Source organism: Acidisoma sp. C75 (genome assembly GCF_054665095.1).
This window is the reverse complement of sequence record NZ_BAAFHD010000012.1, coordinates 57,672-113,914: the sequence shown is the minus strand read 5'-3', so window position 1 is coordinate 113,914 and position 56,243 is coordinate 57,672. Positions and strand designations below refer to the sequence as shown.

General features: G+C 67.6%; 49 protein-coding genes and 1 tRNA gene (1 of these 50 only partly in view). 25 read left to right on the top strand and 25 right to left on the bottom strand.

Going from position 1 to position 56,243, the window contains the following annotated elements:
- From ACYQ7X_RS15910 to ACYQ7X_RS15895, 4 genes are all read right to left on the bottom strand, one after another.
- A protein-coding gene (locus ACYQ7X_RS15910) for a YbaK/EbsC family protein (protein ID WP_459698051.1) crosses the window boundary here: on the bottom strand, window positions 1-254 show its 5' portion. It extends 211 nt beyond the left edge of the window; 254 of the gene's 465 nt are visible here — the first part of the coding sequence; the start codon lies at window positions 252-254; its stop codon lies beyond the left edge, outside the window.
- 166 nt (window positions 255-420) lie between these two features.
- On the bottom strand, window positions 421-1,536 hold the full coding sequence (locus ACYQ7X_RS15905; protein ID WP_459698050.1) for an NAD(P)/FAD-dependent oxidoreductase: 1,116 nt from the start codon (window positions 1,534-1,536) through the stop codon (window positions 421-423).
- A gap of 38 nt (window positions 1,537-1,574) precedes the next feature.
- Complete coding sequence (locus ACYQ7X_RS15900) at window positions 1,575-3,083, bottom strand: amino acid ABC transporter permease/ATP-binding protein (RefSeq protein WP_459698049.1); 1,509 nt, start codon at window positions 3,081-3,083, stop codon at window positions 1,575-1,577.
- A gap of 15 nt (window positions 3,084-3,098) precedes the next feature.
- On the bottom strand, window positions 3,099-3,938 hold the full coding sequence (locus ACYQ7X_RS15895) for an ABC transporter substrate-binding protein (protein ID WP_459698048.1): 840 nt from the start codon (window positions 3,936-3,938) through the stop codon (window positions 3,099-3,101).
- Window positions 3,939-4,076: 138 nt separating this feature from the next.
- Here ACYQ7X_RS15895 and ACYQ7X_RS15890 point away from each other — a divergent pair, with 138 nt between their 5' ends.
- Both ACYQ7X_RS15890 and ACYQ7X_RS15885 read left to right on the top strand, forming a co-directional pair.
- Entirely contained in the window at window positions 4,077-5,192 is a 1,116-nt protein-coding gene (locus ACYQ7X_RS15890; protein ID WP_459698047.1) for a LacI family DNA-binding transcriptional regulator, read from the top strand.
- Window positions 5,193-5,196: 4 nt separating this feature from the next.
- Window positions 5,197-6,201 carry an SDR family oxidoreductase gene (locus tag ACYQ7X_RS15885; RefSeq protein WP_459698046.1) on the top strand — a complete coding sequence of 335 codons (1,005 nt, stop codon included), beginning with the start codon at window positions 5,197-5,199 and terminating at the stop codon, window positions 6,199-6,201.
- Window positions 6,202-6,220: 19 nt separating this feature from the next.
- Here ACYQ7X_RS15885 and ACYQ7X_RS15880 read toward each other — a convergent pair whose 3' ends face one another.
- The 3 genes from ACYQ7X_RS15880 to ACYQ7X_RS15870 form a co-directional block, all read right to left on the bottom strand.
- On the bottom strand, window positions 6,221-7,045 hold the full coding sequence (locus ACYQ7X_RS15880; RefSeq protein ID WP_459698045.1) for a DNA/RNA non-specific endonuclease: 825 nt from the start codon (window positions 7,043-7,045) through the stop codon (window positions 6,221-6,223).
- A gap of 93 nt (window positions 7,046-7,138) precedes the next feature.
- Window positions 7,139-7,924: a PIG-L deacetylase family protein gene (locus ACYQ7X_RS15875; RefSeq protein WP_459698044.1), complete on the bottom strand. Its 786-nt coding sequence runs from the start codon at window positions 7,922-7,924 to the stop codon at window positions 7,139-7,141.
- 61 nt (window positions 7,925-7,985) lie between these two features.
- The gene (locus ACYQ7X_RS15870) at window positions 7,986-8,810 is read right to left on the bottom strand and encodes a 2OG-Fe(II) oxygenase (protein ID WP_459698043.1); all 825 of its coding nucleotides are present in this window, start codon (window positions 8,808-8,810) and stop codon (window positions 7,986-7,988) included.
- Between the two features lie 312 nt (window positions 8,811-9,122).
- Here ACYQ7X_RS15870 and ACYQ7X_RS15865 point away from each other — a divergent pair, with 312 nt between their 5' ends.
- On the top strand, window positions 9,123-10,811 hold the full coding sequence (locus tag ACYQ7X_RS15865; RefSeq protein ID WP_459698042.1) for a mechanosensitive ion channel family protein: 1,689 nt from the start codon (window positions 9,123-9,125) through the stop codon (window positions 10,809-10,811).
- A 21-nt stretch (window positions 10,812-10,832) separates the two neighbouring features.
- Here ACYQ7X_RS15865 and ACYQ7X_RS15860 read toward each other — a convergent pair whose 3' ends face one another.
- From ACYQ7X_RS15860 to ACYQ7X_RS15845, 4 genes are all read right to left on the bottom strand, one after another.
- On the bottom strand, window positions 10,833-11,726 hold the full coding sequence (locus ACYQ7X_RS15860) for an aldo/keto reductase family oxidoreductase (protein WP_459698041.1): 894 nt from the start codon (window positions 11,724-11,726) through the stop codon (window positions 10,833-10,835).
- An 89-nt stretch (window positions 11,727-11,815) separates the two neighbouring features.
- Complete coding sequence (locus ACYQ7X_RS15855; RefSeq protein WP_459698040.1) at window positions 11,816-12,196, bottom strand: RT0821/Lpp0805 family surface protein; 381 nt, start codon at window positions 12,194-12,196, stop codon at window positions 11,816-11,818.
- 77 nt (window positions 12,197-12,273) lie between these two features.
- Complete coding sequence (locus tag ACYQ7X_RS15850; RefSeq protein ID WP_459698039.1) at window positions 12,274-13,704, bottom strand: dipeptidase; 1,431 nt, start codon at window positions 13,702-13,704, stop codon at window positions 12,274-12,276.
- Window positions 13,701-14,369: a TetR/AcrR family transcriptional regulator gene (locus tag ACYQ7X_RS15845; RefSeq protein ID WP_459698038.1), complete on the bottom strand. Its 669-nt coding sequence runs from the start codon at window positions 14,367-14,369 to the stop codon at window positions 13,701-13,703. The genes ACYQ7X_RS15850 and ACYQ7X_RS15845 overlap by 4 nt, the downstream gene beginning before the upstream one ends.
- 109 nt (window positions 14,370-14,478) lie before the next feature.
- On the opposite strand from ACYQ7X_RS15845, the gene ACYQ7X_RS15840 reads away from it, so the two are divergent.
- On the top strand, window positions 14,479-16,050 hold the full coding sequence (locus tag ACYQ7X_RS15840; protein WP_459698037.1) for an efflux transporter outer membrane subunit: 1,572 nt from the start codon (window positions 14,479-14,481) through the stop codon (window positions 16,048-16,050).
- A gap of 85 nt (window positions 16,051-16,135) precedes the next feature.
- On the opposite strand, the gene ACYQ7X_RS15835 is transcribed toward ACYQ7X_RS15840, so the two are convergent.
- The 5 genes from ACYQ7X_RS15835 to ACYQ7X_RS15815 form a co-directional block, all read right to left on the bottom strand.
- Complete coding sequence (locus ACYQ7X_RS15835) at window positions 16,136-17,734, bottom strand: ABC transporter substrate-binding protein (protein ID WP_459698036.1); 1,599 nt, start codon at window positions 17,732-17,734, stop codon at window positions 16,136-16,138.
- A 93-nt stretch (window positions 17,735-17,827) separates the two neighbouring features.
- A complete protein-coding gene (locus ACYQ7X_RS15830; RefSeq protein WP_459698035.1) occupies window positions 17,828-19,603 on the bottom strand; it encodes an ABC transporter ATP-binding protein in 1,776 nt (591 codons plus the stop codon).
- Window positions 19,600-20,529 carry an ABC transporter permease gene (locus ACYQ7X_RS15825; RefSeq protein WP_459698034.1) on the bottom strand — a complete coding sequence of 310 codons (930 nt, stop codon included), beginning with the start codon at window positions 20,527-20,529 and terminating at the stop codon, window positions 19,600-19,602. The genes ACYQ7X_RS15830 and ACYQ7X_RS15825 overlap by 4 nt, the downstream gene beginning before the upstream one ends.
- Window positions 20,526-21,488: an ABC transporter permease gene (locus ACYQ7X_RS15820; protein WP_459698033.1), complete on the bottom strand. Its 963-nt coding sequence runs from the start codon at window positions 21,486-21,488 to the stop codon at window positions 20,526-20,528. The genes ACYQ7X_RS15825 and ACYQ7X_RS15820 overlap by 4 nt, the downstream gene beginning before the upstream one ends.
- A 304-nt stretch (window positions 21,489-21,792) precedes the next feature.
- Window positions 21,793-22,794: a GlxA family transcriptional regulator gene (locus tag ACYQ7X_RS15815; RefSeq protein ID WP_459698032.1), complete on the bottom strand. Its 1,002-nt coding sequence runs from the start codon at window positions 22,792-22,794 to the stop codon at window positions 21,793-21,795.
- Between the two features lie 121 nt (window positions 22,795-22,915).
- Between ACYQ7X_RS15815 and ACYQ7X_RS15810 the strand changes: the two genes are divergently transcribed.
- From ACYQ7X_RS15810 to ACYQ7X_RS15795, 4 genes are all read left to right on the top strand, one after another.
- Window positions 22,916-23,827 (top strand): beta-keto acid cleavage family enzyme, encoded by a 912-nt coding sequence (locus ACYQ7X_RS15810; protein ID WP_459698031.1) that lies wholly within the window; start codon window positions 22,916-22,918, stop codon window positions 23,825-23,827.
- Window positions 23,824-25,284, top strand: a complete 1,461-nt coding sequence (locus tag ACYQ7X_RS15805; RefSeq protein ID WP_459698030.1) for a carnitine 3-dehydrogenase — start codon at window positions 23,824-23,826, stop codon at window positions 25,282-25,284. Before ACYQ7X_RS15810 ends, ACYQ7X_RS15805 begins: the two co-directional genes overlap by 4 nt.
- A gap of 69 nt (window positions 25,285-25,353) precedes the next feature.
- The gene (locus ACYQ7X_RS15800; RefSeq protein ID WP_459698029.1) at window positions 25,354-26,421 is read left to right on the top strand and encodes an aromatic ring-hydroxylating oxygenase subunit alpha; all 1,068 of its coding nucleotides are present in this window, start codon (window positions 25,354-25,356) and stop codon (window positions 26,419-26,421) included.
- A gap of 2 nt (window positions 26,422-26,423) precedes the next feature.
- The gene (locus ACYQ7X_RS15795; protein WP_459698028.1) at window positions 26,424-28,043 is read left to right on the top strand and encodes a phytoene desaturase family protein; all 1,620 of its coding nucleotides are present in this window, start codon (window positions 26,424-26,426) and stop codon (window positions 28,041-28,043) included.
- Here ACYQ7X_RS15795 and ACYQ7X_RS15790 read toward each other — a convergent pair.
- The 5 genes from ACYQ7X_RS15790 to ACYQ7X_RS15770 are packed head-to-tail and all read right to left on the bottom strand — an operon-like array spanning window position 28,040 to window position 33,034.
- Window positions 28,040-28,888, bottom strand: coding sequence for a carbohydrate ABC transporter permease (locus tag ACYQ7X_RS15790; RefSeq protein WP_459698027.1), 849 nt, complete (start codon window positions 28,886-28,888; stop codon window positions 28,040-28,042). The genes ACYQ7X_RS15795 and ACYQ7X_RS15790 overlap by 4 nt on opposite strands.
- Window positions 28,885-29,802 (bottom strand): carbohydrate ABC transporter permease, encoded by a 918-nt coding sequence (locus ACYQ7X_RS15785; protein WP_459698026.1) that lies wholly within the window; start codon window positions 29,800-29,802, stop codon window positions 28,885-28,887. The genes ACYQ7X_RS15790 and ACYQ7X_RS15785 overlap by 4 nt, the downstream gene beginning before the upstream one ends.
- Window positions 29,803-29,809: 7 nt before the next feature.
- Entirely contained in the window at window positions 29,810-31,114 is a 1,305-nt protein-coding gene (locus ACYQ7X_RS15780) for an ABC transporter substrate-binding protein (RefSeq protein ID WP_459698025.1), read from the bottom strand.
- Between the two features lie 11 nt (window positions 31,115-31,125).
- Complete coding sequence (locus ACYQ7X_RS15775; protein WP_459698024.1) at window positions 31,126-32,319, bottom strand: aminotransferase class I/II-fold pyridoxal phosphate-dependent enzyme; 1,194 nt, start codon at window positions 32,317-32,319, stop codon at window positions 31,126-31,128.
- A complete protein-coding gene (locus tag ACYQ7X_RS15770) occupies window positions 32,312-33,034 on the bottom strand; it encodes a FadR/GntR family transcriptional regulator (RefSeq protein WP_459698023.1) in 723 nt (240 codons plus the stop codon). The genes ACYQ7X_RS15775 and ACYQ7X_RS15770 overlap by 8 nt, the downstream gene beginning before the upstream one ends.
- A gap of 479 nt (window positions 33,035-33,513) precedes the next feature.
- Here ACYQ7X_RS15770 and ACYQ7X_RS15765 point away from each other — a divergent pair, with 479 nt between their 5' ends.
- The 9 genes from ACYQ7X_RS15765 (at window position 33,514) to ACYQ7X_RS15725 (ending at window position 44,268) form a co-directional block, all read left to right on the top strand.
- Complete coding sequence (locus ACYQ7X_RS15765; protein WP_459698022.1) at window positions 33,514-34,671, top strand: Hint domain-containing protein; 1,158 nt, start codon at window positions 33,514-33,516, stop codon at window positions 34,669-34,671.
- A 159-nt stretch (window positions 34,672-34,830) separates the two neighbouring features.
- Window positions 34,831-36,348: an acetyl-CoA hydrolase/transferase family protein gene (locus tag ACYQ7X_RS15760; RefSeq protein ID WP_459698021.1), complete on the top strand. Its 1,518-nt coding sequence runs from the start codon at window positions 34,831-34,833 to the stop codon at window positions 36,346-36,348.
- A 111-nt stretch (window positions 36,349-36,459) separates the two neighbouring features.
- Window positions 36,460-37,533, top strand: coding sequence for an NAD(P)-dependent alcohol dehydrogenase (locus ACYQ7X_RS15755; RefSeq protein WP_459698020.1), 1,074 nt, complete (start codon window positions 36,460-36,462; stop codon window positions 37,531-37,533).
- Between the two features lie 93 nt (window positions 37,534-37,626).
- Window positions 37,627-39,126, top strand: coding sequence for a replicative DNA helicase (locus ACYQ7X_RS15750; RefSeq protein ID WP_459698019.1), 1,500 nt, complete (start codon window positions 37,627-37,629; stop codon window positions 39,124-39,126).
- A 6-nt stretch (window positions 39,127-39,132) separates the two neighbouring features.
- Complete coding sequence (locus ACYQ7X_RS15745) at window positions 39,133-40,419, top strand: flavin monoamine oxidase family protein (protein WP_459698018.1); 1,287 nt, start codon at window positions 39,133-39,135, stop codon at window positions 40,417-40,419.
- Between the two features lie 22 nt (window positions 40,420-40,441).
- Window positions 40,442-41,560 carry an alanine racemase gene (alr, locus tag ACYQ7X_RS15740; protein WP_459698017.1) on the top strand — a complete coding sequence of 373 codons (1,119 nt, stop codon included), beginning with the start codon at window positions 40,442-40,444 and terminating at the stop codon, window positions 41,558-41,560.
- Window positions 41,557-42,342 carry an MlaE family ABC transporter permease gene (locus ACYQ7X_RS15735; RefSeq protein WP_459698016.1) on the top strand — a complete coding sequence of 262 codons (786 nt, stop codon included), beginning with the start codon at window positions 41,557-41,559 and terminating at the stop codon, window positions 42,340-42,342. The genes alr and ACYQ7X_RS15735 overlap by 4 nt, the downstream gene beginning before the upstream one ends.
- Window positions 42,339-43,118, top strand: a complete 780-nt coding sequence (locus tag ACYQ7X_RS15730) for an ABC transporter ATP-binding protein (RefSeq protein WP_459698015.1) — start codon at window positions 42,339-42,341, stop codon at window positions 43,116-43,118. The genes ACYQ7X_RS15735 and ACYQ7X_RS15730 overlap by 4 nt, the downstream gene beginning before the upstream one ends.
- A gap of 175 nt (window positions 43,119-43,293) precedes the next feature.
- Window positions 43,294-44,268 carry a malate dehydrogenase gene (locus tag ACYQ7X_RS15725; protein ID WP_459698014.1) on the top strand — a complete coding sequence of 325 codons (975 nt, stop codon included), beginning with the start codon at window positions 43,294-43,296 and terminating at the stop codon, window positions 44,266-44,268.
- 109 nt (window positions 44,269-44,377) lie between these two features.
- On the opposite strand, the gene ACYQ7X_RS15720 is transcribed toward ACYQ7X_RS15725, so the two are convergent.
- Window positions 44,378-44,998, bottom strand: a complete 621-nt coding sequence (locus tag ACYQ7X_RS15720) for a YjbE family putative metal transport protein (RefSeq protein WP_459698013.1) — start codon at window positions 44,996-44,998, stop codon at window positions 44,378-44,380.
- A gap of 92 nt (window positions 44,999-45,090) precedes the next feature.
- Between ACYQ7X_RS15720 and purB the strand changes: the two genes are divergently transcribed.
- Entirely contained in the window at window positions 45,091-46,443 is a 1,353-nt protein-coding gene (purB, locus tag ACYQ7X_RS15715) for an adenylosuccinate lyase (protein ID WP_459698012.1), read from the top strand.
- 100 nt (window positions 46,444-46,543) lie between these two features.
- The gene (locus ACYQ7X_RS15710) at window positions 46,544-48,064 is read left to right on the top strand and encodes an exopolysaccharide biosynthesis polyprenyl glycosylphosphotransferase (RefSeq protein WP_459698011.1); all 1,521 of its coding nucleotides are present in this window, start codon (window positions 46,544-46,546) and stop codon (window positions 48,062-48,064) included.
- A 95-nt stretch (window positions 48,065-48,159) separates the two neighbouring features.
- Here ACYQ7X_RS15710 and ACYQ7X_RS15705 read toward each other — a convergent pair whose 3' ends face one another.
- Window positions 48,160-48,921, bottom strand: a complete 762-nt coding sequence (locus tag ACYQ7X_RS15705; RefSeq protein ID WP_459698010.1) for an SDR family oxidoreductase — start codon at window positions 48,919-48,921, stop codon at window positions 48,160-48,162.
- A 94-nt stretch (window positions 48,922-49,015) separates the two neighbouring features.
- On the opposite strand from ACYQ7X_RS15705, the gene ACYQ7X_RS15700 reads away from it, so the two are divergent.
- A complete protein-coding gene (locus ACYQ7X_RS15700) occupies window positions 49,016-49,933 on the top strand; it encodes an AraC family transcriptional regulator (RefSeq protein WP_459698009.1) in 918 nt (305 codons plus the stop codon).
- A 1-nt stretch (window position 49,934) separates the two neighbouring features.
- Here ACYQ7X_RS15700 and ACYQ7X_RS15695 read toward each other — a convergent pair whose 3' ends face one another.
- A complete protein-coding gene (locus ACYQ7X_RS15695) occupies window positions 49,935-50,723 on the bottom strand; it encodes a COG4705 family protein (protein WP_459698008.1) in 789 nt (262 codons plus the stop codon).
- Between the two features lie 293 nt (window positions 50,724-51,016).
- Between ACYQ7X_RS15695 and ACYQ7X_RS15690 the strand changes: the two genes are divergently transcribed.
- The 4 genes from ACYQ7X_RS15690 (at window position 51,017) to ACYQ7X_RS15675 (ending at window position 54,826) form a co-directional block, all read left to right on the top strand.
- Window positions 51,017-51,811, top strand: a complete 795-nt coding sequence (locus ACYQ7X_RS15690; protein WP_459698007.1) for a COG4705 family protein — start codon at window positions 51,017-51,019, stop codon at window positions 51,809-51,811.
- 33 nt (window positions 51,812-51,844) lie between these two features.
- A complete protein-coding gene (locus ACYQ7X_RS15685; RefSeq protein ID WP_459698006.1) occupies window positions 51,845-52,525 on the top strand; it encodes a winged helix-turn-helix domain-containing protein in 681 nt (226 codons plus the stop codon).
- A complete protein-coding gene (locus ACYQ7X_RS15680; RefSeq protein ID WP_459698005.1) occupies window positions 52,512-53,885 on the top strand; it encodes a sensor histidine kinase in 1,374 nt (457 codons plus the stop codon). Before ACYQ7X_RS15685 ends, ACYQ7X_RS15680 begins: the two co-directional genes overlap by 14 nt.
- Before the next feature lie 104 nt (window positions 53,886-53,989).
- On the top strand, window positions 53,990-54,826 hold the full coding sequence (locus ACYQ7X_RS15675; protein ID WP_459698004.1) for an alpha/beta fold hydrolase: 837 nt from the start codon (window positions 53,990-53,992) through the stop codon (window positions 54,824-54,826).
- A 33-nt stretch (window positions 54,827-54,859) separates the two neighbouring features.
- On the opposite strand, the gene ACYQ7X_RS15670 is transcribed toward ACYQ7X_RS15675, so the two are convergent.
- Window positions 54,860-54,934, bottom strand: a tRNA-Val gene (locus ACYQ7X_RS15670).
- 209 nt (window positions 54,935-55,143) lie between these two features.
- Between ACYQ7X_RS15670 and ACYQ7X_RS15665 the strand changes: the two genes are divergently transcribed.
- Complete coding sequence (locus ACYQ7X_RS15665) at window positions 55,144-56,190, top strand: hypothetical protein (RefSeq protein WP_459698003.1); 1,047 nt, start codon at window positions 55,144-55,146, stop codon at window positions 56,188-56,190.
- The last annotated feature ends 53 nt before the right edge of the window (window positions 56,191-56,243 follow it).

Below are 56,243 nucleotides of genomic sequence, written 5' to 3'. Positions count from 1 at the left end.
GCGTCGGCCGTCTTGACCGGCTCGCCGAGCGCCGCAGAGACCTTGCTCCGGTCGATCCGGTGAGCGCCGGAGGCGACCACCAGGATGACGCGCCCGCCCGCGCGGAAGACGATTGACTTGGCGATCTGCGCGACGGAGCAACCAACCGCCGCCGCGGCATCGGCCGCCGTATGGGTGCCTGCCGGAAATTCGGCGATGCTGTCCTCATGTCCGGCGGCGAGCAAAGCCTGCCGCACCTTTTCAACCCTCTCCATTATGACGCCTCTCCTACCAGCAGGTGCGCGCCCTGGACCATTCGCGAAGTTCCTCAACAGAGAGAGACAGCTCCCGCGCCCCAAGCGCCGCTCACAGATCACCTGGATCGGCGAGGCGCGGCGGCAGCCGCTTCTTGCAGATACGCCTTATCCACCAGGAAAGGCGCTAAAGAAAGCGATCCGGCCGGAAGGCGGCAAGCAGCGGAAGCGCCGCACCGGTAGCGATCTCCCGCGCGATCAGCTCCCCGAGGATGAGCCCGAGCGTCGCGCCGCTATGGCTGAAGAGCACGAAGGCGCCCGGCAGGCCGGGCAGCGGCCCGGCCACCGGCTCGCCATCGCCCGGGATCGGCTTCGGCCCGGTGCCGACGCTTTCGAGCTGGAGCACGGGGGCGCCCGCCAGCACCGCCCTCGCTTCGGCCAGAAGCGCGCCGATCGTGCTTTCCGGCACCGCCCAGCTGCCATCGGCGCGGCGGATGATCGCCTCTTCCGACCACGCGCTATCCATCACCAGCGCGCCATCGGGCGTTGGCCGCAAGGCGATGCGCGGGGTGTTCAGCACTGCCCTGAGAGGCAGGGGAAGCGGGCGCGTCTTCACCAGCATGGAAATCGGCGTCGCGTCCGGCATGGCGAGCCCTAATTCCCCCAGCATCGCCGGCACGGCCGGGCCGGTTGCCAGCACCACGCCATCGGCATCGATCGTGCGGCCGGCAAGGCGGAGGCCCGCCGCTCGCCCGCCGCGGATGAGAACCTCCCCGCGCCCGGCGTCGGTGACGAGGCTGCCGCCGCGACCCGCGAATTCCGCCAGCAAGTGGTCGATGAGGGATGGCAGATCGACCCAGCCTTCGCCCGGGTTAAAGATCGCCCCCTCCGGCGGAATGGCGCCTGGGTTGACGCCGGGGACGAGCGCCGAGACCTCCGCCGCGCCGAGCCGCCGGCTATCATAGCCAAGCGCCACCTCATGGGCGTGGATCTCGGCGATCGCATTGCCTTCCCCGGCCGCGTCCCAGGTCAGCCCGCCATCGAAGCGCAGCCAAGCGGCCTGGGGCAGCTGGGCCGAGAGGGTGCGGTAGCGGTCGATCCCGACCATGCGCAGCCGGTGATAGGCCTCCGACCGGCGGCGGGCGGAGTTCAGCCAGGAGAGCGACCGGCCGGACGCGCCATCCCCCGGCTTGCCGGCGGTGACGAGCGTGACGCGCGCCCCGTGGCGGAGGAGATGCAGGGCGGCGGAGACGCCGAAGATGCCGGCGCCGAGCACGGCGATATGAAGCGGGGAAGGGGGCATGGCATTCTGCTTTCGGAAGGACGGGCGGCCGCCGGCCGCTACAGCACCTCGGAGAGGAAGCGCTGCAGGCGGGCGCTCCGCGGGCGGGTGAAAATTTCCTCAGGGGGGCCGAGTTCGACGATCCGGCCTTCATCCATGAACACCACCTGATCGGCCACACTCCGGGCGAAGTTCATCTCGTGGGTCACGACGACCATCGTCATCCCGCGGCGGCCAAGATCGCTCATGAGGTTGAGGATGCCTTTGACCAGCTCGGGATCGAGCGCGCTCGTCACCTCGTCGAAGAGCATGATCTCGGGATCGAGCGCGAGCGCGCGGGCGATCGCCACGCGCTGCTGCTGCCCGCCGGAGAGGCTTTGCGGGCGATGGTCGGCGCGGGCGGCGAGCCCCACGGTGCCGAGCTGGCGGGCGGCGATGGCGCGCGCCTCTTCCCGCGGCTTGCGCTGCACGCGGCGGAGCGCAAGCTCGACATTGCCGCGCGCGGTATGGTCGGGGAACAGGTTGAACTGCTGGAAGACCATGCCGATCCGCCGGCGCAGGCGATCGGGCTTCCAGCCGAGCACGCTTTCGCCATCGAGCAGGATATCGCCGGCCGAGGGTTCCACGAGCCGGTTGAGGCACCGCAGCAGCGTCGATTTGCCGGAGCCGGACGGCCCGATGATGCAGGTGACGGAGCCTGCCGGCACGACGAGCGACACGTCTCGCAGCACTTCGAGCGGACCGTAGGACATGCCGAGACCGCGGAGTTCCAGCCGGCCGCCGTGCAGCGCCGGAGGGGGAGCATCGGCCGAGGGCGGCAGGCTTTCCGCCGCTTCGTCGAGCCCGCTCACCACCGCCGTCGGCCGCCGGCCGCTGCGCATCCGCGCATCGATGAAGTTGACGACATGGGTGAGCGGCACGGTGATCAGCAGATAGAAGATGCCGGCGAGCAGAAGCGGGGAGAGGTTGCCGCTATCGACCGCGGCATCTTGTCCGACGCGAAAAAGCTCCCGCTCGTTCGGCAGCAGGCCCAGGAAATAGACCAGGCTCGAATCCTTGATATTGCCGATGAACTGGTTGACGAGCGCGGGAAGCACGCGGCGGATGCCTTGCGGGATCACCACCAGCCGCATGCCCATGGCATAGCTCATGCCGAGCGCGCGGCAGGCTTCCAGCTGCCCGCGTTCCACCGCCTGGATGCCGGAGCGGAAGATTTCCCCGATATAGGCCCCGGCGATGAGGCTGAGTGCCAGGATGCCGAGCGGAAAAGGCGAGGGGCCGAAGATCTCCCGCCCGATCCGCGCGAAGCCTTGCCCGATCAACAGAATGGTCACGATCGCGGGCAGGCCACGAAAGATATCCGTATAGATGCGCGCGGGCGCCTTCAGCCAGCCGATCCGCGCGATGCCGCAGACGGCGAGGACAAGGCCGATGAAGACGCCGAGGATCGTCGAGCTGACCGCGAGGATCAGCGTGTTGCGGAGGCCGACGAGCAGGAGGCTCGGCAGCACCGCCAGCATCGAAGGCCAGTCGAGGAAGGTTTCGCGCAGCGTCTCCAGCCAGCTCATGCGATCGTCTTCGCCTCAGTGATGCGGCAGGTATTGCGGGGTGAGCGGCGAGCCCGGGAACCATTTCTTGTAGAGCCGCTCCCAGGTACCGTCCTGCATGGCGGCGTGCAGCGCGGTGTTGATGCCATCGAGCAGCGCGGGGTTGCCCTTGCGGACGACGAAGCCGGCCGGCGCGTCGAAGGAGGGGATGTCGATCGCATCACGCAGGCCATGATAATGCGCGGCCTCCTGCTTCGCCTGCTCGTAATCGAGGAAGAGCCCGTCGATCGTGCCGCTGTTGAGGGCGACGAGGCCGGAATTGGTATCGGGGAATTCCACAAGGCTGGTCTTGGTGAAATGCTTCTGGGCATAGAGCGCTTCGAGCGAGCCTTGCAGGATGCCAAGCCGGGTGCCGGGCAGATCCTTCACCGAGGTGATCTTCGGATCGTTGGTCAACACTGAGAGGAAACCAACGAGATATCCGTTCGAAAACGCCACGAACTTCTTGCGCGCGGCGGTCGTGCCGATCGCCGCCGCCGCGACATCGAAGCGGCCATCGGCGACCGAGGGGATGAGCGCCGAGAAATCCTGGCCGGTGAAGGTGACGTGCTGCGAATCATAGCCCATGCGGCGCGCGATATCGCGAAACAACTCGATATCGAAACCGGTGAAATGGCCGCTGGCATCAACGAAGGCATAGGGCTTTGAATCATCGACCGTGCCGACGCTGATGGTCGCAGGGCTGATCAGATGATAGGGGTTTCCGGGTGGTGGCGCGGCTTCCGCTCCTGCGGCACCGAATGCAATCGCGATTGCGGATACGGAGAGGAGCGCGAGCACGCCCCTGCGAAAAAGCGTTTTGGGCTGTGGGCTCATCGGCGTGGCTCCATGCATGACAACAGGAAGAGGCCTCGGCACGTCTTGGCTGTCACAGTCCTGGCACAGAACTGAGACCGGTCTCAACCATTTTCTTTCATCCCTTGACGGCGACCGAGGCCGATCGTACCGCGGGGCATGGCCAGTGACAGGATCAGCAGGCGGCCGCCGACCGTCCAGGAAGTGGCGAAGGCCGCCGGCGTCTCCAAGGCAACCGCCGCCCGCGTCCTCGGCGGCTATGGCGCGGCGAGTGCCGAGGTGCGGGCGCGCGTGCAGCAGGTGGCGGAGGCTCTCGGCTACCAGCCGAACGACATCGCCCGCTCGATGAGCACCGGCCGTTCGGGCACGATCGGCGTCGTCGTCGGCGATATCCAGAACCCCTATTTCGGCCAGGCGGTTCGCGGCGTCAGCGATGCGGCGAAGGATCTCGGCCTGCAGGTCATCCTCGCCAACTCCGCCGAGGATAGCGGGGAAGAGCGCGCCGCGGTGGACGTTCTGATGCGAAAACAGATCGACGGGCTGATCGTCGCACCCGCAGCCGCCGGCGATCTCGGCCATCTGCAGGACTTTCTGCGCGCCGGGCGGCCCCTCGTTCTGATCGATCGCTCGGCCCCGGCGCTTGCCGTCGATACCGTGACGATGAACGATCATGCGGCGGCGCGGGAGGCGACGGAGCAGCTGCTCGCACTCGGCCACCGCCGGCTCGCCTATCTCACGGCGACGCGCCTGGAGGCGCCGGCCTATACCCCGGCCGTTCCGCTTGACATTTCAACTGTCACCGACCGGATCGCGGGCTTTGCCGCGGCCCTCACGGCGGCCGGCATCGGCGATCCTTACGCCGCCGTGGAGTTCGGGATCGGCGGGGCGGGGCGGGAAGCGCGGCTCCGCCGACTGCTGCGCGGGGCGCGGCGGCCGACGGCGATCCTCGCTTCCGATAGCCTCATCGCGCTCGATGTGCTGCGCGCGGCACGGCAAGCGGGCCTCGGCATTCCGGCCGATCTGTCTCTGATCACCTTCCATGATGCCGATTGGACGAGCGCGGTTTCACCGGCGATCTCGGTCATCGCGCAGCCGGCCTACGAGCTTGGCCGGGAAGCGGCGCGGCTGCTCGGGGCACGGCTCGGCGGGGAGGTCGGCGCGGCGCTGCGGACTGAGCTGCCGATGCGGCTCATCCTGCGGGACTCTGTCGCGCCACCGCCGCCTCTCGCGCGGCCGCGGCGGCGCCTGCTGGCCGAGGCGGCAGAGAAAGGATAGGGCGATGGCACGCGTTCTCGTAACCGGCGGCACCGGCTTCATCGGCCGCCAATGCCTCCTGGATCTCCGGGCGGCGGGGCATGAGGTGCGCGCGACGCTGCGCGACCCCTCGCGCGCTGCCGCCTTGCGCGGCACGCTCGGCGAGCCGGAACTGCAACTGGTCCAGGCCGATCTCATGGCCGATGCCGGCTGGGCGGAGGCGGCGCGCGGCTGCGATTATGTACTCCACCTCGCCTCGCCCTTCCCGAGCAGCCTGCCGCGGGATGCGCAGACGCTCATCGCCCCGGCGCGGGAGGGCAGCCTGCGGGTGCTGAAGGCGGCGCGCGATGCCGGGGTGCGGCGGGTGGTTCTCACCTCCTCCTTCGCCGCCATCGGCTATGGCCATCGCCCGCGCGAGGCGCCCTTCACCGAGGCGGATTGGACGGACACCACCGCCCGCGGCGTCGCGGCCTATCCGACATCGAAAACCCTGGCCGAGCGCGCGGCGTGGGAGTTCATCGCCCGCGAGGGCGGCGGCATGGAACTCGTCGCCATCAATCCGGTCGCGGTCTTCGGGCCGGTGCTCGGCCCGGATATCGCCTCCTCCATCCTCATCGTCAAACGCCTGATGGAGGGCTCGATCCCCGGCTGCCCGGATCTCTCGCTCGGCGTCGTCGATGTCCGCGACGTGGCGGATTTGCATCTCCGCGCGATGCTGAGCCCGGCAGCGGCGGGGGAGCGTTTCCTGGCAACCGCGGGCGATTTCGTGACCCTGTGGGAGATCGCGGAGATGCTGCGCCGCCATCTCGGCCCGGCTGGCAGCAAGGTGCCGCGCCGCCGGGTGCCGACCTGGCTGATGCGCCTCGTTGGCCTGTTCGACCGTCAGGTCGCCTCTGTCGTGCCGGAACTCGGCAAGCCGAAGAACGCCTCCAGCGCCAAGGCGCGGGCGGTGCTCGGCTGGCAGCCGCGAAGCGCCGAGGCCGCGATCCTGGCGACCGCCGATAGCCTGAGGCAGATCGGCCTCGTCTGAGCGGTGGTGGCTTCGGTCTTCAGCCGCTCCAGTGGGTGGGGTGGTGATAGGGATGGCCGCCGTGCCGCGCCGTGCTGTGCCAGGGCTCGGGCTTTGGCAAAAGCGGCGGCAGGCTCGTCTCCGCCGGCGAGAGGGCCGGGAAGGGCGCGACGCCGACGGCCTGATCGAGTGCCGCGAGCGAGACCGTGCGGCAGCGTGGCCGGTTGCTATTGGTGCAGATCCAGGCGCCGCCCCGCCGCTCCGCCGGATCCCAGATCGCTTTCCAGGTGGCACTCGGGATCTGCACCCGCCCGTTCGGCGTGCGCGCATCGCCCGGCTGCAGCACCGGGCCTGTCACGATGAAGACGCCGCCGGTCCGCTCCGCCAGATGCCGTACGGCAATCTCGATCTCCGCCCAGATGCCGCGATTGAGGCGGGGCCGCTGGGGCACGATATTGGCCATGGAGAAGGTTTCGTCCTTGGCGCGCCGGCTCGCGATATCGCCTGCGGGTGTCATGTGCCCGCGATCCCAGCCGCGCCCGTAATCGCGCGGATAGGCGCGGTCGGCCGGCGGCAGGCGCTGCTCGGGATGGAAGGAGCCGGCGCGGCGGCGGAAGGGGGCGATGCGGGCGTAATGGGCGCTAAGATATTCGGCTGACCAGAGCGGATCGCGCGCCGCGGAGGAGACGCGCACGGCGAAAGCGATGAAGCAGAGGCTCGGCCCCAGCCCGGCCTGCCCGCCGGTGATGGCGGGTGGCCTGCCACCCAGGAACAGGTGGCTGCAATCCCGCGCCTGGGCGAGGGGCGCCTGGCCGAGGAGGAGGCAGAGAGCGAGGAGAAGGCGGCGCATGCCGCCCTTGTGCATGGCGGCATCCGCCTGTCCAGCCCCTGCGCGGCCCAAGGCCTCTCTTCGGCTCGCACCCTCTCCCGCCGCGGCGCGGCGGCCGGCGCCTGGGTGCTATTTCTCCCAGCCCTGGCAGCGGCTGGCGAGGAAGAGAAGCCGCGCGGCGCCGAGATGGGGCACGCCCTGCCCCAGGCGACATGTGGCGCGGCGGAGGCCGTGGCGCAGGCTGATCCAGCGGCGCGCGGCGCGATAGGCGAGAACGGCCGGCAGCAGATGGCGCTGGGCCGGCCCCGCGCCGCGCGGCATCGCCAGTTCCTGCAGCGCCGCGCCGGCCAGCCGGCTCCAGGCCTCGGCCAGTTCGCGCCGGCCATCATGCCGCGGCAGCATGCGCAACGGCTGCGGGATCGCGCTGAAGATCGGTGGCGCGGCAAGGGGCGCCGGCGGCCGGCCCCGATCGGCCGCGGCGGCCCAGAGGGCGGGCTTCCTGCCGCCTCTCCCACCTGAAGCGAGGCGCGCGGCCGCGGCGTGGACAATCAGCGCCGTCGCGTCCCGATCCGCATCGCAGCCTTCATAGGCATGGGTCAGCACGATATCGGGCGCGATCTGGCGGAGCGCCTCGGCCAGCCGGGCGGTGGCGGCGGGGATGGCGAAGCTCAATCTTCCGGCGGGGAAGCCGAGGCTTGCCCCCTCGGCCGGCAACCCTGCCTGCGGGCTTGCCCGCCGCTCCGGCTCATCGCCCGAGAGAGGCAGCAGAGTGATCCGCCCAGAGGCGAGGAGCGGGTGGCGGGCCGGCAGCATCTCGGCATCGGGCCGGGCGGTGACGACGAGCAGATGCTTCCCCCGGAATGCCTCTTCGGCGGTGACGGGCCGGCTGATCGTACGGCATTCGGTCTGCATCATTGTGGCGAGTCCGCCCTGGGAAGAACCGCCGAATCGTTACCGGCCCGGACTTACCCTGCCCTTACAGCCGCGGCCCGCCTCCGCCGGCACGCCCGACCGGCTGATCGGGCTGGGCGAGTTCATGCCTTGCCCGCCAAGCGGAGGAGACGTAGTTCACGATCAGCGAGCGTCGCACGCCGGTGATGCGCCTGGGTATGAAGCCGTGCCAGGTATCGGCCGCCGGCACGAAGAGGAGCCCGGCATTGCGCCGCGCCGGGGCGGTGCCGACATGCCGGCCCGGCCCCTCGTAGAGGTCAGTTCCCCAATCCTCGCCCGGCGGCGGGTCTGCGAGATAGATCAAGAGGGTGAGGTGCTTGGCGCCGATATCGGTATGCGGTTCGAGCCAGAAGCCGTCCCGGTCCAGGCAGTATTCGATGCGCAGCGAGGTGCCGGAAAGCACTGCCCCGGTATGGTCCGCCAAGCCCTGCACGAAGGCCTCCGTCGCCAGGGCATCGGCCAGTAGTTGGCAGACGGGGAAGGCCCCCTGCTGCGCGGTGCCGAAGAAGAGCCGGGCGGCATTATGCGTCTCACGGCGGCCGAAGCCTTCGCCGATGCGCGGCGGCGCGAGCGGCAGGGCGAGAAGCGCGTCCACCAGCGCCTCGGGCAGCAGGCCGTGCGGTAGCCAATGGCGATAGGGATGGGCCTGCGGCGCGGCACGGCGGATCGCCTCCAGAACATGGGTGGCGGTTGCCGCCGCATCGGGCAGGGCGGCGCCTTGCTGCGCGATGCCCGAAGCGCTCGCTCGCTGCCGGCGCGGGGACTCGGTGCCGAGAAGATCGCGTGCGGTCGCAGTGCAGAAGGCCTCGGTCGGTGCGGTGTCGCAGGCAGGCAGGTCGGGGCGGGTCATCGCGATGGCTCCGGCAAAAGATCGGCCGCCACAAGCGCGTCTCTCTCGGGGGGATTCATTGACCTCGATCAAAGATCGCGGCCGGCTCGTTCAATCCGGCTTAACCCGGAGGCGGCAGAAGGGAGCGTGGCGACCGGAAACGACGCCTGATAGAAACGACCCTCTGCCCAGGCTGGCCGGCGCTGCCGCCGGGAAGATGCCGGGGCGAGGATATTATGGCTAAGGGAGCGCGCTTTGGTCGAGCCTGAGAATGCCCCGGGGAGCAGGCAAGCGCGGCAGGGGAGGCCTCGCTCCGGATCAGCGGTGCTGCCGATGATGGTCCTGCTTCTGGGCCTGATGCTGGGGCTTGCCGGCCATCTGGCCCCGGCGGGCGCGGCGAGCATGCCAGGCGACGCGCCCGCCGCCGCCTTGCCGGACGGTGTGGCACCGCCGGGCATGGTCGCCGATCCTCTCCAGCCGCTCGACACATCGAGCCCGAGCGCCACCTACCAATCCTTTCTCATCGAGATGCGGCGGGTGGAGGTGCAATTCCTCGCCTATTCCCGGCACAAGACGCTCGCCGGCGAGGAGGCGCTGATCGGCACGGTGGCGGATGCGCGGAGCCTGTTCGATCTCGCGCCCCTGGCGCCCGCCCTGCGCGACAAGATGGGGGGAGCGGCGATCATGTATCTCGCCGATATCCTCAACCGCCTGCCCCCCATTTCCGCCTCGGCCATTCCGGGCGGCGCCGGAGAAGCTGCGGCCAAGCTGCCGGCGCAATGGCGCCTGCCGGGCACCAGCATCACGATCGCCCGGATCGACAAGGGGCCAGAGGCCGGGAAATATCTCTTTACCGCCGATACGGTGCTCGCCCTCCCGCGCGATCACGCGCTCATTATCCATAACCCGCCGCTGCGTGCGGTCCGGGTGGCCAATTGGCGGCGGGCCCAGGTCAATCTCACCGGCCCGCTGATGCCTGATCGCCTGGTGCGAAGCCTGCCCGATTGGGCGCTCCGCACCGTGCTCGGCACGCCGGCCTGGAAGGTTATCGCGAGCGTCCTCTTCATCCTTCTGGTCTTCGCCCTCGGCATCTCCTGGGGCGGTGTTGCGGAGCGGCGGCGGCAGCGGGATACGGCTGCCCATCTCGGCCGTGCCGCCTGGGCGCTGAGCCGGCCGGTGGTGTTCTTCCTGCTCTATGTGGTGATGCTGGTCTTCATCCGCTCCCAGCTCAACCTTTCCGGCGCTTTCGCCGCGGTCGAGGCTTTCTTCTCCACCGTCATCCTCTACCTCACCCTCGCCTGGATGGCCTGGACCGGGTGCTTCTTCCTCGCCGAAACCATCATCGCCTCGCCCCGCTTTCCGGATGACAGTTTCGACTCGCATCTGCTGCGGCTGACGGCGCGGCTGCTTGGCTTCGCCGGCGCCGTCACGCTTCTTCTCTATGGGGCGAACGCCCTCGGCATTCCGGCGCTCGGCCTGGTCGCGGGGCTTGGCGTCGGTGGCATCGCGGTGGCGCTCGCCTCGCAATCAACGGTCGAGAACCTCATAGGAGGGTTCTCGATCTTCGCCGATCGGCCGTTTCGCGTCGGCGATAGCATCCTCGTCGGCACCGCGGTCTGTCAGGTGGAATCGATCGGCCCGCGCTCCAGCCGTCTGCGCGCCCAGGACGGCACGCTGACGACGGTGCCGAACAGCGACCTCTCGAAGATGCACGTCACGAATTACTCGATGCGCAATCGCTGCCTGTTTCGCCACCAGATCAACCTGCCGCGGGATACGACGCCCGAGCGTTGCGCCGAGCTGATCGAGCAGATCCGCGGCATGTTGCGCGCGCATCCGCTGATCGAGAGCGGCAGTGGCAAGCCCCGCGTCGTGCTGTCCGGGCTGAGCGATTCCGCGCTGACGATCGAGATCGAGGCCGCCTTCCTGATGACGGACTGGGCGGCCTTCCTTGAAGTGCAGCAGGATCTCCTGCTCGGCATCCTCCGGCTGACGACGCCCGATCCGGCTGCGCTTGAGTAAGAGGTGCGGCCGGGCGCGCGCTCAGTGCGCAGCAGGCGCTGCCCCCTCGCTCTTGCGGGCCAGCAGATCGAGCTTGGCATGTGCCGCGTCCGACAACACCACATCGGCCGCGAAGAGATTCTCCTGAACATGGGCAATGCTCTTGGTGCCGGGGATGAGTAGGATATTAGGGGAGCGCGCGAGCAGCCAGGCGAGGGCGACGGCCATGGGCCCGACCGCGGCATGCTCCGCCACCTCGGTCAGAATGGTCGATTGCAGCGGGGTGAAGCCGCCGAGCGGGAAATAGGGGACATAGGCGATGCCCTCTGCCGCCAACTGGTCGATCAGCGCATCATCATCGCGATGGGCGAGGTTGTAGAGGTTCTGCACGCAGACGATGGGCGCGATGCGCCGCGCCTCGGCAATCTGCGTCGGCGTCACCTGGCTCACGCCGATATGGCGGATCAGCCCCTGGCTCTGGAGTTCGGCCAGCACCTCGATCTCGGCCGCGATCGATCCCTCCGCCGGGGCTTGATGCCCGTGCATGCTGCGGAAATTGACGACATCGAGGCGGTCGAGCCCGAGGTTGCGCAGATTGTCATGCACCGCGCTGATCAACTCATCGCGCGAGAAGGCGGGGAGCCAGTTGCCCTTGTCGTCGCGCCGCGCGCCGACCTTGGTGACGATGACGAGATCCTTCGGATAGGGCGAAAGCGCCTCGCGGATGATCTGGTTGGTGACATGGGGGCCGTAGAAATCCGAAGTGTCGATATGATCGACGCCGGCTTCCACCGCGGCGCGCAGAACGGCAATCGCACCCGCCCGATCGGGCGGCGGCCCGAAGACGCCAGGCCCCGCCAGCTGCATGGCGCCATAGCCGAGGCGCCGGACCGTGAGATCGCCGAGGTGGTAGGTGCCGGCCTTCTTGATCGACATGGCGAGGATGCTCCCTGTTGACTGTGGCAGATATAGGAAGCCCGGCGGCGGGGGAAGCGCCCGCATCCTCTGCCCGGCAGGCGCAGGGCTCAGCCTTTCGGCGGCAGCATTACCCAGTCGCCATTCGGCTTCTTGCACCAGTTGAGCTGATAGGGCAGGCCGTCGGTCGGTGTGCCGGTGTGGAAGATGTATTTGAAGCCGCGGCACGTCATGCCGGCATGCTCGAAGGCCTTGACGAAGGTGACAACGCCGGAATGGCCCGTCTTCGGATTGGTCCAGCCTTCCTCGGCCGGGCCGTTGGGGCCGAGCTTGGCGGCTTCGGCCCGCAGAATGTCGAGATCGCTGCCGGTCAGCCGGCGCGGCAGATAGCTCTGCATCGCCTGGGCCTCAGCGCCGCCCGGCGCCAGGCCGAGCGCAAGCAGGGCCGCGAGGCCGAGAGCCGGCGGAAGGAAGCGGGGCAAACGGGGCATGGCGGCGGGCTCCAGGATGGAAGGGGCAGGGTGGCCTGCCTCCTCGCTTATCCCGCGGCGCCGCGCGCCGCAACCGCTCAAGCCCCACTCGCCCCCCGGCGGGCGGCGAGTTCGCCGAGCAGGCGGGCATGGCTGCGCGCGCCGCCGGTGAAGCAGGCCCAGTCGAACTTTTCATTCGGGCTATGCACCTGGTCATCGTCGAGGCCGAAGCCCATGAGGATGGTATCAAGGCCGAGAATCTCGCGGAAGGAGCCGACGACGGGGATGGACCCGCCGCACCCCATCATCACCGGCGGCTTGCCGTATTCCGCCGCCAGCGCGGCGGCGGCGGCCGCGATATAGGGGCCGTCGGCCGGCACCTCCACGCCTGGGCTGCCGTTCAGATCGTCGATCGTGACGCGCGCACCCGGCGGGGTATGTGCCTGAACGAAGGCGCGCAGCCCGGCCATGATCTTGGCGGGGTCCTGGCCCGGCACCAGCCGGCAGGAAAGCTTGGCATGCGCTTCCGCCGCAATCACCGTCTTGGCACCCGCCCCGGTATAGCCGCCCCAGATGCCGTTGAGATCGGCGGTCGGCCGCGCCCAGAGCCGCTCGAGCGCGCTGAAGCCCCGCTCGCCCGCGCCGTGGCTGAGGCCGATCGCGGCCAGGGCCGCCGGCTCGTCGAAGCCGAGCTTCGCCCATTGCGCGGCGATCGCCGCCGGCAGCGGCGCCACATCGTCGTAAAACCCGGGGATCGTCACGCGGCCCTCGGCATCGTGCAGCGCCCCCAGCATGCGGGTCAAGGCGTTGATCGGGTTCAGCGCCATGCCGCCGAACATGCCGGAATGGAGGTCCTTGTCCGGCCCGAAGAGGTTGATCTGCACATAGATGAGGCCGCGCAGGCGGGTGGTCAGCGCCGGGGTGGTACGGTCCCACATGCCGGTATCGCTGACGAGGGCGACATCGGCGGCAAGCTCCGCCTTGTGGCGCGCGAGGAAGGGATCGAGATTGGGCGAGCCGACTTCCTCCTCGCCCTCCAGCAGCAGCGTCACCGCGACCGGCAGGCTCCCCGTCGCCGCATACCAGGCCCGGCAGGCCCAGAGGAACATCATCACCTGGCCCTTATCGTCCACCGCGCCGCGCGCGACCACGCGCCGGCCCTCCGGCGCCTCCACCATGGTCGGCTGGAAGGGCGGGCTGGTCCAAAGCTCCAGAGGGTCGGGCGGCTGCACGTCGTAATGGCCGTAGAAGAGGATATGCGGCACGCTGCCGGGCGCCGCGCCGGCCGGACCCGGGTGGTGGCCGATGACGATCGGGTGCCCGGGCGTCTGCTCGATCCTGGTCTCAAAGCCGATGGCAGCGAATTCCCGGGCGAGCCAGGCGGCCGCCTGGCGGCAGTCCTCGGCATGCGGCGGCTGGGCGCTGACGCTCGGGATCGACAGGAAGGCGAAGAGCCGGGCCTCGGCATCGGCTTCACTGGCGGCGAGGGCCGCGAGCGCGGCTTCCACCGCGGGCAGGGGGGTCGTCATGAACGCGCGTCTCCGTGCTGCTTGGGGGCGGCATAGGCCTTGAGGAAAACCCAGATCGCGCCCTCCACGGCGCGGCTGATATCGGCAGGCGTCGCATCCATCAGCTTGAGGCGAGCACGCATGACCACCTTGGTCTGGCAGAGGGCGAAGAACTGCTCGGCTGCGAATTCCGGATCGGGGATGGAGAGGCGCCCGGCCTCGCTCTCCTGGCGCAGCCAGGTCGCGAGGTAGCGCAGGCCACGCTTGGGGCCGGCGTCGAAAAACGCCTGCGCGAGTTCGGGGAACTGCCCCGCCTCGGCCATCACCATGGTGTGAATGGCTTGCCGGAAAGGCGAGAGCAGCAGTTCCATCACCGCATAGGCGACGCGGCGGAGCGTCTCCTCCGGCTCGTTTTCCGCCGGCACGATATCGAAGATGTGTTTGAAGACGTGGTCGCAGCTGGTTGACACGAAGCCGTGAAACAAGGCCGCCTTGCTCGGGAAGTAGTTATAGAGGGTGCCTTTTGAGACACCAACTTCACGCGCGATCTGCGCCATGCTGGCGCCTTCGTAACCATCCCGCGCGAAGACGCGCCCCGCGCCATCGAGGATGGCACTGCGCCGCTCGGGCGAGAGCGGGTCACCGATCCCCTCGCCAGGCGCATCATTGTTATCGTTCCGCACCACGCCTGCAAATCCCCATCGCGGTTTGACAATGGCGCTTTCGCACCTATCATACAAGACGCTAACCGAACCGTTCGGTCATAGCATGTTTGAGCGGGGAGTTGGCGAAGGGATGAGTAAGGCGCTTCGCAAGGATCGGGCAGCGCGCCGGCATCCTTTGACCGCGGCCGTGCTGATGACGAGCGCCGCGGCGCTCCTCGCCGGCTGCACGCTCGGCCCCAATTTCAAGCCGCCGAAGCCGCCCTACGATCCGGCCTCCTTCCTCGCCGGCCGCGGCGCGGGGCGGGGCGGCAGCCAGCCGGTCGTCGCCCCCGTCAATGTCGAATGGTGGCAGAGCTTCAACGATCCCGAACTCAACTCGCTCGAGCAGCGGGCGGCGGCGCAGAACCTCGATGTCGAAACCGCGACCATCCGTATCGCCGAGGCGCGGGCCAATGCCGGCGTCGCGGCGAGCGGGCTTTTCCCGACCCTTTCCGGCAATGTCACTGCGGCTGAGATCAAGCCGAGCGACAAGGGGTTGAGCTTCGGCTCCTCCAGTAGCGGCTCGGGTTCGGGCGATATCAGCCCCTTCAGCTTCTACCAATATGGCTTCGATGCGCGCTGGGCGCTCGACATCTGGGGCAAGACACGTCGCCAGGTCGAGGAAGCCAATGCCAATCTTGAAGCTTATGAGATCGACCGGCGGGCCGTGCTCATCCAGATGCTGGCCGAAGTCGCGCGGGACTATCTGCAGCTGCGCAACGCCCAGATGCAGCTCAAGATCGCCGAGGATAACGTCAATACCGCGCGCAAGCTGCTCACCCTCACCCAGCAGCGCGCCGCCGCGGGCCTGACCGACCAGCTGGACGTGGCCCAGGAACAGGCGCAGCTCACCACGATCCAGGCGACGGTGCCAAGCTTCCGCGCCGATGTCGCCCGCTACATCAATGCCCTGAGCATGCTGCTCGCCGAGCCGCCGCGCGCCCTCTCCGATGAGCTGGATACCGCCGAGCCGGTGCCGCCGACCCCGGCTGTGGTGCCGATCGGCCTACCCTCCGAACTGCTGCGCCGCCGCCCCGACATCATGGAGGCTGAAGCGAAGCTGCATGCGGCGACCGCCAATATCGGCGTCTCCATCGCCGACTTCTTCCCGAGCTTCAATCTGCTCGCCTTCTTCGGCATCCAGTCGGACAATACCGCCAATCTCTTCACCACCGCGGCCCGCACCTATACGCTGGGCGGCGCTATCTCGGTGCCGATCTTCCAGGGCGGCAAGCTGGTGGCGCAGCTCAACCTGAGCAAGGCGCAGCAGCGGGAGGCGATGGTGGCCTACGATAAGACGGTGCTACAGGCTTTCTCGGATGTCGATACGGCGCTCACCGCCTATGATCAGGAACAGCAGCGGCGGGCGCTGCTCGCCCGTGCCGTGCAGGCGGACGAGCAGGCGTTCAGCCTGGCGCAGGATCGCTACCGCCAGGGGATCGCGACCTATCTCGACGTGTTGAACGCGCAGGAAAACGTGCTCTCCGGCCAGCGGCAGTATCAGGATAGCACCGCCGCGGTTTCGACCGATCTGGTCTCGCTCTACCTCGCCTTGGGTGGCGGCTGGGAAGATGCCTTCCCGACCCCCGCGGGCGAGCGGCCGCCCAATGCTTCGATCGGCCAGACGATCAAGACCGCGATTACCGGCGGCAGGGCAAGCTGAGCGCCGCCAGGCTTCGTATCGCGTCTCTCCGCCCCAGGCTCATGCGCAGCAGGTTAAGCCCGCGCATGAGCCGCGCGGCCGGATCTCAGCTCATCCAGGCATCGGCGAAGCCGAAATTGCCGAGCGCATAGCCGGTATTGCTCGGCAGGAACCCGTTCACCGCCGCCGTCATCAGATCGACGTTCTTGTTGAAGCAGGGGATGATGAGCGCCCCTTCGTCATAGTCGATCTTCTGCATCTCGTGGATGATGTCGCAACGCTTGCCGTGGTCGAGCGTCGCCTGCGCGGAATTGTAGAGCTTGAGGTAGCGATCGTAGGACGGGTATTTCGCCCAATGCGTCTCGTTGAAGGGTGAGGTGGAGAGCATCTCCATCGAAACCTGGGCGAGATAGGGCTTGTAGTTCCACCAATCCTGCGAGAAGGGCCAGTTGAGATATTGCGGCCCGTAGATCACATCCGTCGTCACCTTGCGCAGCTTGATGGTAACGCCCGCATCCTGCGCCTGCTGGGTGAGGACTTCCGCCATGCGGACAGCGGAGCTGGCGATATCCGAGGTTACGAGTTCCACCGTCAGCTTATCATGCCCCGCCTGCTTGAGCAGGGATTTTGCCTTGTCCACGTCCCGGCTGCGCTTCCAGGCGGAGGCATCGAAGCAGCTATCCCAGGGTGAAAACACATCGTCGCCGATGGCGCCATAGCCGCCGAGCGCCACGTCGATCATCTGCTGCCGGTCCACCAGCAGGCGCATTGCCTGGCGCACCCGAACGTCGCTGAAAGGTGCGCTATCAACCCGCATGGTGAAGGGGATCCACTGCCCGGGCTCGGACACCAGGGCCTTGATCGGGCCGCCCGCCGCCACCTGGCTCATCAGGGAGACCGGCGCCATCGAAAAGACATCGATGACACCGCCTTGCAGGGCGGCGAAGGCGGCATCATCGGTCGGGAAGTCGATGATCGTCAGCGTGTCGAGATAGGGCAGGCCGGGCCGCCAGTAATTCTCGTTCCGGGTATAGACGCTCTGCTGCCCGGGGGTGAAGCTCTTGTATTTGAAAGGCCCGGTGCCAACGGGGTTCTTCACGTCATAGCCGACGGGCACGATGCTGAAATATTCGGGCGCCGAGATGCCGCCGGTGAAATCCGCATAAGGCGTCTTCATCGGCAGCCGCAGTGTGAGCGGGTCGAGCACCTTGGCGTTTGCTAAGTCAACAGGCGCGAGGGGCGTCGCACCCGGCAGCGGCGACTTCGGATCGACGATGCGGCGGAGCGAGAAGAGCACATCCTCCGCCGTGACCGGCTTGCCGTTGTGGAAGGTGAGGCCCTTCTTGAGGCGGATATCCCATTGCATCGCGGTCTTGTTCGGCTCGCAGCTATCGGCCAGCACGTTGCTGACGACGCCATGCCGGTTGACCGAGACGAGCGGCTCGAAAAGCGCGAGGACGCGCGGATTGTCGAGCTCCGTCACCGTGTTGCTCGCCGCGATCGTGTCTGAACTGCTGCCGCCCGTCATGCCGAGGCGGAGGTTCCCGCCACGCTTCGGCGTCGCTGTCTGGGCGAAGGCCGGGCCGCTCTGGCCGAGCAGCGGCAGACCGACGCCGACCGCGCCCGCGCCTCGTATGAAGGCGCGGCGTCCGAGATCGAGCGCTGGCGGCGCTTGCTTCTGGCTCTGGCTGCCCCGGTCATTCATGGCGGCGATCCTCCTGATGAAATTGGCGTGTGACAGGCACAAACAACGAGTGAGAGCGGTTTCAGGGGCGCGCGCGCGACCATCACCGGCTCTTTAGGCGGCGGAAGCGAAGCGCGGCACATCCGCAAGCAGGCGCTGGGTTGCTTCGAAACGCGGCGCGTCCAGCACCTGATCGACACCTCCCGCCTCGATCACCGTGCCGCCCTGCATGACGACGACATGCTGCGCGATGCTGCGTACCAGCGCGAGGTTATGGGTGATGAAGAGCATCGAAAGGCCGCGCTCGCGCTGAAGCTCGGCCAGCAGCGCGACGATCACCGCCTGCACCGAGACATCGAGCGCCGATGTCACCTCATCGCAGATGAGCAGATCGGGCGAGAGGATGAGCGCGCGGGCGATCGCCGCGCGTTGCAGCTGCCCGCCCGAGAGTTCATGCGGATGCCGATCGAGGGCGGAGGCGGGAAGCGCCACCTGCTCCAGCACGCCCCTGATGCGCGCCTCCGCCTCGCCCCGGCCGAGCCGGCCTTCGAAAGTTTCGAGAGCGATGCGGATGGATCGACCGATGCTTCGCCGGGGATTGAGCGAGGCATAAGGGTTCTGGAAGATATACTGGATGCGCCGGCGGAGCAGCGGGGCACGATGGCGGGAGCCTGCGGCCAAGGCCTCGCCACGATAGGTGATCGCGCCGTCGAGATCGCCATGCAGGCCGCCGATGCAGCGGGCGAGGGTGGTCTTGCCCGAGCCAGACTCCCCCACGAGCGCGACGCAGCTGCCTTCCGGCACGGCGAAGCTGATGCCATGCAGGATCTCGCTGCTGCCATGCCGGGCGATGAGGCCGGAAACGGTGAGGATCGGCGCGCCGCCGGCGGAGGGTGCGGCGGCCGGCTCAGGCTGTAGCGCGGCCCCGGGCGCGATCTCGGCCGCCCGCAGGCAGCGCACCGCATGGCCGGCGGCCGTCTCCGCAAGCGCCGGCAGGCTCTCCCGGCAGGCGGGCAGCGCCAGGCTGCAGCGGGGCGCATAGGCGCAGCCCGGCGGCCGGCGCCCCGGCTCCGGCGCCTGGCCCGGGATGCCGGCGATATGCCCGCGGCTCTCGATATCCGGCACCGCGCGCAACAGATCGCGCGTATAGGGGTGGGACGGCGCGAAGAGCACATCCGCCGTCGCGCCGATTTCGACGATGCGGCCCGCATACATCACCGCCACCCGATGGGCGAGGGAAGCGACCACCGCGAGATCGTGGCTGACATAGACGGCGGCGATGCCATGCCGGGCGCAGAGCTGCCGCACGGTATCGAGCACATGCGCCTGGGTTGTTACATCAAGCCCGGTCGTCGGCTCATCCATTACGACGACGCGCGGGTGCCCGGCGAAAGCCATGGCGATCGCCACACGCTGCTGCTGCCCGCCCGAAAGCTGGTGCGGAAAGGCGCGCAGCAGGCCGCGCCGGCCCGGCAGCTTCACCTCTTCGAGCAGCGCAATCAGCATCGCCTCCGTCACCTGCGCGGGATCGTCGAAATTCTCGATCAGCTGGGTACGGATCCGCAATGCCGGGTTGAGGGCGGTGGCCGAATCCTGCGGCACGTAGCGGATCAAGGGTTTGCGCCGGCGCGGCAGATCGGCGGGCGCAATCGCCAGCAGATCCTGCCCGCCGACCGTCAGCTGCCCGGCCGAGATGGCGAGGCCGCGCCGATGATGGGCAAGCAGCGCGAGGCCGAGCGTCGTCTTGCCCGAGCCTGATTCGCCGACGAGGCCGAGGATCTCCCCCGGCGCGAGGGAGAAATCGGCATCCGCGACGATCGCCGGGCCGCCGCCGGCGATGCGGATCTCGATGCCACGCGCCGCCAGCACGCTCTCTGTCGTGCCGCTCATGGCGCCACCCGCCCGGCGGCGGCCACCGGCGTTTGCGTCTGCGCCTGCGCCTGCGTCGCCGTCACCTCGTCCATCGCCGGCGCGTCGCTGCGCCTCGCCCGGCCATGGATAGTGCGGGCCATCGCATCCGTCAGCAGGTTCATGCCGATCGTGAGCAGGGCGATGAGGATGATCGGCACCAGCACCGGCCAGGGGCTCGTCATCAGGCCGATGCGGTTTTCGTTGATCATCGTCCCCCAGTCGGCGGCGGGCGGCTGCACGCCGAAGCCGAGGAAATTCAGCCCGGCGATGAGCGCTACCGAATAGGCCAGCCGCAAGCCGAGTTCCACCATCAGCGGCGCCGTCACGTTCGGCATGATCTCGCGCAGGATGATGCGGAGCGGCGCGATGCCGAGCGATTCCGCATGCCGCACGAAATCCTCCGATGCCACGCGCAAGGTGGCGGCGCGAAACACCCGCGCCACCTGCGGCGCATGGATCGCGCCCACCAGCAGCGTGACGAGCCAGAGCTTCGGGCCGATGAGGCTGATGAACAGCAGCGCCAGCACGAGTTGCGGAAAGGCCATGAGCACGTCCACCGCGCGCATCACCACCTCGTCCATCACGCCCTTGAGGTAGCCCGCCACCATGCCGAGGAGCGCGCCCGTGCCGACGCCGATGAGCGTCGCCGCTGCCGCCATCAGGAGGATGCGCCAGCCGCCGAACAGCACGCGGGAAAGCGTGTCCCGCCCGAGCTGATCGGTGCCGAGCGGATAGCGGGCGGAAGGACGGGCGAAGGACATGCCGACGAAGGCAGTCGGCGAATGGGGCGCGACGAAAGGCCCGATCAGCGCGACGCCGAGGACCAGCAGCACCAGCACGAGGCCGGCCGCGCCCGAGCCGAGCGAGAGGAAGCGGCCGAAGGCGGAAGCGGCCCGCCCCCTCATTGCGTCTGCCAGGCGCCGGCGCGCAGCTTGGGGGTGACGAGGATGGTCGCGACATCGGCGAGGATATTGAGCCCGACATAGAAGGCGGCGAGCAGCAGCACCTCGAACTGGATCACCGGCAGGTCTCGCGCGAAGATGGCATAGACGAGGCTCTGGCCGATCCCGGGATAGGCGAAGACGTATTCGACGAGCACGACCCCGCCCGCGAGATAGGCGAAGGTGAGGCCGATGACCTGGATGGTGGGGGCGACGGCATTGGGCAGCGCATGCACGAGGATGGTCCGCCGCCGGCTGACACCTTTGAGCCGCGCCATCTCCACGTAATCGCTTTGCAGGATCTCAGCCATCGAGCCGCGCATCATGCGGAAGAGATAGGGGAAGATCACCAGCACCAGGGTGAGCACGGGCAGCACGAGGATCTGCGGCCGGGCGAAGACGCTCGTGCCCGGTGGCACCAGAGAGACTGGTGGCAGCCATCGAAACACCGATGTCGCGAAGAGGAGAATGGTGAAGAGGCCGACGACGAATTCCGGCGTCGCGGCCAAGGCCAGGGCCACCACCGAGATCACGCTGTCGAACATCCCGGCGGCGCGGCTCGCGGCGAGAATGCCGGCGCCGATCGAGAGCGGCACGCCGATCAGCCCGGCGAGCAGCAGCAGGGTGAGCGAGTTGCGCACCCGCGGCATCACCTCCGTCAGCACCTTCTCGCCATTGACGAGCGAGGTGCCGGGGTTCCCCGTGAAGATCCCGCCGAGCCAGTGGAGATATTGCGTGGTCAGCGGCTCGTCCAGATGCAGCCTGTGCTCCATGGCATGCAGGGCCGCGGGCGTCGCGTCCCGGCCGAGCACGGCGCGCGCGGCATTGCCCGGCATGATCTGCGTCGCGGCGAAGATGACGAGCGAGACGAGAAAGAGCGTGATGAGCCCGAAGGCCAGCCGCCGGAGAACGAGCCGCCTCACCGGCCGGCCTGCCGGAGCGCTTGCCCGCCGAAGCGGGGGCAGGCTCGTCCGGCTCTCGCATGCGGGGAAGCGAATGGATGGCCTGTCACGCAAACCCTCATTTGAAAGGCAAAGCCATACAGGAGAGGCAGAGGCATCAAGGCTGTGTTGATGAAGGCGGAAGATCGGCCGCCGCTGCTTGCAGATTTTCACCTGCATGCTCAAAAACGCAAGATCCTTTTTGCTCTCGGTGCAGGAATAATCCATCCGCCTGCCCTGAGCGCTTGCGGAAATGCGAGGCTAAGTCTCGCGAATTGCCATCGCGTCAGGCCTCCATCGTGCCGGTTGCCGCGGGGATCGGCTTGCGCATCGCCGCGCGCGCATCGAGCGGACTCATCTGGAAGCGTCGTCTGAAGGCACGCGCGAAGGAGGAGGCGGAGGCGAAGCCATGCACGGTCGCGATTTCCGCAACCGTCATGACGCTTTGCTCCAGCATGCGTTTGGCAGCGGCGAGCCGCAGATCGAGATAGAAGTGATGTGGAGATTGGCCGAGCCGCGCCTGGAAGCGAAGTTCGAGGGTGCGGCGCAGCACGCCCGCGCGCGCGGCGACGGCTTCGATGGAAATCGGCTCCTCGACATGGCGCTGCATCAGCGTGATGGCGCGCGCCAGCGCCGGATCGTCCTGCAACAGCCGCCCGAGGGAGGCCGCCGGCTGCGGCGCGGAGCCGGGTTGTGTCTGGTCGTACACGAAGACGCTGGCGACGTTGAGGGCCAGCGGCAGGCCATGCTCTTCGGCGAGCATCGTCAGCATCATGTCGAGCGCGGGGGCGGCGCCCCCCGCCGTCCACCGCTTGCGGTCCATCACGAAGCGATCTTGCCGCACGTCAACCTTCGGAAAAGTCTCGGCAAATTCCGCGAGATCCTCCCAATGCGTGGTGGCGGCGAAGCCATGCAGCAGCCCCGCCCGCGCGAGGCCCCAGGTGCCGGCCTCGATGCCGCCCATGATCGCGCCATCACGTGCGGCACGGCGCAGATCGGCGCGCAGCGCCGCATCCCGCACCCGTGGCGCGTAGGAGCCGATGAGGATCAGCGCCTCGCGCGGCTCGCCCGCGTCGAGCGCCGCGTCAACGCCGAAGGTGAGGCCCGAGGTGCTGAGCGCGGCCGCGCCATCGCGGGTGATGAGGCGCCATTGGTAGAGCCGGCGCGAAGCCACCCGGTTCGCGACGCGCAGCGGCTCGATGATCGCGGCGAGGCACATCAGCGAAAAGGGATTTTGCACGAGCACATCGAAGCGGCGCGGCAGGTTCGGGCGGGAAGGGGCGGGCATCGGCGGCTTTTCGTGAATGGGATGAACTTCTTCGCAAATTGTATAGCACGGCAAGGCCGGCGGCTGCACCATGAATGGGGCCGCATTCTGCCGGGGAGGCGATTTCCGTGGATGGGCGAGCATGAATTGGGATGCGTTCATAACCTGCGCGGTCACCGGCGTTGGCGATACGCGGGCCAAGAATCCGCATGTGCCGATCACGCCGCAAGAGATCGCCGCCGCTGCCATCAGCGCGGCGGAAGCCGGTGCCGCGATCGCGCATATCCATGTGCGCAATCCATCGACCGGCCAAGGCGCGCGCGATCCTGCGCTCTATGCCGAGGTCGTCCGGCTCGTTCGGGCTTCGCAAACAGATGTCATCATCAACCTCACAGCCGGCATGGGCGGGGATCTCGTCCTCGGCGGCGTGGAACGCCCGCTGCCGCTCAATAGTATAGGTACCGATCTCGTGGGCGCGGAGGAGCGGCTGGTGCATGTTGCCCGTCTGCTGCCCGAGATTTGCACGCTCGATTGCGGGTCGATGAACTTCGCTGAAGGCGACTATGTGATGACGAACACGCCCGGCATGCTGCGGGCGATGGCCGCGCGGGTCCGCGCTTTGGGTGTGCGGCCGGAGATCGAGGTTTTCGATGCCGGCCACCTCGTCCTCTGCAAGCAATTGATCAGCGAAGGTCTGATCGAAGATCCGGTGTTGATCCAGCTGTGCATGGGGATTCCCTACGGGGCGCCGAATGATCCGCTCACGCTCATGGCGCTCCGCGCGAATCTGCCGCCGGGCGCGATCTTCTCGGCATTCTCGATCGGCCGCATGCAGTTGCCTTATGTCGCCATGGCGCTCCTGGCGGGGGGCAATATCCGCGTCGGCCTCGAAGACAATATCTGGCTGTCGCGCGGCGTGCCGGCGACGAATGCCGAGCTTGTTGCCAAGGCCCTCAAGATCGCCGAGAGCATGGGCGTGCGCATCCTGGGGCCGGCCGAGGTGCGCGCCAAGCTTCGCCTCGAAAAGCGCCTGCCCACGGAGGCTGGGCGTTGAGCGCGATACGGCGTTGCGCCGTCATCGGTGGCGGCGTCATCGGCGGCGGCTGGGCGGCGCGCTTTCTCCTCACCGGCCATGATGTGACGGTGTACGATCCACACCCCGAGGCGGAGCGCAGGCTTCACGAAATGATCGGCCTCGCCGCACGCGCCTGGACGAAGCTGCTGCGCGCGCCGCTGCCGCCGCGGGGGGCGTTGCGCTTCGCCGCGAGCCTCGCGGAAGCAGTCGCCTCGGCTGATCTGGTGCAGGAAAGCGCGCCCGAGAACGAGGAGATCAAGCGCCAGATACTGGCCGAGATCGACCGGCATGCAGAGCCCGAGGCGCTCATCTGCTCATCGACCTCCGGGCTTCTGCCATCCCGCATCGCGAGCGGCATGCGGCATGCGGAACGCTTCCTCGTCGCGCATCCCTTCAACCCGGTCTATCTTCTGCCCCTCGTCGAGCTTTGCGGTGGGGAGAAGACGGCGCCCCGCGCGATCGAACGGGCCGCCACCTTTTTCAGCGCGATCGGCTTGCAGCCTTTGCACGTCCGCAAGGAGGTGGACGGCTTCATCGCCGACCGTCTGCTCGAAGCCTTGTGGCGCGAGGCGCTCTGGCTCGTGCATGATGGCATCGCGACTGTCGAGGAGGTGGATGACGCAATCCGCTTCGGTGCGGGGCTGCGCTGGGCTTTCATGGGCACGTTTCAGACCTACCGCCTTGCCGGCGGTGAGGCGGGAATGCGGCATTTCATGGCGCAGTTCGGCCCGGCGCTGAAGCTGCCCTGGACGCGCCTGACAGAGGTGCCGGAGCTGACGGAGGCTTTGATCGATCGCATCGCCGCGCAGTCTGACGCGCAGGCCGGGGATTGGACCTTCCGGGCGCTGGAGGCGAAGCGGGACGACTGTCTCATCGGGGTCATTCAGGCGCTGAAGGAACAGAAATTTGCCGCAGGCAGGGTGCTTGCCGGTTTCGAGGAGCGTCTGCGCCACGGCCAGGGGATCGTGCCGCCGGCGGCACTGTTTGCCGGCGGAGAGGGAAGCGTTCCCGCGGAGTGGATCGACTATAATGGGCATATGACCGAGCATCGCTATCTCGAAGTCTTCGGCGCGGCGACCGATCGCTTGCTCGCGCATCTGGGGATGGACGCGGCGATGCTCGCGCGCGGATTCAGCTATTATACGGTGGAGACGCATCTCCGCCATCTGGGCGAGATGCGGCTGGGCGAGGCCTATCGCGTCACCACCCAGTTGCTCGGCCATGATGCGAAGCGGCTGCATCTCTTCCATTGCCTGCTGCATGCGGATGGGCGGATCGTCGCTACCGCCGAGCAGATGCTGTTGCATGTCGATGCCGATGCGCGGCGCGCTGCGGCGGCGGCGGCGGAGGTGATCGCGGCGATCGAGCGCTTGGCGAAGACGCAGGAAGCCTTGCCCTGGCCCGAAGCGGCGGGGGCGCGCATTGCCATCCGCTGAGGCGGGCGCAATGGTGCGGCAGAGGCCGCGGCTTGCGCCACGTCAGCGCTATCTTGGAAGGAGGCGAGGATGTCTCTGATCGAAAAAGCCGAAGCGCAGCCGATCGCGCGGACCCTGCCGGCCCACTGCTACCGCGATCCGGCCTTGTTCGAGCGCGAACGGCGGGACATCTTCATGCGCGAATGGCTGCTCTTCGGGCGGAGCGATCAACTTCCCGAGCCCGGCAGCTTCCTCACCGGCACGATGCTCGGCCTGCCGATCATCCTCCTGCGGCAGCAGGATGGCAGCCTCAAGGGCTTCCACAATGTCTGCCGCCATCGCGCGGCGATGCTGACGCAGGAAGAATGCGGCACGATGCCCGGCGGCGTCGTGCGCTGTCCCTATCATAGCTGGACCTACACGCTCGATGGCGGGCTTGCCAGGGCCCCCGGCTTCGGTGCGTGGAAGGATGCCGTGCAGCCGGCGGATTGGTCCCTCCTGCCGATCGCCGCTGCCGAATGGCGCGGCCTCGTCTTCATCCGCATCAGCCTGGAGGGCCCGAGCCTGATCGACTGGCTGGGCCCCATCGTGCCGCTCGCCGCGCATTATCCCCTCGAAAGCCAGAAGTTCTTTTCGGCCAAGAATCGCGAGGTCGATGTCGATTGGAAAGCCTATGGCGAGAACTATCTCGAATGCTACCATTGCCCGAACATGCATCCGGGCCTCTGCGAAAGCCTCGACATCAGCCGCTATACGATCGACTCCTATCCCGAGCATGGGCTCTTCCATCTCTACGGGCCCAAGCGCGATGGCGGGATGACGGATGGCCTCTATTTCTACCGGTTTCCCTTTCTCATGCTCAATCTCTACGAATGGGGCAGTTCGATCGCGACGGTGGAACCCCTCGGGCCGGGGCGGCTGCGGCATGTCAACTGGTATCTGTTCTCGGATATAAGCCCCGAGAGGGCGGCGGAGAATGAGCGTTCTGCCGCCTGGTCCGCCCAGATCATCACGGAGGATCTGGCAATCGTCACCGGCGTGCAGCGCAATCTGCAAGCGGGGATCTACGATCATGGCATCCTCTCGCCGCGGCAGGAGCGGGCGGTCAGCGCCTTTCAGGACATGGTGCGGCGGGCGCTGCCGGGGCTGGAGGGCTGAATATGGCGGAGACGATCGCGCGACAATACGATGCGGTGATCATCGGCAGCGGCCATAATGGGCTGGTCTGCGCCAACTATCTGGCGCGCAAGGGCCTCTCGGTCGTGGTTCTGGAACGTCGTGCCGTCATCGGCGGTGCAGCGGTCACGGAAGAGATCGCGCCCGGCTTTCGTGCCTCGATCTTCTCCTATCTGATGAGCCTGCTGCATCCGCGCATCATCCGGGATTTCGAATTGCCGCGCCACGGGCTCGAAGTGTTGCCCTGCTCGGATATGATCTCCTCTGTCTCCTACGATGACTACATCCTCTTTTCCGAGGATATGAAAAAGACCCAGGCAAGCTTCGCCAAATTCTCCCGCCACGATGCGGAGATCTACCCGCAGTTCGATGCCTATCTGCAGGAGGCGACCAAGATCGTCCGCTCCCTGCTATGGGAAACGCCGGTCGATCCATCCCGGCCGGGCTGGCGGAGCTTCCGCGAATCGGCAAGCTTGCTCTGGAAGTATCGCAAGATCGGCCGGAAGATGTACCGGCTCGTCGATCTTCTGACGATGAGCGCCTATGATTACTTACGCGAATGGTTCGAGGATGATCGGGTGATGGCTTGCCTCGCCTATTACGCCTCGATCGGCACTTTCGCCGGCCCCAAAAGCCCTGGCTCCGCCTATGTCATCATGCATCATGTGATGGGAGAGCATGAAGGCGCCGGCGGCTGGGGCTTCATCAAGGGCGGCATGGGGGCGATCACCCAGGCGCTCGCCGCGTCTGCGCGCGAAAAGGGCGTGGAGATCGTGACGGAGGCGGCGGTCTCTGAGATCCGCGTCAGCCAAGGCCGCGCCCGTGAGGTTGTGACGACAAAGGGCGATGTCTATCGGGCCCGCGTGCTGGCCGCCAATGTCAGCGCCAAGTCGCTCTATCTCGATATGCTGCCCGAGGGCGTGGTGCCGCCCGAGATCCTGCGCGAGGTGCGCGGCTATCGCACCTTCTCGACCGCCTTCAAGATGAACATCGCCTGCGAGCAGCCGCCGCAATATCGCATTCTCGACAAGGCCCGTCAGGACGGGTCGCTCGGCAGTTTTCCCTACCCGACCTATTGCCATATCGCACCGGATATCGACTATCTCGAGCGTGCCTATGACGATGCCAAGCACGGTTGGTATTCCGCCGAACCTTTCATGACGCTGTGTACGCCGACGATCGTCGATAACACGCTGGCGCCCCCGGGCAAGCACATCGTCAATGTTTTCGGCGGCCATGCGCCCTATACGCTCAAGAACGGCGATTGGCAGACGGAGCGTGCCGGCTTCAAGCAGACTGTCCTGAAGACGATCGACAACTACGCGCCGGGTTTTTCCGGTGAGATCATCGCCGAGCAGACGCTGCTGCCGCCTGATATCGAGGCGATCATCGGCTCGCCCCAGGGCCACATCTTTCATGGCGAATTGTCGGCCGACCAGCTTTTCTTCCAGCGCCCGGTCTCAACCTATGCCGATTATCGCACGCCTGTTCAGGGGCTCTACGTTTGCGGCTCCTCCATGCATCCGGGCGGCGGCGTCTCCGGCATTCCCGGCCACAACGCGGCGCGCGAGATCCTGAGGGATGTGCGGGCGCGCCGGGTTTAGCCCTTCACCGCGCCGGCGCTCAGGCCCGCGACGAGATAGCGCTGAAGCAGGGCGAAGAAGAGGCAGGCGGGAATGAGGCCGAGCGTCGCCGCGGCCATCATCTGCCCCCAATCGACGTCGAACTTGCCGATGAAGGAGAGCAGGCCGACCGCGAAGGTCATGCGGCTTGGGTCGTCAATCAGCATCAGGGCGAAGAGCAGCTCGCTCCACGCGGCGGTAAAGACGAAGCCGATCGTCGCCATCATGCCGGGAAGCGTGAGCGGCAGGATGACGCGGAGAAGGGCCGCAAGTCGCGTGCCGCCGTCGATCAGCACCGCCTCCTCCAGATCGCGCGGCACCGCATCGCAGAAGGATTGCATGAGGAAGGTCGCGAAGGGAATGTTGAAGGCCGTGTAGATGATGACGAGGCCGGTCAGGCTGTTCGTCAGATGCAAGTGGCCCATGATGCGGTAGATGGGCGGAATGACCATGACGAGCGGAAAGGTCTGCGTCAGCAGCAGCGCGAAGCCGACCGCGCGCTTGCCGCGGAAGCGGAAGCGTGAGAGCGCATAGCCGGAGGCCGAGGCCATGGCGGTGACGGCAAGGGCCGTGGCGCTGGAGACGATGACGCTGTTGAGGAAGAAACGCGGGAAATTCGTATCCGCGAGGACCGCGGCATAGTTATGCCATGTGGTGGCCCCCGGCCAGAAGCGCACCCCTTGCGTGTAGAGCAGCCGGGTGGGGGTGAGGGAGATCTTCAGCGTCCAGAACAGCGGAAAGAGCGCGAAGCCGAGGTAGGCGGCAAGCGCGAGATAGAGGCCGCAGCGGCCGGCACCGCGCTGCCAGGTGGCGGATCGGCGGCTCATTGCGGCAGCAACCTTCTCCGCATACCGATGATGACGAGGGCATAGGCGACGAGGAGGGCGAGCAGCAGCACGGCGAGCGCAGCGGCGTAGCCCTTGTCCATCGCGCGGAAGGCGCTGACATAGATATAGGTGGCGAGCGTGTTGGTGGCACCCGCCGGCCCGCCCGCGGTCATCACGAAGATGAGGTCAGCGAAAGTTGCGATCCAGATGGTGCGGAGCATGACGGTGATGGCGATGGTGGGTGCCAGAAACGGGATCGTCAACCGGGTGAAGCGCTGCCAGGCGCCCGCCCCGTCAAGCGCGGCCGCCTCATAGAGTTCACCCGGGATCGATTTCAGTGCCGCCAGCAGGGTGATCGCGAAGAAGGGGATGCCGAACCAGACATTGGCAATGATCGGCCCCCACATCGCGAGATGCGGATCGGAGAGGATATCGCGCGGTTGGCGGAAGAGGCCGGCGGCGGCCAGCCAATGGGGAAGCGGCCCGATGATCGGGTTGAAGAGCCAAGCCCAGGTGAGGCCGGCAAGGAAGCTCGGCACCGCCCAGGGCAGAAAGACGAGGGCCTGCACCAGGGAGCGCCCGGCGAAGCGGCGGTTGAGCAGGAGCGCGAGACCTAGGCCGAGGAGAAATTGCAGAACGAGGCTGCCCACCGTCCACCAGAGCGTGTTGAAGAGAGCCTGGCCGAGCGCCGGATCATGCAGCATCGCCCGGTACTGGCCGAGGCCCACGAAGTGGGAGCGGAAGGCGGTGAAGCGGCGGAAGGAATAGCCGATGCCGATGACAAGCGGCACGAGAAGGACGAGCGCCAGCAGCAGGAGCGACGGGCCGAGATAGGCCCATGGCTCGGCCGCCAGGGCAACAGACCGGGCCCGGCGGCCCGGCCTGCCGAGAGGATAGGCTTGCGGCTGCTGCATCAGCGGATCAATGGGCGCCCTGCTTGGCTTTGTAAGCCTGCATCTGCTGCGTCAGATACTGCGCCCATTGGTCGGCCACACTTTGCGCCGTCCTCTGGCCGAGCAGAACCTGCTGGAAGGTTTTGATGGAGATATTATCGTAAAGGTCGCCAAAGCCTTCGAGATAGGTCGGCGGCGTCACGAGCACGTATTTCTTCCCGTCGGTCAGTTCCTCGAACCAGCCTTTGAATTTGTCGGATTGGAAATAGGCGTTCTGCGTCGCGTTCTGATAGATCGGCAAGGTGCCGACAACCTTGGACCAGGCAAGATTGTTCTGAGGCGAGACCATGAAGGAAAGCAGCTGCCAGGCGGCCTTCTTGTGCGGCGAGTTGGCGAGGATCGACCATCCGCCATAGCCGAGCGTCGGATAGGCTTTGCCGGCCGGGCCGAGCGGAATGGGCGCGACCGCGAAATCGCTCGGGTTCATCTTGCCCTGGATGCCGATCAGCGCATCCGGGTCCTGATCCAGCATGGCGCAGGTACCGGAGACGAAGGCGGCGACGATTTCGTTGAATCCCCAATTGACGCTGTCCGGCGGTGCCGAGCCGTCCTTATACATGTCGGCCAGCATCTGCAGCCCTTTGACAGAGCCAGGATCGTTCATGTTCGATGTGCCATCGGCATGAAAATAGCCGGGCTCGCCGGCCATCGTGTTCATGAACATGGTAATGCCGGAAAAGCCGCCAGGGCCGCCGCGCAGGCAATAGCCGTATTTGCCCCGGAGGGTGGAGATCTTCTTGGCGTCGGCCACGAACTCCGCCATCGTCGCGGGCGGCGCGGAGAGCCCGGCCGCGGCGAAAAGCTTCTTGTTCCAGTAAAGACCGCGGACATAGAAGCCGTAGGGGATTTCGTACAGCCGATCATGCACGGCCGAGCCGAACTGGATCGCCCTCTGGCTGAGCCCGGCAAGCGCCGGGGTTTGCTTGAGATAGGGGCCGAGATCGAGCAGCTCGTCGTTATTCGCATAGAGGCCGAGCCAGCGGTCCGGCATCTCGACGATATCCGGCGTGTCCCCCGCCTGCACCATATTGAGGAATTTCTCGAAAGCGTCCGACCAGGGAAGGGAGGTCAGCTTGACATGGATACCCGGATGCGCCTTCTCGAAAGCCGCGAATTCCTGCTGGATGAGGGCGGTGCGCGCCGGGCTCGGGATAACTTCCACAACCCTGAGCGTGGTATCCGCACGCGCCGGTGCGGTGAGCGCGCCGAGGCCGAGCGCGGCGGTCGCTGCCAGGAGAAGCGTGCCGAGGCGGTGCCGGACGGGTTTTGCCATCTTATCCTCCTTCATTTTTGTTCTGCCACGCCGATTGCCTCCGCAATGTCTTGCCAGAGGTGTTCAGGATCTTCCAGGCCGACGTGAAGCCGGATGAGATGCGGGCTCACGCCGAAGCGGGCGAGGGCGTTGTATTGCGGCGTTTGCCGCAGGCTCGCCAGCGCCGGCACCACAAGGCTTTCATGCCCACCCCAGCTCACGCCGATGCGCACCAGGCGCAGCGCGTCGATGAAGCGGGGCACATTCACATGCGGCGCGAACTCGAAGGAAAAGAGGCCGGTATGGCCGTGCAGCGTCGCCTTTCCCGCATGCTCGCTGAAGGCCGGGTGGTGCACCGCCGTCACGCTTCGATGCGCGCGCAACCGCTCGGCGATGAGCAGGCCGCTCGCTTCGTGCCGGGGCAGCCGAAGGGTCAGGCTGCGCAGGCCGCGCAGCAGCAGCCAGGCCTCGAAGGGCGAGAGCTTGGCGCCGAGCAGGGAGAAGGTCGTCTGCGAAATACGGTCGATCAGCTCGGCGCGCCCGGCGACGATGCCGGCCACGGTGTCGGAATGGCCGCCGAGATATTTCGAGGCCGAATGCAGCACGAGGTCGGCCCCATGCCGGATGGGCTGCTGAAAGAGCGGAGTTGCCCAGGAATTGTCGATGATCGTGATGAGGCCGAGCGCTTTCGCGGCAGCCGCCAAGCGCGGCACATCCTGCAGCGCGAATACCATCGAGCTTGGGCTTTCGAGGTAGAGCACGCGATGCCCGGGCATGGCGGCGATCACCGCTTCGGTATCGCTGCCATCCACGTAATCGGCGGTGATCCCGAGCTTCGGCAAAAGCCGTTCGAACAGGCGGAAGGTGTCGCTATAGAGATGGCGGACGGCGAGAATGCGATCGCCTGCCTGGAGAAGGGCGAGCAGTGTCGCGCTGATCGCCCCCATGCCGGAGGAGAAGGCGCGGGCCGCTTCCGCGCCTTCGAGGGCGGCGATGCGCGCCTCGAAGGCCATCACCGTTGGGTTGTCGCCGCGGCTATAGACCGGCCTGCGGCGCTCGCCGGCGAAGGTCTCCGCCATCTCGGCGTAGCTCGCGAAGGTAAAGAGCGAGGTTTGATAGATCGGCGGCACCACCGGGTCAAAGGCCGAGGCCGCATCATGGGCCAGCAAAGTCGCGGCATCGGCGAGGAGGCGCGCGCGGCCTACCGCGCTTGATGGCTCAGCCACGGGAGGCGCCCTCGGCAGCGGCGGCGCCGCGGAGCAGATCGTCGCGCACCGTTGCCATCAGCTTCATCGTCTCCTCGCGCGCCTGGGCCGCATCGCCGCGGGCGATCGCATCGTAGATCCGCCGATGGAAGGGGAAGCTCGCGAAGCCGAAATCATCCATGCCGAGGGGCGATTCCCAAAAGCGGTGCATGAGGTTGCGCAGGCCATCGACGATCTGGGTGATGAGCGGATTGCCCGCGGCCTCGATGATGGCACGGTGAAAGGCCCAGTCCGCCTCGGCCGAAATCTCCTTCGGCCCGAAGAAGACCGGCTCCATCGCGTCGAGCCGGGCGCGGATCGCGGCAATCTCGGCCGCCGTCGCACGCTCGGCGCAGATCGCCGCGGCCTCGGCCTCCAGCGCCCGGCGCACATCGAGCATATGCAGCAGGCTTTGGAGATCCTGGCCCTCCACCGTCAGCGGCATGTGCAGGCTGCTCGGCGAGACGGGGCGGAGGAGGTAGCTGCCAGATCCCTTGCGCATTTCAACGATGCCGAGGCTCTCCCAGCGCTTCAGCGCCTCGCGGATTGTGCTGCGGCTGACGGCGAGGCGCTCCGCCAGCAAGCGTTCGGTCGGCAGACGATCGCCTTGCTTCAGCCCGCGCTCGGCCGCGAAAGCGGCAATCGCCTTCAGCACCGATTGGTCGAGCGTTTCTGTCTGCAGGGGGCCGAGCGGCAAGCAGCACCTCAGATTGGTCGGACAGCCAGACCAAATCATGGCGGGGCGGGGGCAGTCAAGCGCTCGATCGCTGCCGCTTTCTAGGCAAATCAAACCAGAAGGACCGTAGAGCCACCAAGCGCATATTCGTGATGAACTCCGATAAAGGGCAATAAATTCTCAAGTCTTCGTGTGTGTATAAGTGGACATTACTATAAGGATTAGAGGAGAAGCGCAGCGGCGATCCTACCCTATGGGGGAAACGGCGAGGCACATCGCCTCAGAATAGCTAAGCCCTTAGGGTCGTACGCTAAGCAATGCAGGCTAAGTCATATGCAGAGAGTGGGCGTAACCCACCCAAAAATGAGAGGTATATAATACCTTTTGAATATATCAATAGTCGGGTTGTTCTTGCCAGTCGCCATGCGTAGTCAAAGCCGCGCACAGAGTTAGTGTTTTGTTAATATTCACGCGCGCAGCTTTTATTTGCGGGGACGATCATGGGATTGCTCGAGAACTTCACCTCTCTCACCTACCTGGTGCCGGATGGTCAGCATGACGGCGTTACCGCGGTCAGCCCCGTGCCGGTCATCGGCCAGATCACGAGCGAGTTCGCCAACTCCCTGGACAGCCTCAAGACCGGCACGCCGGTCACCGTTTCGCTCGATGGCCTGCCGGTGATCGGGCGCTATATCGGCTTCATCTCGGCGGATGGCTCGTCCGTGCCGGTGATCCAAACCCCGCTCGGCCTGTTCGGCCTCGGCTTCTCGGGCCGCCCGCTGCAGGATTACACGATCAACAGCGGGGCGATGCCCTGCTTCCTCGCCGGCACGCGCATCACCACGCCCGCGGGCGAGGTGCAGGTGGAAGACCTCGCGGTGGGCGATCTCGTCAGCACCGTGAGCGGTGCGGCACGGCCGATCCGCTGGATCGGGCGGCGCGCTTTCTCCGCCGCCGATGCGCGCGTCGTGCGGCTTATCCAGCCGGTCTGCCTGCGTGCCGGATCGCTCGGGCAAGGCTTGCCGAAGCGCGACCTCTTCCTCTCGCCCGAGCATTGCCTGATGCTCGATGGCTACCTGGTGCGGGCGGAGAGCCTCATCAACGGCGCCAGCATCTCCCGCACTGGCGAGCCGGGCGAGATCGTCTATTACCATATCGAACTCGAAACGCATGATGTGATCAGCGCGGAGGGTGTCGCGGTCGAGACCTATCGTGACGACCGCAGCCAGATGCTGTTCGACGAGCGGCGTCCGGAGACGCTGCCGCCGGCACCGACCGAGCCTTGCCTGCCGGTTCTGGAAGAGGGCGAAATGCTCGCGGCGCTCCGCGCCGGGCTTGAGGCGGCAACGGTGCAGATGGTCTGGCTGCCGGAGGAGGGCAGTTTCCGCTTCCCGATCGCGCCCGGCATGGTGGCCGTGCGCCTCCGCTCCGATGGTCAGCGCATTGCGGGGGATTCGCGCCGCCTCGGTGTGGCGATTTCGGAAATCCGCCGCGATGGCGAGCCGCTGCCGCTCGCCGCGCGTCAGTTGATGGCCGGCTGGCACGCGGCCGAGGGCGGCTGGCGGTGGACGGATGGTGGCGCCATCCTGTTGCTCGACGGCGCGCGGATGCTCGAAATCACCGTCTCGGCGGTGCCGGAGCAGCGCGCCGCCGCCTGATCTCGGCCGCGGCGGTTCGCGGGGCGCGCTTTCCCGGTTGCGGCGGGAGGGCGCGGCCAGCCGGCGGCCGCGAATTGATCCATGTCATAGTCGCCCGCGCATCCACCGCGCGATCCTCCCCCGGCATGCGCTCGCAGCGGCGCCCCGAGGAACGGATCGATGAGCAGCAATCCCCGCATCCGCAGCAAGGCGCTTGCCGCCCGCATCATGCCGGCCGAAGAGGCCGCGCGGTTTATCCGCAGCGGCACCGCCGTCGGCATGAGCGGCTTTACCGGCTCGGGCTATCCCAAGGCGGTGCCCCAGGCGCTCGCGCGGCAGATCGAACAGAGCCATGCCGCGGGCGATCCTTTCCGCATCCAGGTCTGGACCGGCGCTTCCACCGGCCCGGAACTCGATGGCGCGCTGGCCCGCGCCGACGGCATCGAGTTCCGCCTGCCGTATAATTCCGATCCGGTGGCGCGGGAGAAGATCAACCGCGGCGAGATGGAGTATTTCGATATGCATCTGAGCCAGGTCGCGCCGATGGCCTGGCAGGGTTTCCTCGGCCCGCTCGATACCGCGCTGATCGAGGTTTCAGGCATTACCGAGGATGGCCATCTCATCGGCTCCTCATCCGTTGGCAACAACAAGACCTGGCTTGATCGCGCAAGCCAGGTGATCGTGGAGGTCAATGCCTGGCAGGATGCAGCGCTCGATGGCATGCACGATATCTACTACGGCACGGCACTGCCACCTGATCGGCGTCCCATCCCGCTGATCCGCCCCGACGACCGCATCGGCGAGCCGCATCTGCGCGTCGATCCGGCCAAGATCGTCGCGATCGTCGAAACCGACGCGCCAGACCGCAATCTGCCCTTCGCCATGCCAGACCAGGCGGCGCGCGGCATCGCCGGGCATCTCCTCGAATTCTACGGCCACGAAGTTCGCCGCGGGCGCTTGCCGCCGAGTCTGCTGCCGCTGCAATCGGGCGTTGGCAATATCACCAACGCGGTCCTGTCCGGGCTGCTCGATGCGCCCTTCACGGAGATGACGGCGTTTACCGAGGTCATCCAGGACGGCATGCTCGATCTGATCGCCGCCGGCAAAATCCGCGTCGCCTCCGCGACCGGCTTCTCCCTGAGCCGCGAGGCGGCGGAGCGGTTCAATGCGGACATGTCCCGCTACCGCGACAAGATCATCCTCCGCCCGCAGGAGATCAGTAACCACCCCGAACTCGTCCGCCGCCTCGGCTGCCTGGCGATGAACGGGCTGATCGAGGCGGATATCTACGGCAACGTCAATTCCACCCATATCATGGGCAGCCGGATCTATAACGGCATCGGCGGCTCGGGCGATTTCGCGCGCAACGCCTATGTCTCGATCTTCATGACGCCCTCGACCGCCAAGGGGGGCGCCATCTCGGCGATCGTGCCGCAGGCTTCGCATGTGGATCACATCACCCAGGATGTTCAGGTGATCGTGACGGAGCAGGGCCTCGCCGATCTGCGCGGCCTCAGCCCCAAGCGCCGCGCCGATCTCATTATCGAGAACTGCGCGCATCCCACCTATCGCCCGCATCTGCGGGATTATTTCAACCGCGCCCGCCAGCATTCCTATGGCCAGCAAAGCCCGTCGCTGCTGAACGAGGCGCTCTCCTGGCATCAGCGCTTCGTCGAGACCGGCAGCATGCTGCCCTGATCTCTCGGCGCGGCGGATCGCGCCGCAGAGGCCCCGCTTGATCCATATCAACCCCCATGATCCGCCGAGGCTTTATGAAGGAGTTCTCAACGCCAGGGAGCTCGTCGTACCATGGGCAAGATGAAGGCCGCGATCTTTATCGAACCAGGACGGATCATTCTCGGTGAGAAGCCGGTGCCCGAGCCGGGGCCGCTGGACGCCGTCATTCGCGTCACGACGACGACGATCTGCGGCACCGATATCCATATCCTCAAGGGCGAATATCCGGTGGCGCGGGGGCTGACGATCGGGCACGAGCCGGTCGGCATCATCGAAAAGCTCGGCTCGGCGGTGCAGGGCTTCCGTGAGGGCGAGCGGGTGATCGCCGGGGCCATCACGCCTTCGGGCGTCAGCCAGGCCTGCCAGTGCGGCTGCGGCTCCCAGGACGGCGCCGGCACGCGGCATGGCTTCAAGCCGCTGGGCGGCTGGCGCTTCGGCAATACGATCGACGGCGCGCAAGCCGAATACCTTCTGGTGCCGGATGCCTCGGCCAATCTCGCCCGCGTGCCTGATAACCTCACGGACGAGCAGGTACTGATGTGCCCCGATATCATGAGCACCGGCTTCTCGGGTGCGGAAAGCGGGGCGGTCGCGATCGGCGATACGGTCGCGGTTTTCGCCCAGGGCCCGATCGGGCTTTGCGCGACCGCCGGTGCCCGGCTTTCGGGGGCGAGCACCATCATCACGGTCGATGGCCTCGCCGGGCGGCTCGAAATCTCGAAGCGGCTCGGCGCCGATCACACGATCAATTTCCGCGAGATGGACCCGGTGGCGGAGATCATGCGGCTGACGGACGGCCGCGGTGTCGATGTCGCGATCGAGGCGCTCGGCACGCAGAAGACCTTCCAGAACGCGCTCGAAGTGCTGCGGCCGGGCGGCACGCTCTCCAGCCTCGGCGTCTATTCCGGGGATCTCACCATTCCGCTTGGGGCCTTCGGCGCGGGGCTCAAGGATATCAAGATCCTCACCACCCTCTGCCCCGGCGGCAGCGAGCGGATGCGGCGGATGATGGCGGTGGTGGCCTCTGGGCGGGTCGATCTCGGGCCGCTCGTCACCCATCGCTACCGGCTCGACGATATCGAGCAGGCCTATGATCTCTTCGCCCATCAGCGGGACGGTGTGCTCAAGGTCGCGATCACGCCCTGAGGCGGCGGCCCGGCAGCCGCGCCCCTGGTTATCCCCGTCCTTCACAAGCCGCAGGGGGTGCTGCCGGGCGCCCTCCCGGTCTATGATGCGGGGATGGACAACATCGACTCTCCGCTCGCCACCCTCGGCCAGCGGTTGCCGCCCAGCAATCTGCAAGCCGAGCAGGCGCTTCTCGGCGCGCTGCTCGCGAACAACAAGGCCTATGAACGGGTGTCGGAGTTCCTGGCGCCCGAGCATTTCGCCGATCCGATCCATGGGCGCATCTTCCAGGCGATCTCCCGCCGGATCGAGGCCGGGATGCTGGCCGATGCGGTGACGCTCAAGGCCGAGTTCGAGCATTCCGGCGTGCTCGATGAGGTGGGCGGCACCGCCTATCTCGCCCAGCTGCTGACGGCCATGATCGGCATCATCAATGCCGGGGATTACGGCCAGGCGATCCACGATGCCTGGCTCCGCCGCCAGCTCATCGATATCGGCGAAACCCTGGTCAACCGCGCCTTCGGGGCGGAGCCCGAGCTTGACGGCCGCGCCCAGATGGAATCGGCCGAACAGCAGCTCTTCGACCTCGCCACCAAGGGCGGCGCCGAGGGCGGCTTCATCACCTTCGAAAAAGCCCTGACGCTCGCGATCGAAAGCGCCGAGCGGGCCTTCCAGCGGGCGGGCGGGGTTTCCGGCATCTCGACCGGCCTGCGCGATCTCGATGCCAAGACCGGCGGGCTGCATCCCTCCGATCTCGTCATCCTCGCCGGGCGGCCGGGCATGGGCAAAACCGCCCTCGTCACCAAGATCGCTTCGGGTGCGGCGCGGGCTTCGCTTGCCGAGTCGCTCAAGGAGGGCGGCGGGGATCCGCGCATGAAGGGGTCGGTTGCCGTCTTCTCACTGGAAATGAGCGCTGAGCAGCTGGCCGGGCGCCTGCTCGCCGAGGAAGCGCGGGTGAGCGGGGACCGTATCCGCCGCGGCGATATTGGGCCCAAGGATTTCGACCGCTTCGTCCAGGTCGCGCGGGAGATTGCCCAGATCCCGCTGGAGATCGACGATACGCCGGCGATCACCCTTTCGGCGCTGCGCACCCGCTGCCGGCGCCTCAAGCGCAGCAAGGGCCTCTGCCTCGTCATCGTCGATTATCTCCAGCTCATGCGCCCGGCGGCGGGCACACGGCCGGAAAGCCGCGTGCTCGAAATCAGCATGATCACCCAGGGGCTGAAGGCGCTGGCCAAGGAGCTATCGGTCCCCGTGGTCGCGCTCTCGCAGCTCAGCCGCGCGGTCGAAAGCCGCGAGGACAAGCGGCCGCAGCTCTCCGATCTGCGCGAATCGGGCTCGATCGAGCAGGATGCCGATATGGTGATGTTCATCTATCGCGACGAATATTACCTCGCCCAGCGCGCGCCCAAGCAGATGGCCTTCGAATCGGAGGACAAGTTCCAGGCCGCGCTCGACAAGTGGCAGCAGGATATGGAGCGGGTGCATAACAAGGCGGAGCTTTACGTTGCCAAGCAGCGCCATGGGCCGACCGGCAAGATCGACCTCTTCTTCGAGGGCGAATTCACCCGCTTCGGTGATCTCGATCAGGTGCATCAGGAAAGCCACGGATAGCGGGCGATGGCGGAAGTCGATGCCGTGATCGTGGGGGCGGGTGCGGCCGGGCTCGCGGCGGCAGCCGCCCTGCAAGCGGCGGGCAAGCGCACCCTCATCCTCGAAGCGGCGGCTGAGCCCGGTGGCCGGGCGCGAACGACGCGGCCGGCGCTGCTCGGCGGCGCCTGGCTCGATGAAGGCGCGGCCTGGCTGCATATCGCCGAGCGCAACCCGCTGGTGCCGCTCGCCGAGGCCCGCGGTATCCCGCTCCGCCAAGCCTTTCGCTCGGAAAGCAGGATGCGGATCGCCGGGCGCGCGGCGACCGAGGCGGAGCGCGCGGCCTATGAGGAGGCCGCCGCCGACTGGCAGCGGATCGTGATGAGCGCGCCGGCGGCGCCCGATACCGATCTCGCGAGCGCGATCGGCCCCTTCCGCCATGAAAACCCCTGGGCGCCGACCATCGAGGCCTGGGAGGCGAGCCTCATCGAGGCGGCGGACGCGCCCGATCTCAGCCTCGCCGATTTCCGCCTCAACCAGTTGGAGGGCGGCAACCTCATCGCCCCGCAGGGCCTCGGCACGCTGCTGCTCGATCTGCTGCTGCCAGCCGCTGGCCCGCTGCGGCTCTCCTGCCCAGTGGCGCGGATCTGCTGGGGCGGCAGGGAGGTTCGGGTGGAGACGCCGCAGGGCAGCGTCACCGCGGGGGCAGCGATCGTCACCGTCTCCACCGGCGTGCTCAATGCCGGGGGCATCGCCTTCGATCCGCCCTTGCCGGCGGAAACGGCCGAGGCGGTGGCTGGCCTGCCGATGGGCCTGCTGAGCAAGGTCGTGCTGCGCGCGGCGGGCGCCGGGCGGCTCGGCCTGCCGGCGCAGACGCATCTTTTCGCCAAGCGGGAGCGGCTGGGCGATCCCTTCGTCAGCTTCATCGCCTGGCCGCGCGGGGAGGATCACGTCATCGGCTTCATCGGCGGTCAGGGCGCCTGGACGATCGCCGCCGATCCGCGCGCGGCGGATGCGTTGATGCGGGCGCAATGGCGCGCCATGCTGGGGGCCGAGGCCACGGCGATCTTTGCCGAAGGCTGCTTTGCCACGCGCTGGGGCACCGATCCGCACCATCTCGGCGCCTATAGCTATGCCCGGCCGGGGGCGACCGCCGGGCGCCAGCGCTTGTCAGAGCCGCTCGGCGGCGGGAAGCTGCTCTTCGCGGGGGAGGCCTGCCGCACCGATGGCTCGGCCGGCACCGTCGGTGGGGCGGTGCTGGATGGCAGGCGCGCCGCCGCAATGCTGTTGGGTCGGAAGGACAAGGGCGATCATTGAGCCATTCGCGGCCGGCGGGTCGGTGCTGGAAATCAATCTCGCGGCGCTCGCCCGCAACTGGCATCTGCTCTGCGCCCGGCATGCGGGCAGCACCCCGCCCTTGCCCGCAGCCGATGGCGCGCCAGCCCCGCTCGCCAGGCGGCAGACCGCCGCCGTGCTCAAGGCCAATGCCTACGGGCTCGGCGCGGTGGAGATCGCCGCCCGCCTGCATGCCGAGGGCTGCCGGCATTTCTTCACCGCCCATCTGATGGAGGCGGTGGAGATCCGGCCCAAGGTTCCGGGCGCCCTCGTCGTCGTGCTGCACGGGCTCGGGCCGGGCGAGGAGGAGGTTTTCATCGAGCATGGCCTCGCCCCGGCGCTCGCCACCATGGGCGAGGTTGCCGCCTGGAATGCGGCCGCCATGCGGGCCGGGCGCAAGCTGCCGGCTCTCCTGCATGTCGATACCGGGATGAACCGCACCGGCCTCGCCCCGGCCGAGGCGCGGGCGCTGGCCGGGCGGCAGTATTGCAGCGCCGGCCTCGATCTTCGCTATGTCATGACGCATCTGGTGGCGGCCGACAGCCCCGGCCACCCGGCCAATGCGACGCAGGCAGCGCGCTTCGCGGAGATTGCCGCGCTCTTCCCAGGCGTGCCGCGCTCGCTCGCCAATTCCTCCGGCATCTTTCTGGGCGAGGCTTTCGCTTCCGACCTCGCCCGCCCAGGCGCCGCGCTCTACGGCATCAACCCGACGCCTGGGGAAGCCAATCCGATGCAGACGGTCGCTTGCCTGCGGGCCCGGGTGATGGCGCTGCGCGAGGTGCCGGTGGGCAATGGCGTCGGCTACGATCATCAATGGCGCGCCCCGCGGCCAAGCCGCATCGCCACCCTGCCGATCGGCTATGCCGATGGCTATCACCGGCTGCTCGGCAATCGCGCCGAGGTCTCGATCGGCGGGCGGCTCTGCCCCGTCGTCGGCCGGGTCTCGATGGATCTCGTCACCATCGACGTGACGGACTGCCCCGAGGCGCAGATCGGCTCCTGGGCGGAGGTGATCGGGCCGGATATTCCGCCCGAGCGGCTGGCCGCGCGGGCCGAGACCAATGCCTATGAAATCCTCACCGCTCTGGGCAGGCGCTTCCATCGAGTCTATCTGAACGCATGAACGCGATTCTGAATGCCGTGGCGGCGCTTGGCCGCTGGGCGATTTCGTCCCTCCGCTCCACCGGGGCCCTGGCGATCTTCGCAGCCGAAGGGCTGGTGAACATCCTCCTGCCCCCCTTCTATCCGCGCCTCGTCGGGCGCGCGCTCATCTCGATGGGCTTCCTCTCGCTCCCCGTGGTCGCGCTCACCGCCATCTTCGCGGGCATGGTGATCGCGCTGCAATCCTATACCGGCTTCGCCCGCTATGCCGCGCAGAGCCAGACGGCGAGCATCGTCGCCCTCTCGGTCACCCGCGAACTGGGGCCGGTGCTGGCGGCGCTGATGATGGCGGGGCGGGCGGGGGCGGCCATGGCGGCTGAGCTTGGCACCATGCGCGTGACGGACCAGATCGACGCTTTGCAGACGCTCGCCACCAAGCCGATGAAATATCTTGTGGCACCCCGGCTGCTTGCCGGCATCATCGCCATGCCGCTGCTTGTCATCGTCGCTGATATCCTCGGCGTGCTCGGCGGTTTCATCGTCTGCACCGTCAAGCTCGGCTTCGATGGCCCGGCCTTCATCCAGAGCGTCTATGCGGCGCTGGAACCGGGAGACGTGACGCTCGGCCTCGCCAAGGCGGTGGTCTTCGGCTTCGTCATCGCGCTCTCGGGCTGCTTTCACGGCTATCGCAGCCGCGGCGGGGCAGAGGGCGTCGGCTCGGCCACCACCTCGGCCGTCGTCATGGCCTCCGTGCTGGTGCTGGCGCTCGACTATGTCATGACCGAGGTTTTCTTCTCCCGATGAGCGACGCCAGCCAGCCGAAAATCCGCATCCGCGGCCTGTGCAAGGCCTTCGGGGACAAGCAGGTGCTGGATGGGGTGGATCTCGATGTCGCGGCCGGCACCTCCATGGTGGTCATCGGCGGCTCGGGCACCGGCAAATCCGTCCTGCTCAAATGCATCCTCGGGCTGATCGAGCCCGATGCGGGCGTGATCGAGATCGACGGGCAGGATATCCTGGCCCTCGGCCCCCGCGCGCGGGAAGCGGCGCGGGGTGAGATCGGGATGCTGTTCCAGAACGGCGCGCTTTTCGACAGCATGACCGTGCGCGACAATGTCGCCTTCGGCCTCATCGCCAAGCGGCGCACCCCGCGGGCGGCGGCGCATGCCCGGGCGGATAAGGTGCTCGGCCAGGTCGGGCTCGCGCCTTCGGTCGGCGATCTCGCGCCCGCCGAGCTTTCGGGCGGCATGCAGAAGCGCGTGGCGCTCGCCCGCGCCATCGCCTCCGAACCCGCGATCATGTTCTTCGACGAGCCGACGACCGGGCTCGACCCAATCATGGGCGCGGTGATCGACGGCCTCATCGTCGATTGCGTGCGCGGCCTCGGCAGCACGGCGATCGCCATCACGCATGACATGGCGAGCTGCCGCCGCATCGGGGACCGTGCCGCCATGCTGCACAAGGGCCGCATCATCTGGGAAGGCCCGGCGGCGGCACTGATGGAGACGGGCAATCCCGTGGTCGATCAGTTCACCCATGGCCGGCGCGAGGGGCCGATCCAGATGGAATTGCGGCGCTAGGCGCGGCCGGCGCAGGCCCCGATCCGAAGCCTTATGAAGGCCGGGTTGCGCCGCCCTCGCATTGTGCGGAGCCCTGAATCCCGCTAGGGCGATGGCATTCATCGGCCGGGCGGATTGGAAAGCGCCGCTGCTCGGCGCATACAGCAGCTCTCTTTTCAGAACATAGGACGCTCATATGTCTCGTCCCGCGAAACGCGTAACCGTGACCGGCGCCGCCGGCCAGATCTGCTACGCGCTGCTCTTCCGCCTGGCCCAGGGCGATGTGTTCGGACGCGATCAGCCGATCATCCTCCAGCTGCTCGATCTGCCCCAGGCGCAGGCAGCCGTCGGCGGCGTGGTGATGGAACTGCAGGACTGCGCCTTCCCGCTGCTCCAGGATGTCGTCATCACCGACGATCCGGCCACCGCCTTCCGCGATGCCGATGCCGCCTTCCTGGTGGGCTCGCGCCCGCGCTCGAAGGGGATGGAGCGGAGCGACCTGCTTTCTGCCAATGCCGAGATCTTCAAGGTGCAGGGCCGGGCGCTGAACGAGAATGCCAAGCGCGATGCGCGGGTGCTCGTGGTCGGCAACCCGGCCAATACCAATGCCGCCATTCTCGCCGCCTTCGCCCCCGATTTCCCCAAGGAAAACGTGACGGCGATGGTCCGGCTGGACCATAACCGCGCCCTCTCCCAGTTGGCCGCCAAGGCGGGCGTGCCGGTCGCCGCGATCGAGCGGATGATCATCTGGGGCAACCACTCCCCCACCATGTTCGCCGATTGGCGCTTCGCGACGGCCGATGGCCGCAGCCTGCCCGCGCTCGTCAATGACGAGAGCTGGTATCGCGAGACCTTCATTCCGAAGGTCGCCCAGCGCGGCACGGCGATCATCGAGGCGCGCGGCGCTTCCTCCGCCGCTTCCGCCGCCAATGCCGCGATCGACCATATGCGCGATTGGGTGCAGGGCACAGCGGGCGGCTGGGTCTCCATGGCCGTTCCCTCGGATGGCTCCTACGGCATCCCGGAAGGCATCATGGCCGGCGTGCCGGTGACCTGCGCCGATGGCCGCTATGAGCGGGTGACCGGCCTCGAGATCGACGATTTCGCCCGCGCCCGGATCGACCATACGGTGAACGAGTTGCGCGAAGAGATCGCCGCCGCGCTGCGCTGAGGCGCCACGATCGCGCCGCCCGTGCTCTGCGCGGGCCCTGCGGTACCTGCCCCGGCGACCGTGCCGGGGCAGGTAGCGGGCGAGGGGCGTGACTTGCGGGGCTACCCGGTCAATGCAGGCCGGGCAGGCCGCCGAAATGCACGACGACGCGGTGCGTCCCTTCCCAGATCATCTTGAGCGCCACGAAGAGCACCACGGCGAGGCCGATCCAGGCGATCCACCGGCGCTTTTCGAGCTGCTTGGCGATGACGCTGGCGGCGATCCCCATCAGCACCACCGAGAGCAGCAGCCCGCCCGCCAGGATATAGGGGTGGTCATGGGCGGCGCCGGCGACCGCGAGGACATTGTCGAGGCTCATCGAAATATCCGCGAGCGCGATCTGCATCGCCGCCTGCAAGGGGGTCTTGGCGAGGGCGGGCGGCCCGCCGGCCAGATGCGCCCCGCGCTGGCGGAGTTCGCGATACATCTTCCAGCAGACCCAGAGCAGCAGCAGCCCGCCCGCCAGGGTGAGCCCGACGATCGCGAGCAGCCGCAGCGCCACCATCGCCATGAGGATGCGCACCACCACCGCGAAGCCGATGCCCGTCAGCACCGCGATCCGCCGCTGCGCGGGCGCGAGGCCGGCGACCGCGAGGCCGATGACGACCGCATTATCCCCCGCGAGCACGAGGTCGATCATCAGCACCTGGGCGAGGGCGGAGAGTTGAGAGAGCAGCATGGCTTCGTTCATTCCCTGTCATCGGGAGCAAAGGCCGTTCTTGTCAACGGAGGCGGCGGGGTTTAGGGCGGCCCTGCAACGCCCCCTCTTCCCGGAGAGATCATATGGTTCCCCGCTATTCCCGGCCCGAGATGGCCGCCATCTTCGCGCCCATCAACCGCTATCGCATCTGGTTCGAGATCGAGGCGCTGGCGGCCGAGGGCATGGCCATGGTGGGCGCGGTTCCGCAAGCGGCAGCGCACACCATTCGCGAGCGCGGGGCGCCGATGCTCGCCGCGATGACGGAGGCGGATGTCGCGAAGATCGACGCGATCGAGCAGGTCACCCGGCATGACGTGATCGCCTTCCTGACCTGGCTCGCCGAGGGGGTGGGCGAGGATAGCCGCTTCGTGCATCTCGGCATGACGAGTTCGGACGTGCTCGATACCGCGCTCGCCGTGCAGCTGACCCAGGCGACCGACCTGCTTATCGCCGATGTCGATGCCGTGCTCGCCGCGCTCAAGAAGCAGGCATATACACATAAGCATACGTTAACGATCGGCCGCAGCCACGGGATCCATGCCGAGCCGACCAGCTTTGGCCTCAAGATGGCCGGCCACTACGCTGAATTTCAACGCAATCGCGCGCGTTTGGTGGCAGCGCGGGCGGAGATCGCGACCTGCGCCATCTCCGGCGCCGTCGGCACTTTCGCGCATCTCGATCCACGGGTGGAAAACTATGTCGCCGAAAAGCTCGGCCTCGCGCCGGAGCCCGTCTCTACCCAGGTCATCCCGCGGGATCGCCATGCCGCCTGGTTCGCGGCGCTCGCCCTTGTCGCTTCCGGGATCGAGCGGCTCGCGACCGAGGTGCGGCACCTGCAGCGCTCCGAGGTGCGCGAGGCGGAAGAGTTCTTCCATGCCGGGCAGAAGGGCTCTTCGGCCATGCCGCATAAGCGCAACCCGGTCTTGAGCGAGAACCTCACCGGCCTTGCCCGGGTGGTGCGCGCGGGCCTGGTGCCCGCGCTGGAGAATGTCGCCCTCTGGCACGAGCGGGATATCAGCCACTCCTCGGCCGAGCGGGTCTTCGTGCCCGATGCCGCGATCGCGCTCGATTTCGCGCTCCACCGCCTGGCGACGATGATGGAGAAGCTCCTCGTCTATCCCGAGCGGATGGCCGCCAATATCGAATCGCTCGGCGGCGTCGTGCATAGCGGGGAGGTGCTGCTCGCGCTGGCGCGGGCCGGCATCCTGCGGGAGGACGCCTACCGGATCGTGCAGCGGAACGCGATGGAGACCTGGACGAAGCTCGGCACCCCCGAGGGCCGCAGCTTCCGCGCCAATCTCGATGCCGATCCGGAGGTCGCGGGCCGAGTGCTACCAGAAGTCCTCGACGAGGCGATGGACAGCCGCATGCATCTGCGGGCGCTCGACGCGCTCTATCAGCGCGTCTTCGGCGAGCCGGGGCCGGGCCGCGCCTAATTCCGGGCGTGCTCCAGAATTAACTTGATACGTTAACGAAACAATAATACGAAAGGCGTAGCGGAGAGGTGCGATTTCAGGTGGAGGCTTAGGCGCAGCCATGTCGCGGATGACCCACGACGTTTCGCTGCCTGAGATCGGCCCGCAACGCCTCTCCGCGCCCCATCCCGCGCTTCTGCTGGCCATGGCCGATGCCGCCGCAGTCATTCTCTCGGGCCTCGCCTGCCGCGCCCTCAATGTAGCCGGCCATGCCGGGCATACGCCCCGGGAAATCCTCGTGGTCGGCGCCACGGCGGTGCTTTGCCTGCTGCTGCTCCACCATCGCGGGCTCTATGCGCTCGCCCCGCGGCCAAGCTCGGGCGGCCGGTCGCTCGCCCTCATCATCACCGTCGCGCATGGTTTCGCGCTCCTGCTGCTGGCCCTGTTGTTTTGGGAACAGGTGCAGAACGTCTGGCCGATCGGCGGGGGGCAAGGGCCGGCTGGACAGGGCGAGGCGGATAGTCTGCTCGCCACCAACCGCAACTGGCTGTTTTCCTGGGCGGTCCTCGCTCCTCTGACGCTCCTGGTGCTCCGCCGGCCGGTGGAAGCGGTCTTCGCTGCCGGCGAGGCGGCGCCCGCGCCGCGCCGCGCGCTGGTGCTGGGCGATGCCGCTTCGGCCGCGCGGCTTGCCCGCAGGCTCGCCCGCGGCCAGGAATTCGGCCAGGCGGTCGAAGTCGTCGCCTGCTATCTGCGCGGGCCGGCCGATGCGGCCGAGGCGGTGGCAGCATCCGCCGGCTGGCCGCAGCTCGGCGGCTTCCGCGCGGCACGCGCGGCCCTCTCGCGCGGGGATGCCGATCTGCTGCTCATCGCCTTGCCGGAAGCGGCGGGGCGGACCATCGCCGCGATCCGCCGAGCGATGGCGGGCCTCGCCGTCGATATCTGGCTCGCGCCCGATATGGCCTGGCTCGAGGAAGCGCCGGCCCGCTTCTCCTCCCTCGCCGGCCTGCCGTTCTTCACGCTGCAGGAGAAGCCCTTCTCGGGCGGCGCCGCCTTCGTCAAGCGGGCCGAGGATCTTCTACTCGGCGGCCTGCTCATCCTGCTGGCCGCGCCGCTCATGCTGCTCATCGCGTTGGCCGTGCGGCTCAGCTCCCCGGGCCCGGTTCTGTTCGTGCAGCCGCGCCTCGGCCTCAACGGCCGCATCATCCATGTGCTGAAATTCCGCTCGATGCGCGAGGAGGCGGCGGACCCGCTGGGCGCCGAGCAGGCGGCGGCGGGTGATCGGCGCATCACCCCGGTCGGCCGGCTGCTCCGCCGCGCGAGCCTGGACGAGCTGCCGCAGCTTCTCAACGTGCTCGGCGGCAGCATGTCGCTCGTTGGGCCGCGGCCGCATGCGCTCGGCACGGTGGCGGGGGGGCTGCCTTTCGGGGAAGCCGATGTCGGCTATCCGGCGCGCCATCGCGTCAAACCCGGGATGACCGGCTGGGCCCAGGTGCGTGGCCTGCGGGGCGAGACCGAGACGGTCGAGAAGCTGCGCGCCCGGGTGGCGCACGATCTCTTCTACATCGCCCGCTGGTCGCTGTGGTTCGATCTCCGCATCCTGGTGATGACGCTCGGCGTCGTGCTCCGGGGTGAGGGCGTCTGACGCGCGGCGGGCGATCTCTACAGACCGCCGCGCCCCGCCCGGTGCCGGGCCTCACCGGCCGCCCGCCCGCCCGAACGGGGCCCCGGCGCCCGCCTTCAGGCTGCCCCCACCTGGCGCGCGGCGCTCAGCGCATCCGCCCCGGCATAGAGGCGGGCCGGCGCCGCCGCATCGGTCGCGGCCCGCCACACCGCCTCCGCCACATCCCGCGGCCGGGTGAGTTCCTGCTGCGGGCCGGTGAGCCGGGCGATCACCGCCTGGCCGAGCGCGGCATAGGGTTCGGGAAACTCCAACGCGGCGGGGGAGAGTGCGCGGGCATTCTCCCCGAAGCGGGTATCGGGCGCGAGGCCGGGCAGTACCAGGCGGACCTGGATATCGAAGGGTGCCAGTTCCAGCGCGAAGGATTCGGTGAAGGCATTCACCGCCGCCTTGCTCGCGGTATAGACCGAGAGGAGCGGCAGCGACACGAGCGTGACCGTCGATGTCACGTTGACGATGACGCCGGAGCGGCGGGCGCGGAATTGCGGCAGCACCGCCTGGATCATCGCCATGGTGCCGAAGGTATTGGTCTCGAAAATGCGCCGCGCGATCTCGATCGGCGTGCCTTCCAGCGCGTTCAGCCAGCCGATCCCGGCATTGTTGACGAGCACGTCGATCTCGCCGGCAGCGGCGACTGCCGCGGCGATGCTCGCGCCGTCCGTCACGTCGAGCGGGAGGAGTTCGAGATTCGGGGCCGGGGGAAGGATATCGGCGCGGGGCTTGCGCATGGTGGCGAGCACGCGCCAGCCGCGTTCGAGGAAGTAGGTGGCGGTTTCCAGGCCGAAGCCCGAGGAACAGCCGGTAATGAGGACGGATTTCATGATGGCTCCTGCCGATTGAGGCAAGCGCAGGGTAGGCGCTGCCTGCCGGACGGTCTATTATGGAACATCCGAAAAACATTAGGGCGCGTCCGAATTGTCCGATCCGCTGGCCGACATCATCACGCTGCTCCGCCCGAAGATGGCCTTCAGCAAGGTCGCCAGCGGCTCCGGCCCCTGGCGTTTGCGCAAGGAGCGGGATGGGCACCTGTTCTACTGCGCGGTGGTGCTCGGCGGTTGCCGTTTGCAGGTGGAGGGCCAGGCACCGGTGCTGCTCGGCACCAATGATTTCGTGCTGATCCCGGAAGCCGCCTCCTTCACCATGACCAGCCTGCATCCGGAGGCGGAGGCGCAGCCGCTCGCCATGCCCGAGCAACTGCCGACGGGCGAATACTGGCTCGGCCCGCGCGGCCAGCCGGCCAATGTGCGCAGCCTCGTCGGCCATTGCACCTTCGCCTCGCCCGATACTGGCCTGCTGGTCTCGCTACTGCCCGATGTCGTGCATGTCAGGGAAGAGCCGCGGCTCGCGACGCTGGTGATGCTGCTCGGCGAGGAAGCGCGCAGCATGCGGCCGGGGCAGGATGTGGTGCTCGGCCATCTCCTGGCCGTCATGCTCATCGAAGCCTTCCGCTCCGCCCCCGGCCTTGCCGCAGCCCCCGGATTGCTGCGCGGGCTGCGCGATGAACGGCTGGCCGCAGCCATCCGCCGGATGCACGAAGCGCCGGAGCGGGGCTGGAGCGTCGCGCAGCTCGCCAGGGAAGCGGCGCTCTCCCGCTCAGCGTTTTCCGAGCGATTCAGCCGCGAGGTGGGCGTGGCGCCGATGACCTATCTGCTCAACTGGCGGATGGCACTGGCGAGAAGCCTGCTGCGCCAGCAGGAGCGGGGGCTCGCCGAAGTGGCCGAGAGGGTCGGCTACCGCTCGGCGAGCGCCTTCAGCGTCGCCTTCACCCGCCATGTCGGGCAGCCACCCGCCCGCTACGCCCGTGGCGCGGCGGCGGAGGCGGGCGGCGCTTAGCCTAGAGCCGGTCGCCGCCTTCGGCGCGCGCGAGGTGGCGCCGATCCTCCGCCGCGCGGCCCGCGCCACGCAAGCTCGCCATCCCCACCAGCAGCAGGATCGCCGCTGTCAGTACGAGCGCGACGTGCCCGCTGCCGAGCCCCTTGCCGCCCCAGGAGACCGGCTTGCCGGCCCAATCGGCGAAGGATGCGCCGAGCGGGCGCGTCATGATGTAGGAAATCCAGAAGGCTGGAATGCTGCCGAGCGCGCCTGCCCGGTACAGCAGGCCGGGGGCCAGAAACAGCGCCAGGAAGAGCAGACCGGAGTAGAAAAAGCCGAAGCCAAGCGTCGCGGCCGTCATATCCCCCGCCGCCGTGCCGAGCGCGAAGGTCGCGCAGATCGCCAGCCAGTAATAGAATTCCCGCTTGCGGGTAGTGATGTGGTGGATCGAGAGCGTGCCCTCGCTGCGATACCAGAGCAGGAAGACGAGGCCGAGGATGGTGGCGAAGCCGAGCGTGGAGGCGAGGTAGGGCACGCCGATCACCACATGCAGGATATCCGCCGCCATCGTGCCGACGATCGCGACCATGACGACGAGCAGCCAGTAGATCGCCGCGCGATAGCGCCGCTGCCGGAATTGCAGGACGAAGGCGAGGCAGAGGGCCGCGGTGCAGAGCAGCACGGCGAGCACCGGGTTCCAGTGAAAGACGAGATAATCGGAGGTCGCTTCGCCCATCGCTGTCGTCAGGATCTTGATGATCCAGAAGATCAGCGTGATTTCCGGCACCTTGGATTGCACCAGCGCCGTCATGAAGCTCTGTGGGTGAGGGTGATCGGGGCGTATCGTCAACGCTCTCTGTCTCCGCGCCATGGGTCGTGGTCCTTGGGCGGGCGGGCGCGGCAGGCCCGCGCCCGCACCGGCCCGCGCCTCCTTTAGGCGGTCTGCCGCGCCCCTGTCATCGTCGCCAGGGTAAGATTGGGAAAAGCCAATCTTGGGCGCAAGCTCCGCCAAGCTCGGGCATGGCAGAGGAGGGGCGAAGCGGCGCGCCCGCCCCGCGGGCATCGCGGCGGATGGCCGCGCAGCGCAGCAGCACAGGAGAGATCATGCGCATCACCACCATGCCCCTCGGCGAAAGCCAGCAGAGCCTGCTCAACAAGGTGCCCGAAGTCACCCTCATCTTCTGGGTGATCAAGATCATGGCGACGACGGTCGGCGAAACCGCGGCCGATTTCCTCAACATCAAGATGGGCTTCGGCCTGACCGGCACCTCGATCGTGATGTCGGTCCTGCTCATCGGCGTCATCATCCAGCAGATCCGCAGCCCGCGCTACATCCCGTCCCTCTACTGGCTCAGTGTCGTCATGGTCAGCGTCGTCGGCACGCTGATCACCGACAATCTCAGCGACAATATGGGCGTGAGCCTGCTCATCTCCACCCCGGTCTTCGCGGTCATCCTCGCGATCACCTTCGCGGTTTGGTATGCTTCCGAAAAGACCCTCTCGATCCACACGATCTATACCCGCAAGCGGGAACTCTTCTACTGGGCGGCGATCCTCTTCACCTTCGCGCTCGGCACCGCGGCCGGCGACCTCATGGCCGAGCGCCTGGCCCTCGGCTATTTCCCGTCGCTGCTGATCTTCGCCATCATGATCGCGGCGATCACCGCCTATCACTTCCTCTGGCAGGGCAATGCGATCCTCTGCTTCTGGCTCGCCTATATCCTCACCCGGCCGCTCGGCGCTTCCTGCGGCGATCTGCTGTCGCAGCCCGTCGGCAATGGCGGCCTCGGCCTCGGTACCACGGCGACCAGCGCCATCTTCCTCCTTGTCATCCTCGGCCTCGTCTGGTTTCTCACCACCGCCCGCAAGCGCGAATTGGCGGCCGAGCGCCTCGGCTGAGGCGGGAGAGGGCGGCGGAGGGAAGAGGCGGGCATGCGCGTTCTACTCGTCGAGGATGATCAGGAGACCGCCGCCTACGTCCTGCGCGGCCTGCGCGAGCATGGCCATCAGGCGGATCATGCCGCCGACGGGCGGGACGGCATCTTCATGGCCGGCAGCGTGGAGTACGACGTGATGATCGTGGACCGCATGTTGCCGGTGATGGAGGGGTTGAGCTTCGTGCGTGCCATCCGCAGCGCCGGGGTGCAGACCCCGGTGCTCTTCCTCACCGCGCTCCGCGGCGTGGGGGACCGGGTGCAGGGCCTGGAGGCGGGGGCGGATGATTACCTCGTCAAGCCCTTCGCCTTCGCTGAATTGCTCGCCCGCCTGCAGGCGCTCGCCCGCCGCCCGCCGCTGCAAAGCGCGCCGACGGCGCTGCGCATCGGCGATCTGGAACTCGACCTGCTGAAGCGCTCGGTCTCCCGCGCGGGCGAGCGGGTCGATCTGCAGCCGCGGGAGTATCTCCTGCTCGAATACCTCATGCGCCATGCCGAGCGCATCGTGACGCGCACCATGCTGCTCGAAGGTGTGTGGGAATTCCATTTCGATCCAAAGACGAATATCGTGGAGAGCCATATGAGCCGGCTGCGCGCCAAGATCTCGCTCGGCGGCCGCCATCCGGAGATGATCCACACCGTGCGCGGCTCGGGCTATATCCTGCGTGCCCCCGTTTAGGCTGATCCGCACCGCGAGCTTTCGCTTCGCGGCGCTCTATGTCCTGCTCTTCGTCGTCTCGGCGGCGATCCTCGGCGTCGCCGTTTTCCTCTCGGCGCGCAGCAGTCTCGAACAGCAGCTGACGGCCAGCGTCGAATCGGACGCTGCCTTCCTCAAATCGGAATATCAGCGCGGCGGGCTCGATCATCTGAAAGCTCTCATCAATGCGCGCCAGCGCGAGCCGGACGCGCCGGACTATCTGCTGCAAACCGCCGAGGGCCAGCGCCTCGCCGGCGAGATCGACGGCGTTTCCGGCTTGCGGCCGGGCTGGGCGGTATTGAACACGCATGAGGCCGGCCTCGACCTCGAACAGCCCGAGCAGTTGCACGCCCTGGTGGTCGATCTCGGCGGCGGGCTGCGGCTCGCGGTCGGGGATGATCTCTCGCGCATCGGCGAGGTGGAGGAGGCGATTGCTTCCGCCTTCGCCTGGGTCGTCGGCCTCGCGGTCATTCTCGGCATCGGCGGTGGCATCCTGATCTCGCGCGCCTTCCTCAATCGGGTGGATATCATCGGCCGCACGGCGGAGGCGATCATCGCGGGCGATCTCTCGCGCCGCATCCCGCTGCGCGGCGATGGCGATTTCGACCGGCTTTCCGCCACCCTCAACCATATGCTCGACCGTATCAGCAGTCTGATGGAAACCTTGCGGCAGGTGAGTTCCGACATCGCGCACGATCTGCGGACGCCGCTTTCCCGCCTCTACCAGAAGCTCGAGAATGCGCGGGACGGGGCGCATACGGCCGCGGATTACGCCGAGGCGGTGGAGGCGGCGCTGCGCGATGCGGAGGCGCTGATGGAGACCTTCTCGGCGCTTCTGCGCATCGCCCAGGTGGAAGGCGCCCCGCCGCGCGCGAGCTTCCGCCCCGTCGATCTCAGCGCCGTGCTGGAAGCGGTGATCGACGCGTACGAGCCCGATGCCGAGGATGCCGGGCATCACTTCGTGAGCGAGATCGCGCCGCATATCGTCGTCGATGGCGACAAGGAATTGCTCACCCAGGCGATCGCCAATCTGCTGGAGAACGCGCTGCGGCATACGCCGCCCGGCACGGTGGTGCGCCTGCGGCTGCCGGGCGATGCGCAGCCGGGCCGGGGCCCGCGCCTGATGATCGAGGATGACGGCCCCGGCGTCACCGCGAGCGACCTGCCGCGGCTGACGGATCGCTTCTATCGCGCTGAGCGCAGCCGGACCTCGGCCGGCAACGGGCTCGGCCTCAGCCTCGTCGCGGCGGTGGCGGAGTTGCACGGCGCACGGCTGGTCTTCGAGCGGCTGGAGCCGGGCTTTCGCGCAAGCCTGGCCTTTCCGCCCCGCTGGGCGGACTGAGCGCGCGGGCGTGGGCGCATGCTGCGGTTGGCATGCGCGATTTGTCATCCACCATCGCCCCGGGCTCTGTTACGCTTCCGCCTTCACACAAGCGGGATCATGCCATGCCCTTCGTCACCACGCCGGACGGGACCGAGATTTTCTATAAGGATTGGGGCCCGCCGAACGCGCAGCCGATCATGTTCCATCACGGCTGGCCGCTCTCCTCCGATGATTGGGACGCGCAGATGCTGTTCTTCGTGCAGCACGGCTACCGCGTCGTCGCGCACGACCGGCGCGGCCATGGCCGCTCCGCCCAGGTGCCGACGGGCCATACGATGGACCAATATGCCGCGGATGCCGCCGCTGTCGCCCGCCACCTCGATCTGCGCGGCGCCGTCCATATCGGCCACTCCACCGGCGGCGGCGAGGTTGCCCGCTATGTCGCGGCCTATGGGGAGCCGGATGGGCGGGTCGCCAAGGCCGTGCTCGTCAGCGCCGTGCCGCCGTTGATGGTGCAGACCGAGACGAACCCGGACGGCCTGCCGATCGCGGTGTTCGATGGGCTTCGCCAGGCGCTCGCGGCCAATCGCGCGCAGTTCTTTCTCGATGTTCCCTCCGGCCCGTTCTACGGCTTCAACCGCCCGGGTGCGACGGTGCATCAGGGGGTGATCCGCAACTGGTGGCGCCAAGGGATGATGGGCAGCGCGCTCGCCCATTACCACGGCATCGCCGCCTTCTCCGAAACCGACCAGACCGAGGATCTCAAAAGCATCAAGGTGCCGACCCTGGTGCTGCATGGCGAGGATGATCAGATCGTGCCGATCGGAGCTTCGGCGATGAAGTCGATCGGCCTGCTCGCCGCCGGCCGGCTGCGCACCTATCCGGGCCTCTCGCATGGCATGCTGACGGTCAATGCCGATATGCTGAACGCCGATCTCCTCGCCTTCGTGCGGGAGTGACGGGGAGATTATCGGGGGTAACGCGGCGGGGACTGGTGGGTGCGACAGGGATTGAACCTGTGACCCCCGCCGTGTGAAGGCGATGCTCTACCGCTGAGCTACGCACCCAGTCCGCCGGCGTCGCGGTTCTCTAGGGAATTCCGCGGCGCACGGCAAGCCCCCCGCGTGGCGGGCTGAACGCCGCCCGGTCTTGGCTGCCATGCCGCGTTGGCGCGGAAGGCCGCCTCTGCTAGAGCGCTCTCGCGCGAGCCAGCGCCGGCGCCGCCTTCCGGGGGCGAGGCGGGTGCTGCGATGCGGCCAGGTTGAGGTGCGAGACGATGCTCAAGGTCCATGGCCACGACTTGCGGTGGCAAAACACCACCGTCCCGCCCGGTGCGCGCGCGAGCGGCATTTTCGGGCTCGGGCTGCTCCTCGCCTGGTTCTTTTTCGTCTGGCTGCTGTCCCGCCAGCCGGGCTTCGCGGCGGCCAGTGCGGCCGCGCCGAGCCTGCTGCGCTTCGTGATCGACAAAGGCTTCTATGCCACCGATCTCGGCGTGATCCTGCTCGCCTTCCTGGCCTTTCATGCCCAGCGGGATCTGCGGCTCGGCTGGGATGGGGGGGCGGCACGGCGGATGTATCTGCGCCTGCTCCCGCCCTTCCTCGCCTATCTGGTGCTGAGCCTGGTGGCCTTCGAACTCGCGGCGCTCTTCACCGCCGGCCACTTCGCGAACCCCTGGGTGAGTCCGGTCTATGGCCCTCTCTTTCGGCCGATGCTCGTCATCGTCATCGGCCTCGCCCTGGTGCCCTTGGCGGTCTGCTGGGCCTGGGTCGCCCTTCTGGATCTCGTCTATTCGGCGTTGCTGGTGATCCTCGTTTATTACGGCACCTGCTTCTATTTCGGAGCGCAGAAGCTCGCCTGGCTGTGGTCGGTGCATCTGCCGGTCGCTTTCCTGCTCGGCATCACCTGCTGCTCTCTCTTCTTCCGCGCCGGCCAATATCTCTCGGCGGTGCGCGGCCCGATGGTGCTCATCGGCTGGTTCGCGCTCGTCGGCGGCGCGATCCTCGGCGGCCCCTTCCTGTTCTATCTCGGCTTTGTGATGATCCTCGCCGGCGCCGCGATGAACGAGCGGCTGGAACCCGGGATCGCCGAGGCGCCGCTGCGCGGCTGGGGGCGGACGGCGCTTGGCCTGATGCTCGCGACACCCGCCGTGCTGACGCTCTGGGATGGGATGGCAGGCCGGCTCGGCCTGCCGCTCGGGGCCGCGGCGCTGCTGCTCGCGCTCATGGCGCAGGTGCTCGGCCTCGTCTTCTACCTGCTGGCTGAGCCGGCGCTCGCGCCGCTCGTCCGCGGCCGGCTGCTGCCGCCCGGCCAGGCCGGAGCCTGAAGCGCCATAAAGAGGCGGCCCGGGCCGAGAAAGAGCATTGCGATCACGAGGGG

Excerpts from the sequence above, each read along its gene's own strand:
- ACYQ7X_RS15905 (WP_459698050.1), bottom strand. The coding sequence starts at position 1,536 with ATGCCCCCTTCCCCGCTTCATATCGCCGTGCTCGGCGCCGGCATCTTC.
- ACYQ7X_RS15900 (WP_459698049.1), bottom strand. The coding sequence starts at position 3,083 with ATGAGCTGGCTGGAGACGCTGCGCGAAACCTTCCTCGACTGGCCTTCG.
- ACYQ7X_RS15895 (WP_459698048.1), bottom strand. The coding sequence starts at position 3,938 with ATGAGCCCACAGCCCAAAACGCTTTTTCGCAGGGGCGTGCTCGCGCTC.
- ACYQ7X_RS15890 (WP_459698047.1), top strand. The coding sequence starts at position 4,077 with ATGGCCAGTGACAGGATCAGCAGGCGGCCGCCGACCGTCCAGGAAGTG.
- ACYQ7X_RS15885 (WP_459698046.1), top strand. The coding sequence starts at position 5,197 with ATGGCACGCGTTCTCGTAACCGGCGGCACCGGCTTCATCGGCCGCCAA.
- ACYQ7X_RS15880 (WP_459698045.1), bottom strand. The coding sequence starts at position 7,045 with ATGCACAAGGGCGGCATGCGCCGCCTTCTCCTCGCTCTCTGCCTCCTC.
- ACYQ7X_RS15875 (WP_459698044.1), bottom strand. The coding sequence starts at position 7,924 with ATGATGCAGACCGAATGCCGTACGATCAGCCGGCCCGTCACCGCCGAA.
- ACYQ7X_RS15870 (WP_459698043.1), bottom strand. The coding sequence starts at position 8,810 with ATGACCCGCCCCGACCTGCCTGCCTGCGACACCGCACCGACCGAGGCC.
- ACYQ7X_RS15865 (WP_459698042.1), top strand. The coding sequence starts at position 9,123 with ATGATGGTCCTGCTTCTGGGCCTGATGCTGGGGCTTGCCGGCCATCTG.
- ACYQ7X_RS15860 (WP_459698041.1), bottom strand. The coding sequence starts at position 11,726 with ATGTCGATCAAGAAGGCCGGCACCTACCACCTCGGCGATCTCACGGTC.
- ACYQ7X_RS15855 (WP_459698040.1), bottom strand. The coding sequence starts at position 12,196 with ATGCCCCGTTTGCCCCGCTTCCTTCCGCCGGCTCTCGGCCTCGCGGCC.
- ACYQ7X_RS15850 (WP_459698039.1), bottom strand. The coding sequence starts at position 13,704 with ATGACGACCCCCCTGCCCGCGGTGGAAGCCGCGCTCGCGGCCCTCGCC.
- ACYQ7X_RS15840 (WP_459698037.1), top strand. The coding sequence starts at position 14,479 with ATGAGTAAGGCGCTTCGCAAGGATCGGGCAGCGCGCCGGCATCCTTTG.
- ACYQ7X_RS15835 (WP_459698036.1), bottom strand. The coding sequence starts at position 17,734 with ATGAATGACCGGGGCAGCCAGAGCCAGAAGCAAGCGCCGCCAGCGCTC.
- ACYQ7X_RS15830 (WP_459698035.1), bottom strand. The coding sequence starts at position 19,603 with ATGAGCGGCACGACAGAGAGCGTGCTGGCGGCGCGTGGCATCGAGATC.
- ACYQ7X_RS15825 (WP_459698034.1), bottom strand. The coding sequence starts at position 20,529 with ATGAGGGGGCGGGCCGCTTCCGCCTTCGGCCGCTTCCTCTCGCTCGGC.
- ACYQ7X_RS15815 (WP_459698032.1), bottom strand. The coding sequence starts at position 22,794 with ATGCCCGCCCCTTCCCGCCCGAACCTGCCGCGCCGCTTCGATGTGCTC.
- ACYQ7X_RS15810 (WP_459698031.1), top strand. The coding sequence starts at position 22,916 with ATGAATTGGGATGCGTTCATAACCTGCGCGGTCACCGGCGTTGGCGAT.
- ACYQ7X_RS15800 (WP_459698029.1), top strand. The coding sequence starts at position 25,354 with ATGTCTCTGATCGAAAAAGCCGAAGCGCAGCCGATCGCGCGGACCCTG.
- ACYQ7X_RS15795 (WP_459698028.1), top strand. The coding sequence starts at position 26,424 with ATGGCGGAGACGATCGCGCGACAATACGATGCGGTGATCATCGGCAGC.
- ACYQ7X_RS15790 (WP_459698027.1), bottom strand. The coding sequence starts at position 28,888 with ATGAGCCGCCGATCCGCCACCTGGCAGCGCGGTGCCGGCCGCTGCGGC.
- ACYQ7X_RS15785 (WP_459698026.1), bottom strand. The coding sequence starts at position 29,802 with ATGCAGCAGCCGCAAGCCTATCCTCTCGGCAGGCCGGGCCGCCGGGCC.
- ACYQ7X_RS15780 (WP_459698025.1), bottom strand. The coding sequence starts at position 31,114 with ATGGCAAAACCCGTCCGGCACCGCCTCGGCACGCTTCTCCTGGCAGCG.
- ACYQ7X_RS15765 (WP_459698022.1), top strand. The coding sequence starts at position 33,514 with ATGGGATTGCTCGAGAACTTCACCTCTCTCACCTACCTGGTGCCGGAT.
- ACYQ7X_RS15760 (WP_459698021.1), top strand. The coding sequence starts at position 34,831 with ATGAGCAGCAATCCCCGCATCCGCAGCAAGGCGCTTGCCGCCCGCATC.
- ACYQ7X_RS15755 (WP_459698020.1), top strand. The coding sequence starts at position 36,460 with ATGGGCAAGATGAAGGCCGCGATCTTTATCGAACCAGGACGGATCATT.
- ACYQ7X_RS15750 (WP_459698019.1), top strand. The coding sequence starts at position 37,627 with ATGGACAACATCGACTCTCCGCTCGCCACCCTCGGCCAGCGGTTGCCG.
- ACYQ7X_RS15745 (WP_459698018.1), top strand. The coding sequence starts at position 39,133 with ATGGCGGAAGTCGATGCCGTGATCGTGGGGGCGGGTGCGGCCGGGCTC.
- ACYQ7X_RS15735 (WP_459698016.1), top strand. The coding sequence starts at position 41,557 with ATGAACGCGATTCTGAATGCCGTGGCGGCGCTTGGCCGCTGGGCGATT.
- ACYQ7X_RS15730 (WP_459698015.1), top strand. The coding sequence starts at position 42,339 with ATGAGCGACGCCAGCCAGCCGAAAATCCGCATCCGCGGCCTGTGCAAG.
- ACYQ7X_RS15725 (WP_459698014.1), top strand. The coding sequence starts at position 43,294 with ATGTCTCGTCCCGCGAAACGCGTAACCGTGACCGGCGCCGCCGGCCAG.
- ACYQ7X_RS15720 (WP_459698013.1), bottom strand. The coding sequence starts at position 44,998 with ATGAACGAAGCCATGCTGCTCTCTCAACTCTCCGCCCTCGCCCAGGTG.
- purB (WP_459698012.1), top strand. The coding sequence starts at position 45,091 with ATGGTTCCCCGCTATTCCCGGCCCGAGATGGCCGCCATCTTCGCGCCC.
- ACYQ7X_RS15710 (WP_459698011.1), top strand. The coding sequence starts at position 46,544 with ATGTCGCGGATGACCCACGACGTTTCGCTGCCTGAGATCGGCCCGCAA.
- ACYQ7X_RS15705 (WP_459698010.1), bottom strand. The coding sequence starts at position 48,921 with ATGAAATCCGTCCTCATTACCGGCTGTTCCTCGGGCTTCGGCCTGGAA.
- ACYQ7X_RS15695 (WP_459698008.1), bottom strand. The coding sequence starts at position 50,723 with ATGACGGCGCTGGTGCAATCCAAGGTGCCGGAAATCACGCTGATCTTC.
- ACYQ7X_RS15690 (WP_459698007.1), top strand. The coding sequence starts at position 51,017 with ATGCGCATCACCACCATGCCCCTCGGCGAAAGCCAGCAGAGCCTGCTC.
- ACYQ7X_RS15685 (WP_459698006.1), top strand. The coding sequence starts at position 51,845 with ATGCGCGTTCTACTCGTCGAGGATGATCAGGAGACCGCCGCCTACGTC.
- ACYQ7X_RS15675 (WP_459698004.1), top strand. The coding sequence starts at position 53,990 with ATGCCCTTCGTCACCACGCCGGACGGGACCGAGATTTTCTATAAGGAT.
- ACYQ7X_RS15665 (WP_459698003.1), top strand. The coding sequence starts at position 55,144 with ATGCTCAAGGTCCATGGCCACGACTTGCGGTGGCAAAACACCACCGTC.